Raw genomic sequence first — 57065 nt, forward strand, 5'->3', positions numbered from 1 at the left:
GCGCGCGAGGGCGCGATCGACGTGCTGATCAACAACGCCGGCGTCCACGGCCCGGCCGGCGACCCCACCGGCCTGACCGGCGCCGACGCCCTCGGCGTCTTCGACGTCAACCTCGCCGGCGTGGTCCGCACGACCAGCGCGTTCCTGCCGCTGCTGCGCCGGTCGGCGGACCCGGTGATCATCAACGTCAGCAGCGGGATGGGCTCCCTCGCGCTCACCCACGACCCGGCCCGCGCCGAGTCCCGCGTCGTCGCCCCGCTCTACACCGCCTCGAAGGCGGCGCTCACGATGCTGACCACGCAGTACGCGAAAGCGTTTCCCGGCATCCGCGTCAACGCCGCCGATCCCGGCTACACGGCGACCGACCTCAACGGCCACAGCGGCCCGCAGACCGTCACCGAGGGCACCGACGCCATCGTCGGCCTGGCCACCGAGGAGCCCGGCGCCGGCTCCGGGCGGTTCGTCGCCCGGAGCGGCGAGATCGCCTGGTCCTGAGCCGGTCCTACTCCGGTGCCGGCCCGGCGGGGCGCGACCCGGCCGGGGCCAGGGAGGTGTGCCGCAACAGGGTCAGCGCCTGCTTGGCGGCCAGGGTGAACAGCCCCATGGTGATGTCCGGCTGGCCGAACACGACCAGCAGGAGCGACGTTTCGACCGGGAAGACGCAGACGTAGCCGGAGCTGCCCTCGAACATCGCGGAGCGTGATTCGCCGATGCCGGCCTGGGCGGTGAACTGCGCGGCGAGCCCGATGGCCGCCGCCGACATGGCGGCCACGCTGTCGGGCTCGACGCTGTCGGTGTCGTCGGCGAGGACCAGGCCGTCGTGGGTGGCCATGAGCAGCCCGGCGACCTGGTCGACCTGGCCCCGGATCGTGCGCAGCACCTCGAGGGTGCGGCCCGAGTCGGGCGGCGGGCTCGTGACCGCCCGTTCCGGCGGGCTCGTGGTCGCGGTGGACGGTTTGCGGATCGGCAGCGGCGCTCTGAAGTGCTGGCTGTGGATGTCGGTACCGCTCATACGGACAGGCTGATCTCGATGCGCTTGAGGCTGTGCCGGGCGAGCGCGAGGTTCGCGCGTTCGCGGTCCAGCACGAGGTAGAGGAACAGCGTCGAGTTGCCGCGGGCCGACAGCGGCCGGATCACGTGGTACTGGCGGTGGAGCGTGATGAGGATGTCCTCGATGGCGTCGTCCAGCCCGAGGGAGGCCATCACGCGCAGCTTCGCCCGGACGACCTCGGTGTTGCCGGCCGCGGCGACGTCCAGGTCGAGCCAGTCACCACCGCCCGCCGAACCGAGCGACATCCCGCTCTCGTAGTCGACGAGTGTCGCGCCGACGGCGCCGGGAATGCTCATCGCTTCTTTCAACGCCAGGTCGATCGTCATGAAAAGGGGTTCTCCTGTCGGGCGATCACGTTCGAGTGCGGCAATCGACGTGCCCGGGCGCGAAGGCTCGCTTCGCGTAGTGGCAGTCCGTTGCGTAGGCAGGTGACGTTATGTGTCCGCGGCGGTGATGAGTACGCCCGTTCGGAGCAATCTGATTAATTCTTCCGGGAGTCAGGGCGGCGCGGCTTTGTGACTTGTTCGCCTGTCCGATGACCTGGTCCGGCATTCGTTTTCCGCGCGGAAGCGGAGTGCGGGCGAGGCTTATCGCGGCGATATGCATTCGGCAAATTGCAGATCGGCCGTTGTCACGCGCTGTCCGCGTGTGACGAGCGGGGAACGCTAGCCGGAGAACCGCTCCAGCTCCGCCGCCGGGAAGTAGTTCTGGGTGACCGCGCCGACACGCACCAGGTACTTGTCGCGCTTGCCGTCGAAGTGGACGACCGTGCCGACGTTCCCGGTCATCGTCCGGCCGGTGATCCGGACGGTCTCGCCCACCTCGAACTCATCCATGACGATCATGGTGCCACGCGGACCGGCCGCCCGGGATCGCTCGGTCCGGTGATGACCGGCGTCAGGGCAACCGGCTCCGCAGGGCGGAGATCCGGTCGACCGAGGCCGTGAAGTCCGCGCTCGGCAGGGTGCCGTTGCCCAGCGCGGCGGCCAGCGCGTCGGCGGCGCTGTCGCCCTGGGCGACGTCGCGGGCCGAGGCCAGGATCAGGTCCGTCCCCGCACCGGCCGCCAGCACCGCGCGGTTGCCGGTGGTCCCGTAGCCGTTCAGTGCCCCGGCTTCCAGCGCGTCGGTGATGGTGACGCCGGAGAAGCCGGTGCGCTGCCGCAGTTCCTGCCGGACGACGACCGGGGACAGCCCGGCCGGGCGCCCGGCGTCGAGTGCCGGGTAGACGGCCCAGGACAGCATCACGAGGTCGACCGCGGCCCGGATCGCCGTCGGGTAGGGCGCTTCGTCCTTCGCGCGCAGCTCGGGCAACGGCACGGTCAACGTCACCGGCGCCACGTCGGTGTTCGCGCTCGCCGGGGCCGAGCCCAGGCCGGGGAAGTGCTTGGCCGTCGCCGCGACGCCGGTGGCCTGCTGCGCGGTGACGGCCGCGGCACCGAGGCGCCCGGCGACCGCCGGGTCGTTGCTGTAGGAGCGGCCGTAGCGGTCGATGAAGTCGCCGGCCTGGCGGTAGACGTCGAGCACCGGCGCCAGGTTGACGTTCATCCCGGCCGCGGTCAGGGTGCGGCCCGCGCCGGTGCCGGCGGCGGTCGCGGCGGCCACCGGATCGGCCGCCTGCCCGACCTGCTTCTCCGACAGGGCGGGCTCGCCGGGCAGCCGGCGCACCTGGCCGCCCTCCTGGTCGGTCATCAGCAGCAGCGGCCGGGACACCGGGCTCTGCGCCGACGCGGCGCGCAGCTGCCGCACGACCCCGGCGATCTGCTGGCTGCTCTGGACGTTCTCGCCGAAGAAGATGACGCCGCCCGCTTCGCCGGCCCGGATGCGCTGCAGGAGCGCGTCCGGTGGCGTGAGGCCGGGGTAGGAGTAGATCACCCGCTGGCCGGCGAGCTGCCGGGGCGTCAGGCCGGTGGCCCCGGGAGCGGCGCCCATGGCGCCCGCCAGCGCCACCACGGCGACCAGGGCCGGCAAAGTCCTCCTGCGCGTCACACGGGTCATGGGTTCCGCTCCCTCCAGGTGACGTCCACGGTAACTCTTTCGAGTGGCTGACGGAAATTTTCTGACGGGCCGATTTGTGTTCTGCGGCCGTGGGCGTGTCCGGGGAATCGCCGAAAACGGACGAGCCGGGCCGGTGCCCGCAAGAGGGGCCCTCGATGGAGGGGAACAATGCGCGAGAAATTCTCGCCGGTCGCACTTCCGGTCCTGCTGACGGCCTTTCCCGGACCCGGTCCGGGAAAGGCCGTCAGCGCGTCGCAGATCCCGGTTGCGGTGAACGCCGGACTTCCGGTCGTGGAGCGGTTTGCCGGTGGCGTAAGCGGTATCTGCGGAGCGTCTTGTCCACCCTCACGACATCGGGTGGTGTCAGCCCGAGGTGCTCGCGGCCTGGCGGGCCCGGTAGGCGCGCATCTTGTGCCGGGCGCCGCAAACCGACGTCTCGCACCAGCGGCTGACCGCGTTGGGGGAGCGGTCGTAGAAGGCCCACAGGCAGTCCTCCGCGGCGCAGGTCTTCAGCCGGTGCAGGGAACCGTCCAAGCGGGTGGTCACCACGGTGGCGAGCACCCGGGTGATCGCCGTGTCCAGGGCGGTGGCGTCGTCGCCGACGAACTCCGCGCCGGGTGGGTCAACCCGCAGGAGGGGGCGGGTGCCGGTGCGGGCCAGTTCGCCGTTCAACGCGCTCACCGCGGCCGGTGCGCCTTCAGGGGCGCCCAGCAGCTGCCGCAGGGCCTCCCGGAGGCGGCGCACGCGGGTCAGGTCCGCTTCCGTCGGCCGGGTGGGGCACGGCAGGCCTTCGGAATCCGCCCACGTCACCAGGCCGGCCGGGGTGCTCAGGTCGTCCCGGTCCTCCAGCAGCTCACGGGTGTTGACCAGGCGCTGGACGACGCCGAGCGGAGGTGGTGCGGCGGGACGGGGAACCATGGCAAGCACGTTACCAGCATTTTCGCCGTGTGAGTTACAGGTGAGGGCAGAGATGTCTTGCAGAGCGGTACGGTCATCCGCTCGGGTTACCAACACTCGGCTTTGCTGGTAACGTCAACTCGTGACGAGTCCGAGGAGATGAGCTGTCGTGACCGAAACCACCACTGAACCCCGCTCCCCGGCCAGGGTCGTGCGCCCGGTGCTGCCGGTGGCCGCGGCCGATCTGGCGGACGGCATGGCGTTCGGCGCGCTCGCGGCCTCGGTCGGGATGGGCGTGCTGGCCCCGGTGGCCATGTCGCTGCTCGTGTTCTCCGGCAGCGCCCAGTACGGCGCCGTCGCCGTCATCGGCCAGCACGGCTCGGTCTGGGCCGTGGTCGGCGCGGCGGCCGCGCTCAACGCGCGTTACCTGTTGATGGGCACCACGATCGCCCCGGCGCTGACCGGGTCCGCGTGGTCGCGGGCCGGGACGGCGTTGCTGATCACCGACGGCTCCTGGGCCATCGCCCACCGCGGTGAGGGGCGCTACGACCTGCGCACGCTGCGGGTGGCCGGCTCGTTGTGCCTGTGCGGCTGGACCGCCGGGACCGCGCTGGGCGCCGTCCTCGGCGACGCCATCGGCGATCCGGGACGGCTGGGGCTGGACGCCGCGTACCCGGTGTTCTTCCTCGGCCTGCTGCGTTCGCACCTGAAGACCACGCGCGCGTGGGTCCTGGCCGTCCTCGGCGTCCTCGTCGCGGCCGCGCTGGTCTCCTGGGCCCCGCCGGGTATCCCGGTGCTGGTGGCCGGGGCGGCGGGTGCCGTGGCGGGGGCGGCTCTGGGGGTGCGGCGATGACGTACCAATGGGTGATCGTGCTGGCGCTCGGCGTCACCGCGCTCACGTTGCGGGTCGTGGTGCCGCTGGCCGCCGGCGGGCGGGAACTGCCCGCCTGGCTGCGCAACGCGCTGACCTGCGCGACTCCGGCTCTCATGGCCGGGCTGGTGGTCACCCTGCTGTGGCCGGCCTCGGGTGACGTGTCCTCGATGCGGACGCTCACCGCGCTGGCGGGCGTCGGCGTCGGAGTGGCCCTGCTGGCCGCCAAGCGGTCCATCCTGACCGCGATGATCGGTGCTGCCGTCGTGAGCGCTCTGCTGCGCCTGGTGCTCGGCTGATCCGTCGTCGCCGGGCGCGGGCGTGCGAACAATTCCTAAAAGTGCAAGATCGACCACCGGGCGTCCGTAAATCCGCTGGTCGGAAAGGGACTGCTCCGGCCGCCTGCGGTCGAATCGGGAACTGGAGCGACGTTGCTCTCTTGGGGTGAAGGACAATTTCTCAGCTGGCCACGTTGGGTGAGAACGAGCAGTTTTCCCTGCCGGATAGTGGCAGTTTGCCAGCCACTTACGTGTGGTATCCGAAGTGGGTCAACCAGCGGGTGAGCGTCGGCCAAGGCCGTTCCCCGCCGCCTGGCAAGGACTTTCGGCAAGGGCATGAACGAAATAATCGAATGGTCACCCGGAGCCGGAAAGGGCCGAAGGTGCCGATCGGGGGACGTTCGTCGTGAAGGGTTTCGTGCCGGCAGCGAGTAGGCGGCACCTAGGAGGTTTCGTGTTCGGGACCGAGTTCCACCACTGCGGGAGGGCGGCCACCACGGCCGGCCGGAGAGGCCGTCGGCATCTGACGGCGAGCACTTCTCACCAGAACCACGACGAGCGGGAAGAGGCCGTGCCGCGAAAATCCGCCTCGATCGACGAAGGGACCATCCGCCGCGGCGTGGGCATCGACCCCCGCGCCGCTCGCCAGGATCGGTGGTGACCTGTGGACACCGCGTCCCTCACCACTTTCCTCAACGTGGCCGAGCAGTCGAGCTTCACCAAGGCCGCCAGCGATCTGAGCCTGGCGCAGCCGACGGTCACCGCCCGGATCAAGAAGCTGGAGCGCGACCTCGCCTGCGATCTGTTCCACCGCACCGGCGCGCTCATCCGGCTCACCACCGCCGGCCAGCGGTTCCGGCGTTACGCCCACAAGATCGTGAAGCTGAGCCAGATGGCGGAGGAGACGGTGCTCGAGGGCGCCGCTTCCGGGGACGCGCTGAGTGTCGGCGCCGACAGCGGGCTCGCCTCCTACCGGCTGGTGCCGATCATCGAGTACCTGTACCGGCGGCACCCGGAGCTGGCGCTGGAGATCCGGCCGATGGAGGAGGACCCGTGGAGCCGGATCGGCGACTCCGACGTCGACTGCGCGTTCTTCATCGACGTCTGCAAGTCCTCGCCGAAGGCCGATTCGACCCTGCTGTGCCCGGAGCCGCTCGTGGTGGTCACCGGCCCGGACGGCCCGCTCGGCCGGGAGCCGGTGCCGACCTCGCGGCTGGCGAAGTACCCGCTGCTGTGCGCGCACCGGGACAGCGGCTACCAGCGCCTGTTCGAGCGGACGCTGAGCGGTGCCGCCGACAGCCGGATCCGGGCGCTGTCCTTCGGCTCGATCGACGCGGTGAAGCACGCGCTGACCGCGGGGCTGGGCATCGCGCTGCTGCCCCGGCTCAGCGTCGCCACCGAGCTGGCCGACGGCCGGCTGGTCGAGGTGCCGTGGACCGCGCCGTTCCAGGTCTTCACGCAGGTGGCCTGGCACCGCGAGATCCGCACCGACCCCCGGTTCTCGGTGCTGCTCGACGCGGCGGCCCGTGCGACCGCCGAGCAGGTCGCGGACGCGGGAACGCGTCCGGCCCACCGGTCCGCCCTCTGAGGGCGGACCGGCGAGCCGGTCCTTCTGTCTTCAGGCCCCGAACGGTTGGCGCTTTCGCAGCGCCCCGTCGGGGCCTTCGTCTCGCCACCCTGCGACTGGCGCGGGCCGGGGTCGTGAGTGATAAGTAGGGTTAGAACCCGCCTAACCACTCACGACAAGCCACGGCAGACCCGGGTACCGCACCTGCCGCCCAGGCGCCCGGGTGCGTTCCTTCCGCTCCTCCGCGACGGCGTGCTGACCGCCCCGCTCAACCGAAGTCCGTGAATGCCACATTGAGGGACACTAGGTCCCTCAATGTGGCATTCACGGCTTACGGCAAGGCTGGGTTGTAGAGCACGGCGGTTGGGGCCGGGGTGGGGTCGTGAGTGGTAAGTAGGGTTCTAACCCGACTAAACACTCACGATGAGCCGCGGCAGGGTCGGGAACCGGGGCAAGGGTTCGCCCGGCTCGGCGGGCCGCCCCCAGCGGGGCGGCCCGCCGAGCCGGGCGATGGCTCTTTCTTCAGGCTCCCAGCGGGTATTGCTCGCGGCCGTAGAGGACCGTCGGGGCTTCGTTCGTGTGCCGCAGCCAGACGACCTTGCCGACGACCACGGTGTGGTCCAGCAGCGCCGCGGTGTCACCCACCTCGCAGACCAGCGCCACCCCCGCCGCGGACAGCACGGGGATCCGGCGCTCGGGCTGCCACGGCACGCCGTCGAACCGCTCGGCCGGGCTGCCGGAGGCGAACTTGCGGGTCAGCGCCCGCTGTGACCAGGACAGCGTGTTGACGGCGAACGACCCCGTGTCGAGGATGGCCGCGAGGGTCCGGCTGTGGCTGCCCAGCGACACCAGGACGCTCGGGGTGTCGGCCGAGAGCGACATGACGGCGTTGGCCGTGCAGCCGACGGGGGAGTCCCCGGTGACGGTGGTGAGCACGGTGACCCCGGTCGGCAGCTTCGCGATCGCCTGGCGGAAACCCTCCGCGGGCACCAGGTCCGGCGCGGGCGGGCCCTGCGCCGACGGGCCGTGCGTCGCGGACTCCGGCGTCGGAATCCCCGGCGCCGAAACCTCGTGTGCCGAACCGTCCTGAGCCGAAACGCCAGGCGGCGCGGCCTCCTGGGCCGGCATGCCCGGTACCGGCCGGGTTTCGGTGGGCCGGCGGGTGGTGCGGAGCGGCGACTGGGTGACGTGTGCGGTGCGCATGGTCTTCCCTTCCCGGGGTGTGGTGGTCATCCGCGCTGCCCGATCGCTTCCTTGGTGAGGGCCGAGCGGTCGATCTTGCCGTTGACGTTGAGCGGCAGGGTGTCCAGCACGGTGAGCCGCCGGGGCACCATGTACCCGGGCAGCCGGCCGGCGACGGCGGTGAGCAGCCGGTCGGAGTCCAGGTCCGAGCCGGTGCACACCGCTTCGAGCTCCGTCGTGCCGCCGCTGCCGGGCAGGGCGAGCACGATCGCGTCGCGCACCGCCTCCTGGTCCCGCAGCACGGCCTCGATCTCGCCGAGCTCGACCCGGTAGCCCTGCACCTTCACCTGCTGGTCCGACCGTCCCAAGTGGACGAGAGCACCGTCCTGCCAGGACACCCGGTCGCCGGTGCGGTACCACGCGGTGTCGTCGAGCTCGTCGCCCGCGGCGTGCGGCCGCGCGGTCTCGTCGCCCGGGCCGAAGTGGTAGAAGCGGCCTTCGTTGGCGGCCGGGTCGAGGTAGCCGGGGAACCGCTGGGGCCCGCGCGCGCAGAGTTCCCCTTCCACCGCCGGGCGTCCCTGGTCGTCGAGCACGACGTGGCTGACGCTGGGGTAGAGGCGCCCGATCGGCACGGTCCCGTTGGCGGTCTCCGGCCAGTCCGCCGGATCGGCCGGCAGCCGGTACTCCGCGCAGCTGATGGTCAGCTCCGTGGGGCCGTAGAGGTTCTCCACGACGCCGTCGGGAGCGGCGCGCTGCCAGGCCGTGGCCTGGTGCGTGGTCAGCGGTTCCCCGCAGAACAGGCTCCAGCGCAACGTCGGCATGCTCCCGGGCCGCAGGCTGCGCAGCCGCTGGGCGTAGGACACCATCGAGGGCACCGAGAACCAGTGGGTGAGCCGCTTCTCCGCGACGAACCGCACGGGCGCCAGCAGGTCCTCGCGGCTGGGGACGACGAGCGTCGCGCCGCCGCCCCACGCCGTGAACATGTCGAACACCGACAGGTCGAAGGTCAGGTCGAAGGTCTGCGAGACGCGGCTGCCCGGCTCCATGCCGTAGCGCGGCACGACGTGCTCGAGGTAGGCGCCGACGTTGCGGTGCCGGATCGGGACGCCTTTCGGCCGCCCGGTCGAGCCCGAGGTGAACAGGATGTAGGCCAGGTCCCCGGTGGCGGACGCCGGCGGGGTGTGCGCGGCGCCGCCGGTGGGCTCGGCCATGGCCAGCTCCGGCACGCCGAGGTCGGCGGGGCCTTCGGTGAGGACCAGGTCGAGACCGGCGGCCTCGGCGATCATCCGGTTGCGCTGCGCGGGAAATGCGGGGTTGAGCGGCACGACGGTGCTGCCGAGCCGGTGCGCGGCGAGGTAGCCGGCGTAGGTGAGCACGCTGCGCTCGGCCAGCACGCCGATCCGGGCGGGCACCGACCCCAGCGCGGCGACGGCCTCGGCCGCGACGTGCCCGGCGAGCTCTTCCAGCTCGCTGTAGGTCAGGGTGCGCGCGCCGACTTCGAGCGCGGGCGCGTCGGCGTGCTTCCCGGCCGAGTTTTCGAACCAGTGGTAAAGGGTGTTCATCGTTCTCATGCCTCCGATGCCGGGCCGGCGGTCGTCTTCGTGTTGGTGCGCACCAGGTCGTCGAACGTCCGCTCCAGCAGACCGGCGCGGGGCCGGCCCCTGGCGGCCGACTCCGCGGCGAACCGGACGACCTTGGGCAGCTCGCCCCAGCTCATCGCGGCCGCGGCGGCGTCCTCCGCGCAGATCTCGCCGTTCGCGGCGAGCACTTCGAGCCGGTAGGTGTAGTGCCTGCTCGCCGCCCACAGGTCGTCGCCGTAGCGGGCGGCGGCGGTTTCGTCCTCGGTCAGTACCCCGCTGATGCGGCCGAGCACCTCGGGCAGGACGCAGGTCCAGCCGTCCGGTTCCGCCGCCGGGGCGGCGGGCGCCTCGCCGGCGGAGCGGGCCAGCCAGCGGAACCGGTCCGCGAGCACCGGCTCCACGGCGGCGCCCAGCGCGTGGCGGTCGCGGTTGTCGATCTCCGCCGGCCACGGGGCGTGCGGCGTCAGTGCGCGTTCCAGCGCGGCGTCGTCCAGCCAGCCGAGGAACGGTTCCTGGGCGCCGAGCGGGGTCAACGCGCAGAAGTGGTCACCCACCAGCCAGTGCCCGTCGCGCCGGCCGAGCAGCAGCAGCCAGTGCGGCGAGTGCGCGGTCTCGTGCGCGGGGGACCAGGGCAGGTGGAAGGTGTCGGCGACGGTCAGCACCCGCCCCGAGCGGGTGAGCTCCGCGTCGAGGTCGCCCGCGGCCAGCGCCCAGTCCGGGGCCCCGCGGTAACCGAGCGGATCGTGCGTGGCGCTGTCGTCGACGCGGGCGTGCTGGGAGAACACGAGGTCCCCGCTGCCGCCGTCGAGCCGGACCGCGAGCCGCACGGCGTGGGCCAGGCGGGTCTTCACGCCGGGGTCGTCGGCTTCGAGGTAGGCCACCAGGTTGGTGGTGTAGCAACTGAGTTCCGGCACTACGTCCGGGGCGTTGATGAGGTGCACGTCGACCTCCGTCGTCGTGGTCGGGTTCCGCACCGGATCACCAGTGCGGAGCGGTGTGGAAGGCGCAGCTGAGCGGCACCGGCGATCGGGTGCGCAGGCTCAGCCAGGCGAACCCGCCCCAGTGCCCGGACACCGCGCCGGGCGGGACGTCGATCGACCAGGGCCGTCCGGCCATGCCGGTGCCCGCGGCCTTGACGCACGCTTCCTGCACGGTCCACACCCAGGCGAACTCCCGGGCCCGCCACGCGCGGGGCAGGGCGGTGACCTTCGGTGCGTGCGAGCCGAGGCACCGGCGCACGGTCGAGTCGGTCAGCCGGTCCGGGGGCAGCTGGACGTCCACGCCCACGTCTCCGTGCGCGCACACCGCCGCCGCGATCCGGTCCCCGTCGTGGGAGATCGTGATGCCGGGCAACGCGAGGTCCGGCGCGCCACCGGCGTCCAGCCGGGGCTTGCCCGCCGGGTCGGCGCGCAGCGGCAGCGCGGCCAGGTCGGGCCGCACCCGCCGCAGCAGGCGCCGCAGCAGGTGCCGGCCGGCGAGGAACTCCGCGCGGCGCCAGCGCGGCCGGGTGCCGGCGTCGGCGAGGTCGCCCGCGTGGGCGAGCGCGTCGCCGAGGTCGGCGCGGGCGGCCGAGGCGACCCACACCCCGGGCGAGATCTCGGCGCCGTCGGCGGTGACGTCCAGGCCATCGCCGGCGTCGGCCCGCGTTCCGGCGGTCACGCGCGCAGCTCCTCGAGCAGGGTCCCGGCGCCGTCGGCGACCGCGCCGAGCATCAGCTCGGTCACCCCGCCGCCGATGCCGAACACCGCGGCCTCGGCCCGCACGAGCTGCAGGCCGTCGTCGGCGAACCCGTCGGCGCCGCGCCAGCGCGCGCAGCGCGAGAGCACCTCGTCGGGGGTGATCCCGATCGCGGCCTTCAGCATCGCCGCGCTCGTCGTGTCGTGGTCCTCCACGACCCGTTCGCCCAGGGCTTCGTACAGGGCGCGCAGTTCGCGCACCCGCACCAGGCAGCGCGCGAACTCCTGGCGGACCGAGTCGTGGTCCCACAGCGCGCGGCCGTCGATCTCCCGCTCGGTCAGCGCGGTCCGGGTGTCGGCCAGCACGCGGCTGGTGAGCGCGGTGGCCCACTGGGCGCCGGCGAGGCGCTCGGTGCCCATGTGCCGGGCGAACAGGGCCAGCCCGCGGCCGGTCCGGCCGAGCACGGCCGAGGCGGGCAGGCGGACCCCGGAGAACTCGACGTGCCCGGTGCCCGAGCCCGGGAGCAGGGACGTCGTCGCGGGCGTGACCCGCACCCCGGCCGTGTCGGCCGGGACCAGGACCCAGGTGAAGGACGTGAAGTGCCGGCCGGGCCGGTGCCGGGCCAGCACCAGGAAGTACGCGGCGCGCGTCGCCGTGGTCACCCACCGCTTCGCGCCCTCGAGCCGGACGGTGTCTCCGTCGACCTCGATCTCCGTGCCCAGCCCGGTGAGGTCGGACCCGGCCGCCGCGGCGTCCGTGGCGGCCAGCGCGACCTCGCAGCCGCCGTCGGCGACCCGGTCGAACGCGGCCTCGGCCGGCCCGGTCCCGGCGGCCAGGATCGGCAACGCGCTCGCCGACTGCACCAGCACGCTCAGTGTGATGCCGTTGTCCCCGCGGGCGTCGACCGCGCGCAGGGTGGCGCCGAGCCGGTCCGGGTCGGCGACCAGGCCGGTCGGGGTGCGCCGGCGGTACTGCGCCCGCAGCACGCCGGCGGACCCGAGCGCCCGCCACACCTCGGCGGCGGGGGCGTCGGATTCCACAGTGGACAGTGTTTCCGCCGCGTCCGGGGCGGGACCGGCGCGCACGCGCGAGTCCAGCAGCGCTGACTCAGGCAAAACGCACCTCCTGGTCGAGGAGGGTGAGCCGGCCGTCGGCGAGGTGCAGCCGGTCGTTGCTGTAGTTCAGCACCGCCGAGCGCAGGTCCCGCAGCGACTGCTCCAGCCGCGTCGGGGAGTCGCGCAGGTAACCGTGGCGCATCCCGACGGCGTCGACCAGCTCGTCGACGGCGCGGTAGCACTCCTCGGCGGCGGTGATCTTCACGGCGTTGATCAGCAGCTGCACCTTCGGCACGCTGAGGTCCGCGGTGGTCTCGACGACCTCGCGGGCGTGGTCGATCAGCGCGTGCACGGTGTCCAGCCGCTGGCGCGACCGCGACAGCCGCGTCATCAGCAGTTCCGAGCTCAGGTCGGTCTTCCCGCGGCTGCCGCGCAGCGAGCCGATCACCCGGGACAGCGCCCCGGCCGCCGTGCCCAGCCAGCACGACGCCCAGCCGAGGTGGGCCAGCGGCCCGAACACGGTGGTGACGATCGTGTGGAAGTCGCCGTGCCGGCCGACGACCTGGTGGGCGGGCAGCCGCCCGCGCAGCTTCAGGGCGCCGCTGTCGCTGGCCCGCATGCCCAGCGGGTTCCAGCCGCCCGCCGGCTCGATCTCCACCTGCGAGCGGGCGGCGTAGACCAGCGAAACCTGGTTGTCCGCCTCGGAGTCCGGCGACCGCATCGTGATCAGGAACCCGTCGGCGTGCCGGCCCCCGGTGACGATCGGGGCGAAGCGGTCGACGAGCAGCTCGCCGTCGCGCCAGGCCGCGGCGGACTCGGCGGTCAGCAGGTGCCCGCCCTTGCCCGCCTCGGTGGTGACCGAGGCGATGTAGAGCCGGCCCGCGGCGATCTCGGGCACCAGCTCCGCGCGCAGCTTGCCGTCGGCGTGTGCGAGCACGGCGGCGACCTGCTGGCAGTGCATGGCGAAGATCATCGCCAGGGACATGTCCACCCGGCCCAGCTCGACGCTGGTCTCGAGCATGTCGGCCAGCGATCCGCCGAGCCCGCCCTCCTCGGCGGGCACGAGCAGGCCCAGCAGGCCGGTGGCACGCAGCTCGTCGAGCGCCTGCACCGGGAACGCGGCGTCGTCGTCGGTCTCGCGGACGTGTTCGGCGGCGACCTTGGTCACGCGCCCCACGAGCTCGGCGAGGGGAGCGGTGGTCATGACGAGACCCCCTGGTGCTCCAGCTGAGCGCTGACCGCGGTCCACAGCGTGGCCGGGGTGGCGAAGGTGGCGTCGGTGATGTCCTCGTCCGGCAGCGAGATGCCGAACACGTCCTCGATCTCGAACAGCACGTTGATCGACTGCATCGAGTCCAGCCCGCACTCGCGCAGCGAGTCGTCCGGGCCGAGCTCGCGGCCGTTGAGGAACTTCAGGAACGGGGTCAGCAGTTCGGTCATGCGGGGGTCCATCGGTTCGCTCCTCATTTCGGGTCCGCCGTAGCGGGGTCGGTGACCGTGGTGGTCCTGACCAGTTCCACACGCGAGGTCCGCGCGGGGGTTCCGGGGCGGTCGCCGTCGACGACGACCTCCGCCGGCAGGGGGTGGCCCAGGAAGGCGATCAGGCTGGCGTACAGCCCGTAGGCGCCGACGTTCGGCACCGCCACCAGGTCGCCGGGGCTCAGTTCGGGCAGCTTCCCGTTGCGGGTCCAGGTGTCCAGCGGCGTGCACAGCGGGCCGGCGACGAGCGCGTCCAGTGCGGGCGGGCCGGCCGGGCCGAGCAGGTGGGGGTTGAGCGGCGGCAGCCGCCGCATCCCCGACATGCCGCCGAGGTGGTTGATGCCGGACTCCAGCACGACGATGTCCTTGCCCTGCGAGCGTTTGACGTCCAGCACGGCCGTGACGAGGGTGCCCGCGGTGCCGACCAGGTACCGGCCGGACTCGAACACGACCTCCGGGCCCTGCTCGCGCCAGCCCGGCACCTTCTCGCCGAGCAGCGCTTCGAGCCCTTCGCGCAGGCCGGGCAGCTCGCCCGCGGTGCCTTCCTTCGCGAACGGGGCACCGAAACCGCCGCCGAGGTCGAGGGTCCGGAAGCGGACCCCGTGTGATGCCAAGGCTTCCTGCAGCCGCGCGGCGGTGTCCAGCGCGCGGCCGAACTGCCCGAGCAGGTCGTCGACCTGGGTGAGGTTGGTGCCCATGTAGAGGTGCAGCCCGGACGCCTCGGCGTGCGCGCCCCCGGCGAAGCGGGCGGGCTCGGCGAGGATCCAGCCGGTGTCGGCGCCGAACTGCGACGGCACGCCGGTCATCGCCAGGCCCTGGCCCGGCACCGGCTGGTCGTCGTTGACGCGCAGCAGGTAGCGGGCGTGGACGCCGGCCTCGCCGGCGAGCCGGTCGAGCTGGGTGATGGCGTACGGCGAGTCCACGGAGAACTCCCGCACCCCGGCCCGCAGCGCGGCCGTGATCTCGGCGTCCCGCTTGGCCGGGCCGGTGTAGAGCACCTGCTCGCCCGCCCAGCCGGCCTCGAGCGCGGCCCGCAGCTCGCCGGAGGAGCAGACCTCCGGGCGGGCGCCGGCCTCGCGCAGCGTGGCCAGGACGTCCGGGTGCGGGTTGGCCTTCAGCGAGTACAGCAGCCCGGTGCCCGCGGGCAGGGCCTCGTCGAGGCGCCGGTGGTTGCGGCGGACCTCGGCCAGGTCGTAGACGTAGGCGGGGGTCGGCAGCGCGGCGAGCTCGCCGGGCAGGTCCGCGAGCGGGGAAGGGTGCTCAGCGAGCAGCTCCACTGGACACCTCCTCCGCGATCGAAGCCAGCGCCTTGCGGTCGACCTTTCCGTTGCCGGTCAGGGGAAGCGTGTCCACCAGGCGGCAGGTCGCCGGGATCTTGAACTCCTCGATCCGGGTGCGCATCGCGTCGAGCACGCCGTCGGCGGCCAGGTCGCCGGTGACGAACAGCCAGGCCGGGCGGGTGTCCTTCGGGACCAGCACCGCGGCTTCGCGGACGCCGGGCACGCGGCGGGCGGCGGCCTCGACCTCGGTCGCGCTGACGCGGAACCCGCGCTCCTTGTAGATGTCGTCGCGGCGGCCGTCGAAGTAGAGGTAACCCTCGTCGTCGAGCCGGCCGTAGTCGCCGGTGCGCAGTTCCGGGAACAGCCCGTCCACGCGCGGGAACTTCTGCTCGGTGAGCTCCGGACGGCGCCAGTACCCGGCCATCACGTTCGGGCCGCGCACCACGATCTCGCCGACCTCGCCGGCGGGCAGCCGCTCACCGGCGTCGTCGATGACGAAGACCTCCGTGCCGGGCAGGGCCCGGCCGCTGGAACCAGGCCGGTCCAGGTCGCCGTCCACCGGCATGATGGTGGCGCGCTTGCACTCGGTCAGCCCGAACATCAGCTGCACACGCAGGCCGGGAATGGCTGCACGCAGGCCTTCCAGCGTGCCGGTGGGCATCGCCGCACCGGTGTTGGTGAGCAGCCGCAGGGCGGGGGCGGGCGTCGGACGGCGCCGCAGCAGCGCGCTGAGCGCCTCGGCGACGGCCGGGACGGCGGGCAGCACGGTCGCGCCGGCGCGCACCAGGTTCCCGACCAGCGACGGCCCCACCTCGGTGGGTGCGCCCAGCGTCAGGTTCGAGCCCGCCGTGACGGACAGGAACACCTGGTACAGCCCGTAGTCGAAGGACAGCGGCAGCGGGCTGTAGACGACGTCGTCGCTGCGGTACTCCAGCACCGAGGTGATCGCCCCGACGGCGAAGAGCAGCTGCTGGTGGGTGCTGACCACGGCCTTGGGCAGCGAGGTCGTGCCCGAGGTGTAGATCAGGCACACGACGTCCACCGGCAGCGGGGGAGCGGGCAGCTCGACGTCGTGACCGGGGCCGGCGGCGAGGTCCGCCACCGAGACGGCGGGGACACCGGCCGCGTCGGCCGAGCGCCGCACCTCGTCGTCGCCGGTCACCATCAGCACCGGCTCGGAGTCCGCGAGCACGTGGTCGAGGCTGCTGCCGCGGACCTGTTCGTGCAACAGGGAAAACGCGACTCCGGCGCGGGCGGCGCCGAAGACCACGGCGGGCAGCAGGGTGCTCGCCGGGGCGTTGATCAGCAGCCGGTCGCCGCGGCGGGCGCCCCGGTCGGCCAGCGACGCGGCGACGCGCTGCGCGGCGGCGGCGAGCTCGGCGTAGGTCGTCGACTCGCCCCGGCAGGTCAGCGCGGTCCGGTTCGGCCACTGCCGGGCGGCGTGGTCGAGCAGTTCGTGGAGCACTCGCGGGGAGTAGGTCATCGTGTTCCTCCTGCGGCCAGGACGGCGCGGCAGAGGCCGTCGACGTGGGTGAGTTTCTCCGGGACCAGGTCCTCGGCGGCGAACTCGACGCCGAGGTCGCTTTCGATCCGCTCGACGATCTCCATCATCCGGAACGAGCTGAAGCCGGGGATCTCGCCGAGCGCGCCGGCGCCGGCGGGGGGTTCGGTGCCCAGCACGGTCCCGATCACCGAGGTGACGGACTCGCGGACCTGCACCGGGACCTCGGCGGTGTCCACTGTGGACGTCGCGGTGATCTCGACGATGCCGCCGAACGCGGTGTGGTCCGCGGCGAGGCACTCGGCGAGGCGCGGGAACAGCGCCCGCGGCTCCTCCCGGCCCGCGGACACCCGGCGGCTCGCCAGGTAGACCTGCTTGGCCAGCGCGTCCCACTCCGCCAGGTGCGCCCGCACCGCGTCGGTGTCCAGCTCCATGGCCGCGGCGTGCAGGCGGCGGCTGCGGGTGAGCAGCCAGGTCTGCAACGTCAGGCCCCGCAACGCCCGGACCCGGTCGGGGTGATCGGCGTAGGTCGCCACGAACGAACCGGCGTCGGCCAGTTCCACCAGCGGCGTGCGCTCGGTGGCGGAGCCGTCGGCGACGAGGTCGAAGGTCAGCGCGCCCTCGGGGAGCGCTTCGGCGAACTCCGCGTGGCCGAGCGTCCAGCGGCCCGGCCGGGCCGCGCCCCACTGGGTGTCGTTGTGGTAGCCGTCCACGACGGTGACGCCGTCGTCGGCCGGCTCGACCAGGAAGCTGTGCTCCAGGTGCTGCTCGTGGAAGTAGGGCACCCAGGGCAGGTGGTAGGCGTCGGCCACGACGTAACAGCCGGGGCCCGGCGCGAGGCCGTCCGCGCCGTCGACCCGCTCGCGCCGGGTGACGCGCATGCCCAGCAGGGTGGCGGATTCGGTCACGTGCGCGTCGACCCGCGGCTCGACGGTGGGCAGGCCGTCCGCGCCCGGCCGGGGCCAGAAGCGCAGGACCCGGCCCAGCGCGAGGTGCGTGCCGTCGCCGTGGAGGCGGTCGGCGAGCTCGGCCAGGTTCACCTGGACGCAGTCGAAGAGGCGGTGGTCCAGCGGCTCAGACGGCATGACCACTCCCGGCGATCGCGAGTCCCTGGACCGGCTGCAGCTGGTCCATCGCCGCCAGGAGCGACTGCTCCACGGGCGGCTCGTTGCTGAGCTCGCCGTCCATCAGCTGCTGGTAGGCGGACAGGTCGAGGTAGCCGTGCCCGCTCACGCAGGCGACCACGCCGCGGGTGGGCCGGTCCTCGTCGTCGCGGCCCGAGGCCAGGCGCGCGGCGACGGCCAGCGCGTGCCCGGACTCCGGTGCGGGCAGCACCATCTCCGTGCGGGTGAAGACCTGACCGGCCTCCAGCGCTTCGACCTGGCCGACGGCCCGGGCGGTGATCTGGTCCTGGTGCCGCATGGCGGACAGGACCTTCGCCGCGCCGTGGAAGCGCAGGCCGGCCGAGTGCGAGTCCGGGATCGGGTAGGAGCTGCCGATCGTGTACATCGCCTCCATCGGGCTGACCCCGGTGGCGTCGGTCTTGTCGTAGGCGTAGACGCCGCGGGTGAGCTTCGGGGTGGTGCTGGACTCCGCGGCGACCAGCCGCGGGCACTCCGCCCCGGTCGCGGCGGCCTCGGCGAAGAACGGCAGGGCGAGCCCGCCGAAGTTCGAGCCGGCGCCGACGCAGCCGACGACACTGTCCACTTCGGCCTCCAGCTCGGCGAGCTGCTCGATGGCCTCCAGCCCGATCACGGACTGGTGCAGGATGCTGTAGGTCTCGCCGCTGCCGATGCAGAACGCGGCCCCTTCGGTGCGCCCGGCGTATTCGACGGCTTCGCCGATGGCCAGCGCGAGGCTGTTGAACCCGCCGCCGGCGCGGGCGGCGACCTCGGTCAGGTCGCTCGGGCTGGCGTGCACGGTGGCGCCGAGGGTGCGCATCAGCGTGCCCCGGTAGGGCTTCTTCTGCAGGCTCGTGCCCACCATGAACACCCGGCAGCGCAGCCCGAAGATCGAGCAGGCGGCGGCGAGCGCGGTGCCCCACTGCCCGGCCCCGGTCCCGGTGACCAGTTCCTTCACGCCGGCCTTGGCGTAGTAGTAGGCCTGCGCGAGCGCGGTGTTCAGCTTGTGGCTGCCGGAGATGTTGCCGCCCTCGTACTTGACGTAGATCGGCACCCGCGCGCCGACGGCCTCCTCGAACCGGCGGGCCCGCCACAGCTGGGTGGGCCGGAAGGTGCGGTAGGCGTCGAGCACCTCGGCGGGGATGTCCCAGAACTCGCGGCCCGGTGCGGACTGGCGCACCAGCGCGAACGGCAGGTTCACCGAGACCCCGGCGTCCGAGCTGCCGGCGGTCGCCTCCGGGCTGCGGTCGGGCGGCAGCGGCTCGTCCAGGTGCGGCAGCACGCTGCGCCAGCTGGTCGGCATCGCGACGGTGCTCATCGCTGCACCTCCGTCTCGCGGGCGCCTTCGGCGACGACCTCGACGAGGTCGTTGACCGTCTTGAAGGTGCGGCCGACGAACAGGTCGTCGGGCAGTGTCACGTCGAGGGTGTCCTCCAGCTGCACCAGCATGCCGACGAAACCCATCGAGTTGATGCGCAGCAGGTCGCCGCTGAGCGGCTCGTTGTCCTGGATCTCCTCCGGCGCCAGTGAAAGCCGGGATTCGGCGATCACCACGCGCTTGACCGAGTCGGAGACCGTCGTGTGGTCTGGTCCGGTTGTCATCTTTGCCCTCCCAGGCATTCGGGGATCGGTTCGTCGTTCTTCTTGCGCGGGGAAGTTCAGGCCGTGCGGGCCAGGTCGGCGTCGTTCCGGGCGAGGAACTCGTCGAGGTGGCCCAGCACGGCGGGCAGGGCTTTCCGGCCGAACACGTCGAAGTGACCGCAGTGCAGTTCGCGCACGCGCAGCCGCCCGGACAGCCGGGTCCAGTTCTCGATCTGGGTGCGGCGGTTCGGCCCGTCGCACGCCATCAGCAGCGCGGGCCCGGGGTGGGCGCTGGTCACCCGGTGCCGGCCCGACGCGGTGACGTGGGCGTGGGCGGTGGTTTCGGCCGACGGCTGGTCGCGGGGTGCGACCTTGGCGTGGACCGAGCGCATGATCCGCTCGACGACGTCGTCGCGCTGGGTCGCGGTGCCGAACTCGTCCCGGCGGGTGAAGCTGTCGATCATCACCACGGCGGGGGCCGGGCCGGTCTCGGCGAGCCGTGCGCCCAGCTCCCAGGCGAGGACGCCGCCCATGGACCAGCCCACCAGCAGTTCCGGGCGCCGCGGCAGGGTGTCCAGCAGCCGCAGGTACCGCCGCGCCATCGCGTCGACGTCCTCATCGGGCTGCTCGCCTTCGAACAGGCCGCTGGCGCGGATCCCGCTCACCCCGCCGCGGCGGGCCAGCCGCACGGCCAGCGGGGTGTACGGGCTCAGGCCGCCACCGCCGGGGTGCACGAGCACCGCCTGCGAGGCCTGCGGCCGCCGGCTCAGCGGGAGCAGCAGGGGCGGCTTCGCGGGGGCGGTCATCAGTTCGCCTCGCGCAGCCGGCCGTTGGCCTCGACCACCCAGCTGTAGTTCACCAGCGCGGCCAAGGTGATCGGCCCGCGGGCGTGCAGCCTGCTGGTGCTGATCGCGATCTCCGAGCCCAGCTCCAGCGTGGGACCGTCGTTGAGCCGCAGGGACCCGTTGACGACGATGGTGGCCGCGTCCACCCGGTCGGTGAACTCGCCGGTGACCTCCGGGTCGGTGGCGGCGATCGCCTCGCTGTGCCCGGAGCCGTACCGCTGGATGAACTCGACGGCTTCGTCCGGGGAGTCCACCGCCACCACGCCGATCGTGCTGTCGAGGAACTCCCGGCCCAGGTCGTGCTCGCCGAGGGCTTCCGCCCGCCACGGCCCGGTCGTCTCCGGCTGCCGGATCCCTTCGCCGACCCGCAGGGTCAGCGGCCGGCCGTCGCGGCGGGCGCCGTCGAGCAGCGCCGCCACGAACTCGTCGGCCACCGGCCGGTCGACCAGCGCGATCTCCAGGGAGGTGCAGCCGGCCGGGGCGGGCAGCTTGCTGTCCAGCGCGATCGCGACCGCCTGGTCCAGCTCGGCGCTCGAGTGCACGTAGAGGTGGTTGACCCCGCCGCCGCTGGCCAGCACCGGGATGGTGCCCGCGTTGTGGCAGTAGTCGACGAGCGAGGGGCTGCCGCGGGGGATGAGCACGTCGATCTCGTCGGGCCGGCGCAGCAGTTCCTTCATCAGCGCGCGGCTGGGGTCGTCCAGCACGGTGACCAGGCCCGTGGGCAGCTCGGCGTCCTCCAAAGCGGCGGTGACGGCGGCGCCGAGCGCGGCGTTGGTCCGCGTGATCTCCTTGCCACCGCGCAGGATCACCGCGTTGCCGGCCGCGACGTTGAGCAGTGCGCCCTCGACGGTGACGGTCGGGCGGGCCTCGAAGATCATCAGCACCACGCCCAGCGGCCGCGGCACGCGGCGACGCGTGCCCCAGTCGCCGATCGGGGTGCCCGGCGGGCGGTGGGTCAGCTCGCGCATCTCGCCGGCGACCGTCGACGTCAGGGTGACCAGGTCCGCCAGGTGCTCCTCGGTCAGCCGGAGCCGGTCGACGAGCACGTCGGGTAGGCCCTGCTCTTGAGCCCGGCCGACGTCGGCGTCGTTCTCCGCGCGGATCCGCGGCCACGCCGAGGTGAGCCGGTGAGCCAGCCCGGTGCAGAAACGGTCGTACGCTTCGGTGCCCAGCGGCGGGGCCGCCACGGTCGCCGCACGTGCGGCGGTCACGATCTTGTCTACCATTGTTCTCCCGACCTCGAACCGGATTCCAGCCGCGGCGACTCCGCGACGATTCCGATGATTTCCCCCGGTAGATGACTCACGCTCCCACCGGGAAATGGTCGGGGCAAATGTGATCATGGCCCTGCTGATGGGCTCATCAATAGTTTCTATGACCCCATCAACCGCACCCTGTTCCGCGGTTCTAAACGTTGACTACGTGGAAATTTCCTTGGAGTGTCTTCAGGCATGGAACATCGACGACTGGGCCGCAGCGGCCTCTCACTGAGCAGGATCGCCTACGGCAATTGGATCACCCACGGATCGCAGGTGGCGGAAGAACAAGCGAAGAAATGCGTCGAAGCGGCGCTCGACGCCGGTATCACCACTTTCGACACCGCCGACATGTACGCGAACACCCGCGCCGAAGAGGTGCTGGGGCGCGCGCTGGCGGGCCGTCGCCGGGAAAGCCTGGAGATCTGCACCAAGGTGTACTGGCCGACCGGCCCCGGCGGCCCCAACGACCAGGGCCTGGGCCGCAAGCACATCATGGAGTCCGCGACCGGCTCCCTGCGCCGGCTCGGGACCGACTACCTCGACCTCTACCAGGCCCACCAGTTCGACCCCACGGTCGAACTGGAGGAGACGATGCTGGCCTTCGCCGACCTGGTGCGCCAGGGCAAGGTCCTCTACGTCGGGGTCTCGGAGTGGACCGCCGACCAGATCACCCGCGCCGCCGCGCTGGCCCGCGAGCTGCGGGTCCCGCTGATCGGCAGCCAGACGCAGTACTCGATGCTGTGGCGGGTCATCGAGGCCCAGGTCATCCCGGCCTGCGAGCGCGAAGGCATGGGCCAGCTCGTCTGGTCGCCGATGGCCCAGGGCGTGCTCACCGGCAAGTACCTGCCCGGTCAGCGTCCGCCCGAGGGCTCCCGCGCCACCGACGGCGAGGGCAGCGGCTACATGGTCCGCTGGCTGCAGGACGACGTGCTCCGCAAGGTGCAGGAACTGCGCCCGGTCGCCGAGGAGCTCGGCCTGACGATGGCCCAGCTCGCCCTCGCCTGGGTGCTGCAGAACCCCAACGTCACCTCCGCGATCACCGGTGCCTCGCGCCCCGAGCAGCTCACGGACAACCTCAAGGCCGTCGACGTCGTGCTCGAGGACGCCGTGATGGCCAAGATCGACGAGGTGCTCGACGGCGTCAGCCGCTTCGACCCGACGTTCATCGGCGTGCCGCTGACGGCCCTCGTCTGATCACGACTCCAGGGAGAAACGCGTGTCGGACACCGAATGGGCCTACGACGGAAAGCGCTATCGGTCGCACCGCTTCCCCGGTGAAGTCCGGGCGGAGCTGAAACCCCTCAACCGCAGCGACAACTGGCACGCCGGACTGGCGTGGCTGGAGGACGCCTGCTGGATCGCGGCGTGCGTGTGGCTGTGCGTCGCGGTGTCGTGGTGGTGCTACCCGCTGGCGGCGCTGGTCATCGGCGCCCGCCAGCGGGGGCTGTCCACGATCCTGCACGACTGCGCCCACGGCGTCGGCGCGGCCGACCACCGGGTGCGGATGCTGCTCGGCACCGTGCTCACCGCGTACCCGATCTTCCAGCAGCACTACGCCTACAAGGTTTCGCACGTGTTCACCCACCACCCGCGGCTGGGTGATCCGGACCAGGACCCGGATCTGCGGTTCTTCATCGAGCAGGGGGCCTACCGGGCCGCGTCGCCGCGGGCCTACGTCCGCCGGGTGGTGCTGATGCCGCTGTTCGGCACGCAGACCTGGGCCTACCTGCGGTACCTGGTGCGCAACCGGTACCGGGTGCTGCGGGCGGGCCGGGTCCAGGAATCCTCGCCGGTCCAGCCCCGCAAGCGGGCGCTCGACCGCGTCGGGTTCTGGGCGTTCTGGGCGGTCGTCGCCGGCGTCTGCTGGTCACAGGGCTGGACGATGGAGCTGCTGCTGTTCTGGTTCGTGCCCTACCTGACGAGCTTCCAGATCCTGGGCTGGTACATCGAGCTGTCCGAGCACACCCCGCTCGTCCGCGACTCCCGGGTCGACCTGCACATGACCCGCAACCGCAAGAGCCGCGGCTGGGAGAAGTTCCTCACCGGCATCCACAACGACAACTACCACCTGGAACACCACCTCGACCCGCGCACGCCGTTCTGGAACCTCGGCAAGGCGCGTCAGGTGCGGCTGGCCGATCCGGAGTACGCCGCCGTCGACGCCGTGCTCGGCGGTCTGTTCACCCGCGGGCCGCAGGGCCAGCCCAGCGCCGTCACCGCGATCGTCACGTCCATGTCCGAGCAGCCGAGGGAGCACGCCCATGCCGGTCGGTGACAGAGGCGCCAGCACGCCGAAGCAGTACCGGCGGCCCGAGTCCGCGGTGCTGCACGCCGGCGCCGAGCTGCGCACCGGCCCGACCGCGCCGGTGGTCACGCCCATCTTCCAGACCGCGGCCTACGAGCTGCCCGGCACCGGGGCCGCCGCGGGCATCTTCGACCTCAGCGAGGACGGCCACGCCTACACCCGCCTCAACAACCCGACGTGCGACGTCCTCGAGGCGCGGATCGCCGCGGTCGACGGCGCCCCGGCGGCGCTGGCCGTCTCCTCCGGCCAGGCCGCGACCACCGTCGCGCTGCTCAACCTGTGCCAGGCCGGCGACAACATCGTCAGCTCCGACGAGCTCTACGGCGGCACGTGGAACCTGCTGGCCAACACCTTCGCCCGGTTCGGCATCGAGACCCGGTTCGTCAGCCCGGAGGACCCGAAGAACTTCGCCGCCGCCACCGACGAACGCACCCGGTGCTACTTCGGCGAAACCCTGCCCAACCCCAAGCTGCGCATCTTCCCCATCGAGGACGTCGCCGGGCTCGCGGACCAGGCCGGGGTGCCGCTGGTGCTGGACAACACCCTGCTCCCGATGGTCTGCAACCCGCTGAAGTTCGGCGCGAACATCCTGGTGTACTCGGCGACGAAGTACATCGGCGGGCACGGCAGCGCCCTGGGCGGGCTCATCGTGGACGGCGGCACCTTCGACTGGACCCGCCACGCCGCGCGGCACCCGCTGCTCACCGAGCCCGACGCCGCCCACGGTGGCGAGGTGTGGACCGAAGCCGGTGCCGGGCTCGAAGGCGCGCTGGGCCGCAGCCCGTACCTGCTCAAGGCGCGGGAAACGCTGCTGCGCGACCTCGGGCCGTGCCTGAGCCCGTTCAACGCTTTCCTGCTCATCCAGGGCATCGAGACGCTGCCGCTGCGGATGCGGGCGCACGGGGACAACGCGGCCGCGGTGGCCCGGTTCCTCGCCGCGCACCCGGCGGTGGCCTCGGTCCGCCACCCGAGCCTGGCCGGCGGCGAGCAGGCGGACCTGCTCAAGCGGTACCTCGGCGGCAACGGCGGCCCGCTGGTGCAGTTCGAGCTCACCGGCGGGCAGGAGGCGGGCAGCCGGTTCATCGAGGCCCTCCGCCTCTTCGCACACGTGACCAACATCGGCGACGTCCGGTCCCTGGCTACGCACCCGGCGTCCACCACCCACGCCCAGCTGCCGGTGGCCGACCAGCTCGCGGCGGGCGTGACCCCGGGCTCGGTCCGGTTGTCCCTGGGCCTGGAGCACCCCGACGACCTGCTCGAAGACCTCGCCCAGGCGCTGGAGCAGGCCCGGTGAGCCGCCCGCTGATCGCGCTCGCCGCGTCGGCCGAACCGGTCGACGAGGTGTCGCACATCGCGGTGCGCGAGGTCTACGTCCGGGCCCTGGAACGGGTTTCCGGCTGCGCGGTGGCCGTCGTCGGCGGCCCCGCGCCGTACCTGGCGGAGCTGCTCGGCCGGTTCGACGGCGTCGTGTTCGGCGGCCACCAGACCGACGTCCAGCCCGCCCGCTACGGCGGCGCCCCCCGGCTCGCCCCGGCGGACCCGGCCCGCGACGAGCTCGCGTTGCGGGTGCTGCCCGCCGCGTTGCGGGCGCGGCTGCCGGTGCTGGGGGTCTGCCGCGGGCTGCAGGAGCTCAACGTCGCCTTGGGCGGCACCCTGCGCGACCTGCCCCACGACGGGCACCGCGAGGACCTCTCGCAGCCCCGGGACCGGCAGTACCTGCCCGCCCACGAGGTCCGCCTGCGCGAAGGCGGGGTGCTGCGGCGGCTGCTGGGCACCTCGGCCGTCTCGGTCAACTCGCTGCACCACCAGGCCATCGACCGGGTCGCCCCGGACCTGCGGGTGGAAGCGGTGTCGGCCGACGGCGTGATCGAGGCCGTCTCGGCCACGACGGGCTCGTTCTGCCTCGCCGTGCAGTGGCACCCGGAGTGGTACGCGGGCACGGACCCGGTCTCCGCCGCGCTCTTCCGCGAGTTCGGCGTCGCGGCCCGGCTCGCGGCCGACCGCCGATCGCACCTGGCCGCGGCCGGCTGAGCCGCTCAGCCCGGCTTTCCCTTGCCGCGCCCCATGTCCAGCAGCGGCATGAACAGCTGGGCCAGTGGCCCGATCGTGCAGGCGTACAGCACGGTCCCGATGCCCACGGTGGCGCCGAGGGCGAACCCGATCACCAGCACCGCGATCTCGATGCCCCAGCGCACCGCCCAGATCGGGTGCCCGCGCTGGGCGAGCCCGGTCATCAGGCCGTCGCGCGGCCCCGGGCCGGCCTGCGCGCCGATGTAGCAGCCGGTGGCGAAGCCGTTGAGCACGATGCCCGCGATCAGCACGACCCAGCGCAGCCACAGGTGGTCGAACGACGGCAGCAGCGCCAGGGTGACGTCCATCGAGGTGCCGACGAGCAGGACGTTGCACAGCGTGCCCAGCCCCGGTTTCTGCCGCAGTGGGATCCACAGCAGCAGCACGGCGGCGCCGATCAGGTTGGTCCAGACGCCGATGCTGAGCCCGACCGTGCGGGTCAGCCCCTGGGCGAGCGCGTCCCACGGCTCGACGCCGAGCCCGGCCGCCACGACCATCGCGTCGCTGATCCCGTAGAGCACCAGCCCGAAGAGCAGCTGGCTCCCGCGCCGCACGGGCCTGCCCGGCGGGATCAGCGGCGACTGCAGCAGATCGGCCGCCCGCACGCGTGATTTCGGCACCGTCCGGGCCACCCCTTCCCCGCAGAGTCGTCCCGAAGTCTACGGGCACCGGCGTCCCACCGCGCGGCTCAGCGCACCGGCGTCGCCCGGAAGGGCCGGAAGAACTCGCGCAGTTCCGCCGCGTACAGCTCGGGTTCCTCGAACGGCGCGAAGTGGCCACCGCGCGCGGGCTCGGTGACGCGTGTGACGTTCGCCGTGCGCTCGAGCCACGCCCGCGGCGGTGTCAGGAAATCCCCGGGGAACAAGGAAAAGCCGGACGGCACCTCGACGCGCCGGGCGAGCCGCTCGGGTGGGATCGCGGAGTTCGCGCGGTACATCCGCATCGACGAGCCGATCGTCGCGGTGAACCAGTAGAGCGTCACGTTGGTGAGGATCTCGTCCTTCGTGAAGCTACGTTCGACGTCGCCGCCGCAGTCGCTCCACGCCCGCATCTTCTCGACGATCCACGCGGCCAGCCCGACCGGCGAGTCGGTCAGCCCGAAGGCCGCGGTCTGCGGCTTCGTGCGGTGCATCGCCGCGAAGGCGCCCTCGGTCCCGCTCCAGGCCGGCCAGGCGGCCAGCCAGGTCCGTTCCGCCGGCGTGAGGTCCGCCGGGTCGCCGGTGAAGACCGGCAGGCCCGGGTCGGTCCGGTGGACCGCCACCACCCGCTCGGGGTGGTCGAGCGCGAGGAAGCGGCTCACCTGGCTGCCGACGTCGCCGCCCGCCGCGCCGAACCGCGCGTACCCGAGATCGCCCATCAGCTCGGCCCACAGCCCGGCGACGGCGACCGAGTCGAGGGGTGCGGCCGGCCGGTCCGAATAGCCGTAGCCCGGCATGTCCGGCACCACGACGTCGAACGCGTCGGCGGGGTCGGCGCCGTGCGCGCCGGGATCGGTCAGCAGCGGGACGACCTTCGAGTAGCGCCAGAACGAGTCCGGCCAGCCGTGGCTGAGGACCAGCGGAAACGCGGTCCCGGCCGCGGCTTTCGCGTGCACGTAGTGGATCCCGAGGCCGCCCACCGGCGCGTGGAAGCGGGGGAGCCTGCCGAGTGCGGCCTCCTGCGCCGGCCAGTCGAACTCGTCGGCCCAGTACGCGGCCAGCTCGCGGAGGTAGGCGACGTCGGTGCCGAGTGCCCACCCGGCGTCTTCGGGGGCGTCGGGCCAGCGGGTCGCCCGGATCCGCGCACGCAGGTCCTCGATGGCCGCCGGCGTCGTCCGGGGGGTGAATGGGTCGGCGGTCGCCGTGGAGGTCTTCTCGGTTGTCGACACCGGCAAAGGCTATAGCCGGTGTCGGTGACCGTCAACACCGGTATGGGGTTACAGTGGTGTCGTGAACATCGCGGTGGCGGATCTGACCCTGGTCGAGCAGTTCCTCAACACGCTCGACCAGCGGACCTTCCGCTGGCACGGCGAGAAGCGCGTTGCCGCCGACCGGCTGACCTCGGTCGAAGCGCTCTCCGAGTGGCTCGAGGAGCACGATCTGGTCGCCGAGGGGCAGCGGCTGCGCCCGGCCGACCTGGCCGCCGCCGTCGCCTTGCGGACCGCGCTGCGGGAAGCGCTCACCGACGGCGCCGCGCGGGCCCTCGCCGAATTTCCCCTGCGCCTGGCGCCGGACCCGGCCGGCGGGCTGCGCGTCACCGCCGACAGCGGCGTACCCGGCCTCGACCCCATCCTCGAGACGGTGGCGGTGAACGTGGCGAGCGGTGGCTGGCACCGCCTGAAGCTGTGCGCGGCGGAGGACTGCCGCTGGGCGTTCCACGACACCTCCCGCAACGGCGGCGGCCGCTGGTGCACGATGGAGGCGTGCGGCAACCGCACCAAGACCCGCGCCTACCGCCGCCGCACGAGCTGATCTCTTTCCGGTCGCCCACTGTCCTCAGTGGACTCCCGGCGACGGCGGGCCCGGTCAGCCGACGGCGTTGTCGGCGTAGTTCACCGTGATGTTCTTGAAACCCAGCGACTGCAGCAGGCCGACCAGCATCGTCCTGGTGTTCTTCTCCGCGTCGGCCACCAGCGGGCTCTTCTCGGCCGCGGCCTGGATCTGCTTCTGCGCGAGTTCGTACAGTGCCTGCTGCGAGTTCGGGTTGCCGCTGAGGAACTCGTTGATCCGGGTGAACAGGCCCTGCTGCTGCGCGTAGACGTGGGACTCGTGCACGTCCAGGGTCGCCGGCTCCAGCTGGGCGTGGCCCAGGGTGATCGTGGCGGACAGGCGGTCGTCGGAGACCTTGATCGCGTCGCCCTTCAGGTGCGAGAAGTCGACGAACGCGTTGTCCGTGCCGACGCCGATGAACAGCGTGTCGCTGCCCACGAGGAAACTCGGCAGCACCGAACCGGTCGTGATGTCGACGACCACCTGGAACGAGCCGCTGGCCGCCTCGTAGCGGGAGAGCTCGACGATCGACTGCAGCAGCACCGGACCCGAGTGCTCTTCGGTGTGTTCGGCGAACGGGTTCCGCAACTGGGGTAACAGGTGTACGGCCGATCCGACGAGCACCGCCGCGACGACGACCACTACGGCCACGGCCATGGCGATGAGCCGCTTGCCCCATTTACTCATACCGGCAGGAATACCCACGTCGCCGCCCGGTCAAGCGGCCGGCGGCGGTACGGTGTTGCCCGCTCGCGTGGCCGGCCCTCCGACGACGGGAAACATCGTGCGCAAGTCCCTGTGGCTGTGGATCCTGCTGATCTTCCTCGCCGTCCTGGTGCTGGGGATGATCTTCGGCGGCTACCGCATGGGCACCAAACTCGGCGAAGGCCCGCCGGGCGGCGATCAGCCGTCGACGTCCATCGCGTTCGGGTCCTTCGGCGGCTTGTAGGTCGCGTTGAAGTCCGCGATGTCCTTGTCCGTGATCGACTTGAGCTCCTTCGGGTCGAGGTCGCCGCGCTCCAGCGCGGCCCAGTCGTCGGCCGTCGGGTTCTTGTAGAAGCCGCCGTAGCCCGGCCATTCGCCGGTGCGGGCCGCGTCGCGGGCGCCGTGCATCTCGGCCGCGTCCCACTTGTCGATCGGCTTGGTCGTCACGTGGCCGGTGCCGTCCACCGTGTGGCCGCCCGCCGGGGTGGCCTGACCGGCCTGCGGGTTGTACCGCATGCCCTCGCCGCCGGAGTGCATGTCGTCGACCATCTTGTGGTACGAGTCGTCGGCGATGTCCATCCGCTTCTGCTCGGCGTCGTAGGAGGCCCGGTCCGGGTGGTTCGGGTCGGCCTTGACGTCGTCCCGGCGGTCCTGCTCGGCCTTCGCCTTGTCCGCCGTGTCCTTGTCGTAGAGCGGGTGGTCCTTGTTGTGGACGTGGTTGGGGTCGTCCCCGTGGTAGACCTGATCGGAGAAGCTGTGCGGCTTGTCGTAGCCCGCACCGATGGTCTGCGAGTTCTGGAAGCCTTGCTGGTGCCCGTAACCGAGCTGGTTGAGCTGCACCGCGCTGCTCGGGTCGTTGGCCTCGATGGCGTTGCGCTGCGCGTTGCGGTACGACCCGAGGCGGTCGTCGTAACCGAGCTTGTCGTCCTTAGTCGTGTTGGGCGAGTCCCGGACGTCGCCCTTGGTGAACCCGGACTCGTGGTTGCTGCCGCCCTTGCCCGTGCCCGGGTGGTACCGGTGGTTGGCGTAGTCCTCGTAGTACGCGTTGGCGTTGTTCTCCAGCGGCTTGCTGCTCTTGTCCGCCCGGGAGCCCTTCGCGGCGCCGTTGTCGGTCAGGATGTCGTAGCCGGCGGCGTGCTCGGACTGGTGCGTCTTGTCCCCGTCGATCTTGAAGTCGTGCTTCTCGTCGAGGCGCTTGCGCTCGGCGTTCCGGTCGCCGTAGGTGCCTTCCGGGTACTTGCGCTTGCTCGTCGACGGCCCGGAGTTCCCGCGGGCGTAGGGGTGCGCCTGGGCCTTGGCGGCCGCGGCCGCGCAGGGTGTGGTCCGCGTCGGGGCCAGGCCGAGCGGGTCGATCATCGCGGTCGGGTTGCCGACGTAGGCCAGGGAGTCCGGCGCCGGGGTCAGGCCCAGCGGGTCGTGGGAGAGGTACCGGCCGGTCTCCGGGTCGTAGTAGCGGTGCCGGTTGTAGTGCAGGCCGGTCTCGGGGTCGTGGTACTGGCCCGGGAAGCGCAACGGCGTCCCGGCGGTGCCACCGGCCGAGACGACCGGGCCCCACAGCGCGGTGTGCACGTGCCCGGCCAGCGCGCCGGTGTCGTCGACCAGCTCCGCGGGCGCTCCGACCAGGTCCGAGACGATCGCGTGGAACCGGTCGCCGCCGGCCGCGCCGAGGACGCGTTCGGTCTGGGTGAGCGGCAGCCGCGCGCCGGGCGCGTACTCCCACACCGTGGCGACCGGCGGCCGTCCCGGTCCACTGTGGACCTGTTCGGCGGGGAGCTGGCCGTCCCAGGCGAATTCGACCTGCTCGGCGACGCCGCCGGTGGCGTCGAGGCGCTGCTTGGCGACGCGCCGGCCGAGCGGGTCGTAGCGGTAGCGCCACCCGACACCCTCCGGCGTGCGGACGCCGAGCAGCCGGTTCTCCGCGCTCCACTCGTAGGTCCAGCGCTTCCCGCCGCGCTCGCGGGCGGTGACGCGCCCTTCGCCGTCGTGGGTGTAGCCGGTGGGGCCGGCGGTGGTGAGCAGGGTGCCGGTGTAGGCGCGCGGACCGGTGGCCTCCGGCGCGCCGGACCAGCCGGCTCCGGTGACGGCGCCGGTCACGTCGTAGTCGTAGTTCTCCTGCCAGCGCGGGCCACGCACCGCGCGGACCCGCCCGGCGGCGTCGACGTCGAGCGTGCGCGGCCCGGAGATCAGGTCGTCGACGCCGGTGAGGTAGCCGTCGATCAGGTAGCCGTACTCCCGCCGCTGCACGGTTTCCGCGCCGCGGAGCACCGTCTGCGCCGAGAGCTGCCCGGTGGGGGTCCAGTCCTGGCGCAGCTCCGCCACCGGCCCGGCGCCCTTGTGCAGCCGGCGCACCGTTTCGCGGCCCGCGGCGTCGTAGCCGAACCGCAGGGTGCGCCCGGCGGTGGCCAGCGCGGTCGGCCGGTCGGCGGCGTCGTAGCCGATCACCGACTCCGCGCCCGACGGCGTCCGGCGGCCCACGCGGCGGCCGAGCGGGTCGTAGCGGGAGTACACGACCCGGCCGTTGATCGACTCGGACAGCACGCGGCCGAGCGCGTCGTAGGTGAACCGGACCTCGCTGTGCGCGTTGGCCGCCGACAGCATCCGGTCGGCCGCGTCGTAGGTGAACACGGCGACCTCGTCGGCGCTGCTGCGCCGCACGACCCGGCCCACGCTGTCCCGTTCGAGGGTGATGACCTGCCCGGCGCCGTTGGTGCGGTGCACGAGCCGGCCCGCGGCGTCGTAGCCGTAGCGCAGGACGCGCCCGTTGTAGTCGGTCTCGCCGACCTTCCGGCCCGCGGCGTCGTACTCGTAGCGCCACACCAGGCCGCGTTCGTTGGTGACCGAGGTGAGCCGCAGTTCGGTGTCGTAGCCGTACTTCAGCGTGCCGCCGCCGGGGCTCCGCTCGCTGACCGGCACGTCGAACTGGGCGTACTCGATGCGGCTGACGCCGCCGCGCGCGTCCGTCCGCTCCTCGAAGCTGCCCCGCGCCGTCGAGGCGAACCGCTCGACCGCGCCGTCGGCGTCCCGCGCCTGCACGAGGTTGCCGGCGGCGTCGCTGACCAGGGTGGTGGTGTGGCCCAGCGGGTCGGTGGTGCTGGTGGTGTTGCCGAGCGCGTCGTAGCCGTAGCGCCACACGGCGCCGTCCGGCTCGGTGACGAGCACGGGGAGCCCGGCGGCGTTGGCCTGGATCCGGGTGACGCCGCCGAGGGCGTCGGTCGCGGAGTCCACGGTGCCGGTGAAGGGGTCGTAGGTGTAGGCGGTCGCGGCGCCGGTCGGGTCGACGGTGCGGGCGAGGCTGCCACGCGCGTCGTACTCGTAGCGCCACACGGCGCCGTCCGGTCCGGTCACCGCGGCGGGCCGGCGCCGTTCGTCGTAGCCGACGACCATGCGCCCGCCGTCGGGCCGCGTCACCGCGGTGAGGTTGCCGATCTCGTCGTAGTCCCAGCGCGTGACGTGGCCGAGCTCGTCGGTCTCGGCGACCACGCGCCCGAAGCGGTCCCGCTCGGCGCTGGTGGTGTGGCCCAGCGGGTCGATCTGCCCGATCACCCGCAGCCGCTCGTCGAGCCGGTAGCGGGTGACGGCGCCGAGCGAGTTCGTGACGGTCGTGACGCCGGGCTCGTAGGCCAGTTCGGTGTTCAGGTAGCCGCCGGTGCCCTGCGCGCGCACGCAGCGCCCCTGGGCGTCGTAGCCGTAGCGGTACCAGCGGCCGTTGACGTCGTCCCAGCGCACCAGCCGGCCGTCGGCGTCGTAGGTGAACTTCTGCGGGGTGCCGACCGCGTCGACGACCTCGACCAGCCGGCGCGCGGCGTCGTAGCCGTACTCCGCCAGCGGGATCGGCGAGCCCGCGGTGCGCAACGCCGTGACCAGGCCGTCGGCGCTGTCGATCTCGACGCGGTAGCCGCCGGAGTGCTCGATGGCCACCGGCACGCCGTCGCGGTAGCGCAGCACGATCCGGTTGCCCGCGCCGTCGACGACCGCGCGCAGCGGCAGGGTGGTGGCGCCGCGGCCGGCCGCGAAGTAGCGCATCCGGTCGGACTGCGGGTCGCCGACGATGAACCCGTGCCGGACCCGGCGCAGCGCCAGGTACGGGCCGCTCTCCGGGACGACGGCCTCGACCCCGCGCGGGACCGGGTAGCGCAGCAGCGTGCCGTCGGCCAGGGCGAGGTGCAGCCCGTCCGGCTCGACCTCGAGCCGTTCGTCCAGCGTCGAGGTCCAGGTGGGGCCGAACAGCCGGCCCGCGCGGTAGGTCGACAGGTGCGTGCGCGCGACCACGAGCGGCAGCGCGCCGGGCAGCGACACGTCCTCCTGCTCCAGCATCACCGCCCCGGTCGCGACGTCGATCGGGTCGCCGCAGTCCGTCTTGTCCTTGGTCGGCGTGGTGTGTTCGTCCGGCTTGGCGTTGTTGTCCTTGATCCGCGGCCCGTCGTCAGGCTTGCCCTTCGGCGTCGACGACGGCTTCGTGTCGCCACCGTCGGGGCCTTTCGACGCCGGGGGCGGCGTGGGGTCGGGGCTCTTGGGCGTGTCGTCCGGGCCCTTGGACGCGGGCGGCGGGTCGGTCTTGGCCGGCGGCGCGTCCGCACCCGACGAGTGCGTACCGTCGCCGTCACCCTTCGCACCGGACGGCGACGTGTTCCCATCACCCTTCGGCGCCGGCGGCGGATCCGTCTTCGCCGGCGGCGCATCCGGCCCGCCCTTGCCCTTCGGACCACCCAGATCCTTCGGGTTCCCCTTGATGTCGATCTTGTTCGGCGGCGGAGACGCCTTACCCGGCTTGATCTTCCGCAACGCCTTCGCCGCATCCGAGAACAGATCACCCGCCCGCTTCAGCAACGGAACCAGCGCCTTGAGCGCCGTGACGAGCCGCTTGACCAGGTCCGCGATCTTCGACGCCGTCTTCGCCACCGCGCCGATCACCTGCGGCACCACCCAGGTGAGCCCGATACCCAGGGTGAACACGACCTGCAACGCCCAGCTGATCAGATGCCCGATCAGCTCCGCGATGATGTCCCGCACCAACGCCCGCACCGCGGCGACGACCTCACCAGCGGTCTTCACACCACTGGAAGCGCCTTCACAACCCTTCTGCGCCGTGTTCAACAGCGTCACCGTGTCATCAGCGCGCTGCCGGTAGCTGTCCCCGGCGGGCCCGGTCCAGGACGCCGTGTCGGCCTTGACCATCCCGGTCAAGTCCTCACCGATACTGCCCAGCTCGGTCGCGATGTTCTTCCACGTCTCCGACTGCGCCGCGATCTCATCCGCGTTGCCGGTCAGACCGTTGAGCGCTTCCTTCAACGGCCCGACGTGCTCCATCAACCACCCGACACCCGCGGCGAGAACCGCCCCGAACGGGTCCATCGCCATCGACAGTGCATCGAGCGCGGTGCCGACGGCGCCCATCGCGACGGAGGCCCAGTCACCCGACTCGATCGCGGACTTCAGGTCGGCCGCCGACTCCAGCAGCGAGACGCCCGAATACGCCTTCGTCGAGTCCTTGGTCTCCGCGACCAGCGGATTGCTCACGTGCGACTTCCCCTCCACCGGCCGAGCTGCAACAAGTGAAGTTAACAAGAACCATCCGGGTGAACCACGTGAACCCCGGCTGAATGCCTCTTCGCCCCGTCGATCTTGCCCCGTTCCTCGTGCGGTCCACGAGGATTACGGGCCGATGTCCGAGGCGTAGGCGAAGAGGGTGACGCGGTCAGGAAGCTTCGTCTTCGTCATCAGGCTGGACACGTGCTTTTCCACCGTCTTCGGGGAGATCAGCAGCCGCCGGGCGATCTCGGTGTTGCCGAGCCGGTGCGCCAGGAGCCGGAACACGTCGTACTCGCGGACGGTGACGCCGGCGTCGAGCAGCTCACGGGGGAGCCGGTGCAGGCCGGGGCGTCGCTGGCGGACCGGCTCGCCCGCGCGGCGCAGCAGGACCCGGCACGCGCCGGCGACCGCCGGGACCGCGGCGTCGTGGAAGTACTCCTCCGCGGCGCGCAGCCACGGCACCGGGTCACCCCAGCCGTCGGCGAGGGCGGCCTCGGCCACGAGCCGGGCCCCGAGGTGGATCGCCATCCGGTACGGGCGGGCCGCGTCCCGGGCCTCCTTCGCCGCGGCTTCCGCACGGGCGCTGTCGCCGTGGCGGCCGTGCAGGACCGCCTCCGCCAGCGCGGTGAACTGCCGGTTCCAGCGCAACCGGCCCGCCGGGGTGGCGGCCGCGGCCGCCAGCTCGGCCGGGCCCAGGTCGCCGGCCAGGACGTCCAGCAGCGGCCCGAGCCCGTGCCGGCCGGACAAGGGCGCGCCACCGGCGAGCCCCAGGTCGCGCCGGGCGCGGTCGCGGTCCTCCTCGAGCAGGGCGCAGAACGCCTGGGCCAGCCCCAAGCCGGGGTCACCGTCGGCGGCGCGGATTCCGGCCAGCGCCTCGGTCATGCCCGCCCGGTCCGCCTGGTGGGCGGCGCAGACGGCGCGGGTGACGCGGGCGTGGCGGACTACGGCGTCGAGGTGGTGGCGCTCGGCGGCCGCCGCCAGCCGGGCCGGCTCGCCGGGCCGGTACTCGCCCCCGAGCACCTGGCCGTACCGGACGATCCGGGCGTCCGCCGCGTGGCTCACCGCCACCGCGCCACCGCGGTCCGCCTGGTCCCGGGCCAGCACCAGGCCGCCGACGTCCCCGTCCGCCTGCGCGAGGTGCTCGCCCAGCCGGAGCAGGACGTGCGTGCGCCACAGCGGCAGCCGGTGCGTGTCGGTCAGCAGCCGGGCCCGCTCGAGGTGGTCCCGGGCCGCGTCCGGGTCCCGCTCCCAGGCGAGGACGCCGAGCGCGAGCAGGGCCTGGCAGGCGACGACCGCGTCGTCGTGCCGTTCGGCCTGCGCCAAGGCGGCTGTCGCCAGCCGCCCGGCCTCGCCGGGGTCGGCTCCGCCCGGGGCATCCAGCAGCAGGAGCGCGTGGACGGCGTCGATCGCCGCGCCCTGCCGGTCCGGGCCGGCGGACCCGTGACACGCCCGGGCGGCGGCCACCTGGGCGAGCCCGGCGTCGTACCGGCCCGCCAGGCAGGCGGCCCAGGCCAGCCGCGCGTGCAGCGCGGCGGCGCGGTGGAACAGGCCGACCTCGTCGAGCCGGCCCGACAGCTCGAAGGCCCGCTCGACCTGCCCGGTCTCGCCGAGCACGTAGGCCAGCGATTCGAGGACACCACCACGCAGCGGGAGATCGGGGCTGTCGGTCAGCAGCGCGTCGGCGCGGCCGAACAGCCCGACCGCGGCCCCGGCCGCCCCGACGGCGAGCGCGCGCTGCCCGGCGTCCGCGAACAGCCGTCCCGCGACGGCCCGGTCACCCGCGAGCCGCCGCAGCTCCGCGACCCGGGCGCACCAGTCGCCGGGGAGCCCGGGGTGCAGCCGTTCGGCGGCGTCCGCGGCGAGGCGGGCGAGCTCGGCCCGCCGGGTGGGACCCAGCCGGGTGAGCACGGCTTCGACGGTGAGCGGGTGCCGGAAGGCGTACCAGCCGAGCGCCGCCGGGTCCGGCTCGACGAGCCGCGCGTCGATCACGGCGTCGAGGAAGCCGGCCACCGTCCGGTCGTCGGCCCCGGCGGCCCGCTGGACCACCGGCGCGGCGAACCGGGCGCCCATGACGGCCGCGGCGGCCAGCAGTTCGGCGCCGTCGGATCCCAGCTGGGTCATCCGGGCCTCGATGCTGGTGACCAGCGCGACGGGCACGGTCCCGGCCGGTTTGTCCGCGAGGTGCCAGCCGTCGGCCCGCTCGAGCAGCAGCCCGTCGTGGATCAGCTCGTGCAGGAGTTCTTCGACGAGGAACGGGATCCCGGTGCTGAGCTGCCACAGGTGCCCGGCCGTCGCGCCCGGCACCCGCTCGCGGTCCGTGCCGAGGCACGCCGCGATCACGCCGTGCACGTCGTCGCGGCCCAGCCGGTGCAGGGTCCGGACCGCGCAGACGCCGTGCCGGGCCGCCGAGCGGGCGATGTCGCGGGCGGTGGAGGTGTGGTCGCGGATCGTGCCGATCAGCAGCACCCGGGCCGATTCCAGGTTGTTGACCAGGTACTCCAGCACGAACAGGGTCTCCGCGTCGGTGTCGTGGAGGTCGTCGAGCACCAGCACGCAGCCGCCGGCCCGGCCCACCACCGCGAGCAGCCGCAGCACCGCCTCGGCGACGACCAGCAGCGGCGGCGCCGGGTCGTCGTCCGGGCCGGTGCGCCAGTCCGGGACGAGGACGCCGAGCGCCGGCAGGTACGGGCCGAGCTCGGCGACGTCGAGGGGTTCGGTGTCCCGGGTCAGCGAGAGCAGGGCCTCGGCCAGCGGGCGGAACGGCACCAGCGGGCCGATCGAGCTGCCCTGGCCGCGCAGCACCCGGGCGCCGCGCCCGGCCGCCCGGGCGGCCACCTCCCGCGCGAGCCGGGACTTGCCGATCCCGCTTTCCCCGACGAGGACGACGGCGCGGCCGTGCCCGGCCAGCGCGTCGTCGAAGGCCGTGGCGAGCTCCCGCAGCTCGCCGTCCCGGCCGATCAGGTCCGGCGACCGGATCAGCATGCCCGGTGGGTACCGGGTAACGGGACATGATCATCGGAATAATCGTATTCGCTCATCGAATTGTTCCCCCAGCTCTCCGGTCACTCCGGATAGGCACTTCTTGGATACACGACGGGCGTGATCACGCCAAGCGGGACCGAATACTGGAATAAGCGGGAGCGTTGCGCGGAGGTCTTCTGGTAACGGGGCGGGCGAGTCCCCCAGGTTTTCCCGGCCGGATCGCGGGACCCCGGAATCCGGGGCTCGCCCGATCGGAGGTTGACACGCGCCGGGCGCGTCCGCGTCCCGCTCCGGCGCCGTGAGCCACGCCGCACCGGTGGTCCGGGCCGGCGGCGCCGACGTGCCGGTCGGGCCGGATTCGCGCTGCTGACGGCGATTCCGCGGGACGGCGGGGGCACTCCGTGGGAAAGGTGGGGGAGCGGCCCCCATGGCGCCGCGCCGCCCGGCATGGGCAGACTGGCGATCGCCACGGCTGGGGTGCGGTGGACCGGGGCACTGGGGTGACACGGCGGGAATGCGACGCGGAGCGATCCGCGCCGCACATCGGCGCGAACTCGTATTCGGCAGGGTCGCCGGATTCGGCGCGCCTTTCGTCGTGCTCCCGGGCAATCATCTCGAACAGGACAACTCCTTGACGCGGCGACGCGGAAGTCGCGGACCGGCAGAATGCGGGGAAAACAAGTGCTTGCGAACGGAATCACCCGGGTCGGCGTGGTCGGCTCGGGCACGATGGGCGCGGGGATCGCCGAGCTCTGCGTGACGAAGGGCGTCGACGTCCGGCTGGCGGTGTCGCGGGAGTCGTCGCTGGTCTCGGCGCCACGGCGGATCGCGGCGTCGCTCGCCCGCCGCGTCGAGAAGGGGAAGCTGGCCCCGGCCGAGCGCGACGCCGCGCTGGCCCGCCTCTCGGTCGGCACGGACCTCGCCGACCTCGCCGACCGGCAGCTGGTGATCGAGGCGATCCCGGAGGACGAGCAGCTCAAGCTCGGCCTGTTCGCCACGCTCGACAAGGTCGCCGGCGACGACGCGGTGCTGGCCACGACGACGTCGGCGATCGCGATCACCCGGCTCGCCGCGGTGACCAGCCGCCCGGAGCGGGTGATCGGCCTGCACTTCTTCAACCCGGTCACGGCGCTGCGGCTCGTCGAGGTCGTCCCGGCGCTGCCGACGGCCGACGCGGTGACCGACCTGGTGACGGCCTTCGCCGAGGACACGCTGGACCGGCGGGCGGTCACCGTCGCCGACCGCAGCGGCTTTGTGGTCAACGCGCTGCTGATCCCGTACCTGCTCGCGGCGATCCGGATGGTCGAGGCCGGCTACTGCCCGGCCGAGCGGGTCGACCTCGCGATGGAACTGGGCTGCGCGCACCCGATGGGCCCGCTGCGGCTGGCCGACCTGATCGGCCTGGACGTCGTCGTCGCCATCGCGGCCGCGCTGCACGCGGAGTTCAAGGAGCCGCTGTACGCCACGCCGCCGTCGCTCGCGCGGCTGGTCGAAGCCGGGCACCTCGGCCGCAAGACCGGCCGCGGCTTCCACACCTACTGAAACCCCTGAGGAGAAACCGATGCACTCGTTCCTGAACATCAAGAAGTCGGCCCGGATCAGCGACGACTTCTGGGACGTCACCAACAAGGCCGGGCTGTTCGACGTCGTCGTGGCCGGGCTCGGCGACGGCCGCCACCGCGCGCTCGCCGACGGCCACGAGTTCGTGAACATGTCCTCCTACTCCTACCTCGGCCTCGACACGCACCCGAAGCTGGTGCGGGCCGCGGCCGACGCCGTGCTCGCCGAAGGCGCGCTGAACACCTCGACGTCCCGGATGCGCGTGCGCTTCGGGGCGCTCAGGGACGCCGAAGCGGCGCTCTCGGAGCTGTTCGACGTCGAGGCCGTCACGCTCAACTCGTGCGCCGCCGCCGCGTGGGCGGCCCTGCCGCTCGTCGCGTCCGGCATCTTCACCGAGGGCGAGCCGCCGCTGATGGTGTTCGACAAGAACGCGCACTTCTGCCTCAACGCCATGAAGCCGAGCGTCGCCGACGAAACCGAAGTCGCCGTGGTGCCGCACAACGACGTCGAAGCGCTGGAAGAACTGTGCAAGCAGCACAAGCGGGTCGCCTACGTCGCCGACGGCGTCTACAGCACCGGGGGCCAGGCGCCGGTGAAGGAACTGCTGCGCCTGCAGGAGAAGTACGGCCTGTTCCTGGTCTTCGACGAGGCCCACGGCATCTCCACGGTCGGCCACCGCGGCCGCGGCGTCGTGCTCGAAGAGCTCGGCCAGATCAACGACCGCACGATCATCATCACCTCGCTGAACAAGGGCTTCGGCGCGTCCGGCGGCGCGATCTTCCTCGGCCGCCGCGGGTCCCAGTGGCGGCTGGACACCGCGCAGCGCAACGGCGGCCCGCTGATGTGGTCGCAGCGGATCAACACCGCGGGCCTGGGCGGGCTGCTCGCGTCCGCGGAACTGCACCGCACCCCCGAGCTGACCGCGTTGCAGCAGCGGCTGCAGGACAACATCGCCCTGTTCGACCGCCTGGTGGAGACCGGCGAACGCGGCGACGGCCTGCCGATCCGGTTCGTCCGGGTGGGGTCGGAGGACGCGACCGTCCGGCTCGCGCAGGGCCTGTTCCGCAACGGCTTCTACGTCTCGCCGATCTTCTTCCCGATCATCGGCCGCGGCAAGGCGGGGCTGCGGATCATGCTGCGCGCCAGCATGACCACCGCGGAGATCGAGCGGTTCGCCGCGTTGCTGGGCACGTTGGGGGAGGCGTGACGGCCCTGCGTTCGCACGTCGACGTCGCCTCGGCCGGCTTCCGCCGCAACGCCGAGGACTTCGAGGTCAACCGCGCGGTGATCGCCCTGGCCAAGGCCGCGGCGCTCGCCGGCGGCAGCGAGAAGGCCCACCGCAAGCACGCCGGCCGCGGCAAACTGACCGCGCGGCAACGGATCTCGCGGCTGCTCGACCCCGGCACGCCGCTGCTGGAGGTCGGCCAGCTCGCCGCCCACGACGTCTACGACGAGCCGGTGCCCTCGGCCGCGCTCGTCACCGGGATCGGGGTCGTGGCCGGCCGGCCGTTCATGATCTTCGCCAACGACGCCACGGTGAAGGGCGGCACGTACTTCCCGCTCGGCGTCCGCAAGCACCTGCGCGGGCAGAAGATCGCCCGCGAGAACGGCCTCGGCTGCCTCTACCTGGTCGACTCCGGCGGGGTGTTCCTGCCGCTGCAGGAGGACCTCTTCCCCGACGAGGACCACCTCGGCCGGATCTTCCGCAACATCGCGGAGATGTCGGCCGCGGGGCTGCCCCAGCTGGCGGCCGTGATGGGGTCGTGCACCGCCGGCGGCGCGTACATCCCGGCGATGTGCGACGAGACGGTGATGGTCCGCGGCACCGGCACCGTGTTCCTCGGCGGCCCGCAGCTGGTGCGCGCGGCGACCGGGGAGGTCGTCGACGCCGAGACGCTCGGCGGGGCCGACCTGCACACCCGCGTCACCGGCGTGGCCGACCACCTCGCCGAGAACGACGACCACGCCCTCGCGATCCTGCGTGACCTCGCCGCGCGCAGCACCCGGCCGCGGCTGGCGGAACCACCTCAGGCGCCGCGGCCGCCGAAGTACGACCCCGCCGAGCTGCCGGGCGTCGTCAGCGCCGGGCTCAAGGAGCACATCCCGGCGCGCGAGATCCTGGCGCGGCTGCTCGACGACAGCGAGCTGACCGAGTACCGCGCCCGGTTCGGCCCGACGATCGTCTGCGGGACCGGGCACGTCGGCGGCTACCCGGTCGGGGTGCTGATCAACGACGGCGTCCTGTTCTCCGAGAGCGCGCAGAAGGCCGCGAACTTCATCGAGGTGTGCGCGCAGCGCGACATCCCGCTGCTGTTCCTGCACAACATCAACGGGTTCATGGTCGGCGCCGAGTACGAGGCCGGCGGGATCACCAAGCACGGCGCGAAGCTGGTCAACGCCGTCTCGTGCGCCAAGGTGCCGAAGTTCAGCCTGGTGATCGGCGGCAGTTACGGCGCCGGCAACTTCGCGATGTGCGGGCGGTCGATGGGCTCGCAGCTGATGGCGATGTGGCCGAGCGCGCGGTCCACGGTCGTCGGCGCGGAGCAGACGGCGAAGGTGATGACCCTCATCCGCGGCGACCAGCTCGCCAAGGAGGGCCGCGAGCTCACGCCCGAGGAGGAAGCGGCCATCCGCGAGCCGATCCTCGCCTCCTACGAGCGGCAGGCGCAGCCGTTGTACTACGCGGCCCGGCTGTGGGTCGACGCCGTCGTCGACCCGGTCGACACCCGGGACTGGCTGGCGCTGTGCCTGGCCATGGCCGCCGACGCGCCGAAGCGGGAGACCCGCTTCGGGGTCTTCAGGATGTGAGGGAAGATGCCGAAACGTGTGCTGATCGCCAACCGCGGCGAGATCGCCCGCCGGATCGCGCGCACCTGCCGCCGGCTCGGCGTCGACCACGTCGCCGTGCACTCCGACGCCGACGCGGGCGCCGCCCACCTCGACGGCGCCTTCGAGACCGTCCACATCGGACCGTCGGCGGCCCGGGAGAGCTACCTCGACATCGACGCGGTCGTCGGCGCGGCGCTGCGGACCGACTGCGACGCCGTCCACCCCGGTTACGGCTTCCTGTCGGAGAACCCGGAGTTCGCGGCGCGGGTGACCGAGGCCGGGCTGGTCTACATCGGACCGGACGCCGCCACGATCGCGGCGATGGGGGACAAGGCCCGGGCCCGGGAGCTGATGGCCGCCGCCGGCGTGCCGGTGCTGCCCGGTTCGGAGCACGCGACGGAGTCCGCGGCGCAGCTGCGCGCCGACGCCGCGCGGATCGGGTACCCGGTGATCCTCAAGCCCGTCGCCGGGGGCGGCGGCAAGGGCATGCGCGTGGTCCACGGCGAAGCCGAGCTGCCCGACGCGGTGGCCGAGGCCGTCCGCCTCGGCCGGGCCGGCTTCGGCGACGGCCGGCTGCTGGCCGAGCGGTACGTCGCCGCGCCCCGGCACATCGAGGTCCAGGTGTTCGGCGACCGGCACGGGAACGTGGTGCACCTGCTCGAACGCGAGTGCTCGCTGCAGCGCCGGCACCAGAAGATCGTCGAGGAGGCCCCGGCCCCGCACCTGCCGCCGGTCACCCGCAAGGCCCTGCTCGACGCGGCCGTGCGGGGCGCCACCGCGCTGGGTTACGTCGGCGCCGGCACGTTCGAGTTCATCCTCGACGGCGACGGCCGGTTCTTCTTCCTCGAGGTCAACACCCGGCTGCAGGTGGAGCACCCGGTCACCGAGGAGATCACCGGGCTCGACCTGGTCGAGTGGCAGCTGCGCGTCGCCGACGGCGAGCCCCTCCCGCTGCCGCAGCACCGGATCCGGGCCACCGGCCACGCGATCGAGTGCCGGGTGTACGCCGAGGACCCGGCCCACGGGTTCCGGCCCGCGCCCGGCCGCGCCGAGGTCGTCGAGTGGCCGCCCGAGGTCCGCGTCGAAGCCGCCTTCGACGGTCCCGGCGCGGTGCCGGGCTTCTACGACCCGATGGTCGCGAAGCTGGTGGCCGCCGGGCCGGACCGGGAAACGGCGCTCGCCCGCCTCCGCACCGCGATCGGGGAGACCACGCTCGTCGGGCTGACCACCAACCTCGGCTTCCTCGGCGAGCTGCTGGCCGAACCCCGGGTGCTCGACGGCCGCGTCGACACCCACCTGGTCGACGCCTTCACCGCCCGGTCCGCGCCGCCGGACCGGGCGGGGCGGGCCCTCGCCTGCGCGGCGGCCATGGCGGTGCCGGACCGGACCGCCGGGGCCTCGCCGTGGTCGGGCACCGTCGGGGCGTTCGACCGCGCCGCCCTCGACCCCGACGCGCCGCTCGGGCGGATCGGGCTCCGCCACGAGGGCCGGGACCACGAGGCCCGGCTGCTGTCGCGCGACCGCGCCGGGCTGCGCGTCGACACCGACGGCGGCCGCTTCACCGTGCTCGCGGAACCCGCGTCGGGCGGGCTGGTCCGCGGCACGGTCGGGACCACCCAGTGGACCGGGTTGGCCACCGCGGCCGGCTACGAGATCGTCATCGGCGGCCACCGCGTCGCGCTGGGCCGCCGGAGTTTCGACGAAGGCGGCGGTGACACCTCCGACGGCGCCGTGCGCACGCCGATGCCGGGGGTCGTCGTCGGGGTGGCCTGCGCACCCGGTGCCCGGGTCGAAGCGGGGGAGCTGCTGGTGGTCGTCGAGGCGATGAAGATGGAGAACCGCATCGTCGCGCCGTTCGCCGGGACGATCGAGCGGCTTTCCTGCGCGCAGAACGAAACCGTCACCGCCGACCAGGTCCTGGTCACGCTCACACCCGAAGGAGACACCCATGCCTGACGCACCGAACCTGCTGTTCGTCGGTGGCGCGCGCCCGCTGAGCTTCAGCCTCGACATGGCGACCGAGGCGCTCGCGCAGGCCGCCGCGCGCGGCCTGCGCGTGCACGTCACCAACACCGCCGAGATCCTCGCCGCCACCGCGCCGGTCGTCGCGGCGGCCACCGTACAGTCCACTGTGGACGTCCTGGCGCCCGGCGCCTCCGCCGCGTGGGCCGCGGCCCGGGTCGCGGCCGGCGAGCGGTTCGACGCCGTCTACGCGCTGCAGGAGCTGGCCCAGGTCGCCGTGGCCGAGACGGCCGAAGCCGTCGGCGCGCCCGGCAACCCGCCGGCCGCGGTGCACCGCGTCCGGACCAAGGACGCCTGCCGCGAGGCGCTCGCCGCGGCCGGGTTCCCCCAGCCGGTCGTCGGGCTCTGTACCGGCGAAGCCGAAGCGGCGGTGTTCCTGAAGGAGCACGACGGGCCGTGGATCGTGAAACCGCGCGACGCCATGGGCAGCGTGGGCGTCAGCCTGGTCACCGACGCCGCCGAGCTGCCCGCCGCGCTCGCCCTGCTGCCGGACGCGAAGCCGTTCCTCGTCGAGCAGTTCGTCGACGGGCCGGAGTTCAGCGTGGAAGGCGTCTTCCTCGGCGGGGTCCCGAAGATCCTCGCCGTCACCGCCAAGGAGAAGGTCCCGCCGCCGTTCTTCGTCGAGACCGGGCACGTGCTGCCGGCCCCGCTGCCCGACGCGCGGCGCCGCGAGATCGAAGCCACCGTGGCGGCCGCGCTCACCACGCTCGGCCTGCGGACCGGCGGTTTCCACGTCGAACTCTGGCTCACCCCCGCCGGCGTCGTGCTCGGCGAGGTGCACGGCCGCTTCGGCGGCGACTGGATCCACCGCATGCTCGCCCACGCCATCCCCGGCCTGGAGCTCTACGGGCTGGTCTTCGACGACATGCTCGGCCGGCCGGGCACCGGCGTCCCGCTGGCGCCGAGCCGCGGCGCGGCCGTCCGGTACTTCACGCCGCCGCCGGGACGCCTCGCCGCCGTCGAGGGCTGGGAGCAGGTGCGCACGCACCCCGCCGTGCTGCACGCCGAGCTGGGCGTCGGGCCCGGCGACGAGGTCAAGCCCCTGCAGCGCTCCGGCGACCGCGTCGGGTTCGTGGTCGTCGGCGCCGACACGCCGGAGGCGGCGAGCGCGCTGGCCGCGGACCTCACCGGTTCCGTGAAGTTCCTCTTCGAACCCGAGATCGAGCCCGAGATCGACCCCGAACCCGAGCCCGGCCGGCTGCCCGGTCTCTGGGCCCTGCGCTGACGACCGAAGGACGACATGACCAGCGACATCGGCATCATCGCCACCGGCTCCTACCTGCCCGACCGCGTCGTCACCAACGCCGAGATCGCCCCGGCGGCCGGCGTCGACGCCGCGTGGATCGAACGCAAGACCGGCATCCGCGAGCGCCGGCACGCCGCCCCCGGCCAGGCCACGTCGAACCTCGCGGCGATCGCGGCCGACCGGGCCCTGCTCGCGGCCGGGCTGAGCCCGGACGACGTCGACCACGTCGTCGTCGCCACCTCCACCCCGGACCACCCGCAGCCGGCGACGGCCAGCCTCGTCCAGCACCTGATCGGTGCCCGCTCGGCGAGCGCCGTCGACGTCAACGCCGTGTGCAGCGGGTTCGTCTACGCGCTGGCGATGGCCCGGGGGCTCGTGCGCGACGGCGGGCACGCGCTGGTGATCGGCGCCGACGTCTACTCCCGCATCCTGGACGTGCGTGACCGCAAGACCGCGATCCTGTTCGGTGACGGTGCGGGGGCGGTCGTGCTCGGAGCGGTATCGGCGGGAGGGGGCGTCATCGGCACGCGGCTGCGCGGACACGGTGCCGACCACCGGCTCATCGGCGTGCGCGCGGGTGGCAGCCGGGTGCCCGCGTCGGTCCGCTCGGTGCTGGACGGCGAGCACTACTTCCGGATGGACGGGCGTGGCGTGCGCGAGTTCGTCAGCGGGCACGTCCCGGCGGCCATCGCCGGGACCCTGCGGGAGAGCGGGCTGCCCGCCACCGCCGTCGACCACCTCGTGCCGCACCAGGCCAACGGGGTGCTGCTGCGCGAACTGGGGGAAGCGCTCGACCTGCCGAACGCGACCCTGCACCTGACCGTCGACCGGTTCGCCAACACCGGCGCGGCGTCGGTGCCCATCACCCTCGACGCCGCCCACCGCGCCGGCGCGCTCGACGTCGGCGATCTCGTGCTGCTGGCCGGGTTCGGCGGCGGCATGAACCTCGGCATCGGCCTCTGCCGCTGGACGGCTGCGCCGCCGCGGCGCGACACCGCCGTCCGGAACCACACCAGCGCCCTGTCCCACGGCTGAGAAAGGTCTGTCATGCCCGCGCTCCTTCCCCGCAGCGGACCGCCCCGGCTGCTCGCGGTGGCGACGCTGATCACGATGACCGGCTACGGCGTCTACCTGACCGCCGGTGTCCTCTACTTCACCCGGGCCGTCCACCTGCCCGCCGGTCAGGTCGGGGCCGGGCTGACGATCGCCGGCGCCGTGTCGCTCTCGGCCGGGATCCCGTTCGGGCACCTCGCCGACCGCCACGGCGCCCGCACGGTCTACGCGCTGACGCTGGTGCTCGGCGCGATCTCGATGGCGGGGTTGTGCTTCGCCGGCGGCTTCTGGTCGTTCGTCGTGTTCGCGAGCCTCGGCGCCGCGGCCCAGACGGCCGGCCCGGCCGCCCGCAGCCCGCTCGTCCAGGAGTACGGCGGCGAGCGGCCCGCCGAGTTCCGCGGTTACCTGCGGTCGGTGACCAACCTGGGCATCGCGTTCGGCGCGCTGCTGGCCGGCTGGGGCGTCGCCGCGGACACCCGCAACGCCTACCTGCTGCTCATCGCGGCCAGCGCGGTGTCCTACACCGCGAGCGTGGTCGTCGTGCTGTTCCTCCCGTCCGTGCCACCGAAACCGGCGGGCGCCGGCCCGCGCTGGGTGGCCCTGCGCGACCGGCCGTACCTCGTGCTCACGGTGCTGGACGGCGTGATGGCGATCCAGTACCGAGTGCTGACGGCGGCGGTCCCGCTCTGGCTGGTCAGCCGGACCACGGCGCCGAACTGGACGATCTCCGGCGTGATGATCGTGAACACCGCGATCGTCGTGTTCTTCCAGGTCCGCGCCAGCCGCCGGATCGACACGACCCACGCGGGCGCGGTGGCGTTCCGCCGCGCCGGCTTCGCGTTCTTCGCCGCCTGCGTCGCGATCGCCGCCATGGCGGGCGCGCCCACCTGGCTGGCCCTGGTGTTCCTGCTGGCGGCGGTGGTGGTGCACACGATCGGCGAGATCTGGCAGGCGGCGGGCGGGTTCGAGCTGTCGTTCACGCTGGCGCCACCCCACGCGGTCGGCCAGTACCAGGGCCTGTTCGGCATGGGCTTGGGCCTGGGCGTGACCCTCGGCCCGGCGGTGCTGATCGCACTGTGCATCACGTGGGGCACCCCGGGCTGGTGGGTGGTGGGCGGCATCTTCGTGGTGACAGGCCTCGCGGTCCCGCCGGTGGTCCGCTGGGCGGAGCGCGACCGAGCCCGCAAAGCGGTGGCCGAGCCACAGGCGGCTTGACGCGGTTTGGTGTGTCAGGAGCCGGTGGCGAGCTGCGAGAACAGCGCTGCTCGGCCGGACCCGGCCGCGATCCGGCACGCGGTGGTGGCCGGGCGCCAGCGGCTTGAAGATCAGGTGCGCGGCGAGCGCCGGAAGAGCGCTGCTCGCCGAGCGCCTGGTCGTCGGCCGCGACCGCTCCGGCATCGATGAGTCTTCGGCGCCCGAGCCTCTGGGCCGAGCGCGACCGGGCCGAGCGCGACAGCCCGCCGTGCCTAGGCAGCTTGGTACGTCAAGAACCGGTGGCGAGCCGGGGGAACAAGACCTCCGCGGCCGCGCGGTCGACGTCCGGGAAGTGCTCGGCACCCGGGCCCTCGTACGTGGTCAGGTTCCGGTCGAACCCTTCGCGCCATTCCTTGGGGGCGAACGGGAAGTCGCTGCCGTAGAGGACGTGGCCCGGCTCGGCGAAGGCGTACAGGGACGGCAACGCCGTCGGGGTGGCCGACAGCGCCGTGTCGAAGTAGAACTTCCGCAGCCCGGCCAGGATGCCGTCCGGGGTGGTGCCCGGGTTGAACATCGCCGCGCCGGTGAAGCGGTGTGCGGCGAACGGCAGGAAACCGCCCGCGTGCGAGAGGATGACGCGCAGGTCCGGGTGCCGGTCGAACACGCCGTGGGCCACCAGGTCGAGTGCGGCGCGCGTGGTGTCGAACGGGAAGTCCAGCAGCGGGCTCGGCAGGCCGTCGAGCCGCGCGATCGGCGGCTCGGCCGGGTGCACGAACACCACGGCGCGGCGCGCGGCCAGTTCTGTCCACAGTGGACCGTACGCCGGGTCGCCCAGGTAGCGGCCGCGGGCGTTGGACAGCAGGACGACGCCGTCGGCGTGCAGTTCGTCCAGCGCGCGCACGGCTTCGGCGACGGCGCCGTCGAAGTCCGGCAGCGGCAGCACGGCGAAGTGCCCGAAGCGGTCGGGGGCGTCCTTGACCAGCTCCGCCTGGAAGTCGTTGACCTCGCGGGCCAGGTCGCGGGCCGCGGCGTCGTCGCCGAAGTGGACGCCCGGTGCGCTGATCGACAGCAGTCCGGTGGCGATGCCCGCGCCGTCCATCATCGCGGTCGCGGCGCCGGGGCTCCACGAGGGCATCGGCCATCCGCCCGCGGTTTCGCCGTTGTCGTCAAGGGCCTTCAGGTAGCGGGGCGGGAGCAGGTGCTGGTGTACGTCGATCCGGCCGGTCATAATGTCTAGCCTCCTAATAGCTAGGTTGCTAACTATTGCTTTGCTAGGCTAGCTCGCATGACGACGACCGGCAACCACCCGCCCACCGCTGCGGAGGTCGACGAGCTCGTGCAAGCGGCCGACACGGTGTTCTTCGCGATGCGGAAGGCCCGGTCGGCGGGGGCGGACCGGGACGGCGGGCTGTCGCTGCCGCAGCTCACGATGCTCGAGCCGCTGGCCGCCGAGCCGGAACTGCCGGTCGGCCGGCTCGCGGCGGCCGCGGACGTCTCCATCCCGACGGCCACCCGGATGCTTCAGCAGCTCGAAGCCGCCGGGGTGGTGGTGCGCCGGCGCTCGGCCGCGGACGAGCGCAAGGTGCTGGTGGCGTTGACGGCGGAGGGCAGCGAACGGCTGACGCGGCTGGTCGCCCGCCGCCGGGAACGTCAGGCGGAGGCGTTCGCCGTCTTCACGCCCGCGGAGCGCGAACAGCTCGTCGCCCTGCTCCGGAAGCTCGCGCCGGTGATCGACGTCAACCTGGGTGGCCGGGACTGAGCAGGTAGGCCATCGCCATCTCGGCGAGCTCGTCCGCGTACCGGCGCTGGGCCGCCTCGTCGGTGAAACTGTCCGGCCGCACGGAGTTGTGGAAGCAGGCGCCGAGGATGGCGCGGGCGACGGTGTCCAGCGCCGTCCCCGGGTCGGCGCGCCGGATCTGCCCGGCGTGGGGGAGGGCCGCGTCGAGCAGGAGGCGGTGGATTTCGGTGATGGTGCGGGCGCCCAGCGCCAGCGCGTCGGTTTCCCGCGCGCGCAGCAGTTCGGGGAAGAGGTTGCTGCTGTCGGTGAACGACTGCAGCAACGCGTGCGCGTAGGCGGTCACGACGCCGGCCAGTGACGGCCCGGCCGCGCGCAGCCGCTCGGCCACGAACTCCTCGCGCTCGTCCAGCATCCGCTCCGTCAACGCGGTGATCAGCTGCTGCTTGCCTTCGAAGCGGCGGTAGATCGAGCCGACCGAGACGCCGGCGCGTTCGGCGACGCCGTTGATCGTCAGCTCCTCGAGGCCGAGCGAGGCCGCGAGCTCCCCGGCCGCCTGCAGGACCCGGGCCAGGGTCGCGGCACTGCGCGCCTGCCGGGGTTCCCGGTAGTGCGGTTCGCGGCTCGGCTGCTCGGTCACATCGGGCATGGTAGTGGCGGCTCCGGTAGTCGATCTTGACAAGCGGCGCGTGGCCGACGCTACAGTAGCGAATGCGAGTTCGCATTCTCATATCACTCCGGGTAAGGGAGCTGTCATGTCGACGCAGGGGGAGGCCCGCGCCCTGATCGCCGCGGTCCGGGACCGCCGTGGGGAACTGGCCGAGGGTGGTTTCGCCGCCGATCGCGACAACGCGGACCCCGCCGCGAACCTGGCCTTGCTGGCCGGGCTCGGGGTGGCCCGGCTGGCCGTGCCCGCCGCGTACGGCGGGCTGTGGGACGGCACGGAACGCGGCGGGTGGGGCGCGGTCATCCGGGCGGTGCGGGAGATCAGCGCGGGCGACGGCCCCACCGGGCAGAACTGGCTCACCACCGCGCTGGTGGCCCGCGAGCTGTTCGGCCCGGACAGCGGCCTGCCGGAACCGACCCGCGCCGAGCTGGCGCGCCGCCTGCTCGACGACGGCCTGCGGCTCGTCTCCTCCGCCGCCGAAACGGGCGTCTCGGGCAGGACGACCGCGCGGCCGGTGGCCGGCGGGGTGGTGCTGAACGGCACGAAGTCCTTCAACACCAACAGCGGCGGCCTCGGCGTGGCCGCCGTCCGCTGCCTGCTGGCGGGCGAACCGCCCACGCCGCACCAGGTCCTGGTGGACCTGACCCACCCGCAGGTGCGGCTGCACGACGACTGGGACACCATGGGCCAGCGCGGCACCCGCAGCCAGACGGTCACCTACCAGGACGTCTTCGTCCCCGACGGCCGGCACCAGCCCCTCGCCGGGCCGTTCTCCCCGGTCTTCCTGGGCGCGGCGATGCTGCTGCACGCCGGCCTGCTGCAGGGCATCGGCGAAGGCGCCCTGGACGCCCTCGTCCAGCACACGCGCACCATGAAACGCGGCTCGCTGCCCCAGTTCGCCACCCCGGCCGAGGACCCGCTGATCCTGCGCCGTCTCGGCGCCCTCTCCAGCAGGCTCGCCGCGTCCCGCGCCCTGCTCCACACCGCGGCCGACCAGCTGGAAACCGGCCGGGACGGCGAAGACGACGGCACCGTCGACTGCTTCCGGGCCAAGGTCGCCGCCGTCGACGCGGCCCTCGAAGCCGCCGCCGGGATCCACGAGATCACCGGCGCGCGCAGCACGTCCAACGCCTTCCGGTACGACCGCTACTGGCGCAACGCCCGCACCTTCGCCTCGCACGACCCCACGGACGCGAAGAACGTCTACATCGGCGGTTACGAGCTCAGCGGGCACCTCCCCGCGTTGTCGAGCATCATCCGCCTGTGACGGTGACCGCGGTCGCACGGGGCGGGTGTCGAGAACGTCGTGCCGGCTCCGTCCCCGGGGCAAGAGCGGCCACGAGGGCCGCGCGACACGGGAGGACAGCATGACGATCCACCGGATGGACCACGTCGGCGTCGTGGTCGGGGACCTCGCGGCCGCCATCGCGTTCTTCGTCGAACTGGGCCTGGAGCTGGAGGGCGAGGCGTCCGTCGAGGGCGACTGGGCGGACCGGCTCATCGGGCTCGACGGTGTCCGCACGGACATCGCCGTCGTGCGGACGCCGGACGGCCACGGCCGGGTCGAGTTGTCGACTTTCCGCTCGCCGGTGACCACGGCCACCGCGCCGCGGCCGTCGGTGGACGTCCCGGGCATCCCGCGGCTCACGTTCGTCGTGGACGCCGTCGACGACGTCGTCGACCGCCTGCGCGGCCACGGCGCCGAGCTGATCGGCGAAGTGGTGCGGTACGAGGACTACTGCCGGTACTGCTACGTTCGCGGGCCCGAGGGCATCATCATCGGGCTGGTCGAAGAACTCGCCTGAAGTAGACCCCCTGACCGGAAAGGACGTTTGCCATGGCCGTCGCCGCTGATCTCGACCGCGCCACCGACTCGGCGTGGGACTGGGTCGCCGAGCAGACCCGGGCGTACCTCGCCTCGGACGGAGCGGAGGGGCACGAGTCGGACGGCGTGTTCACGCTCCTGCTCGCCACGACCGGCCGCCGGACGGGCGAGGCCCGCCGCACGTGCCTGATCTACGGAACCGCGGGGGACGACTTCGTCGTCGTCGCCTCGAAGGGCGGCGCCGACGAGGATCCGGCGTGGTTGAAGAACCTCCAGGCGAACCCGAGCGTCGGCGTCCAGGTCGGCCCCCGCCGGTTCACCGCCCACGCCCGCGTCGCGACGCCGTCCGAGCGCGAGTCCCTCTGGCCGCTGATGACGCGCATCTTCCCGCTGTACGACGAGTACGCGCAGAAGACCGAGCGCGTGATCCCGATCGTGCTGCTCACCCCGGTCGCCGGGTAACGCACCGGGAATCGCCTCGAAGGGTTCAGTCGCGACTGCAAACGCACATTCGGCATCCGTCGTCGGCGGAGCCACTGCGCCGGCGACCACCGCGGAAGTGATCTGCGGGCCGGGCGAGCGCGGTAACGTAGCGCACGCAGCGAGGGACGGTTCCGCCGGCTGGATCTTGAGGGGGCGATGATGGCCTGCTGCCACTGGGAATTCGAATGCGAGGCCGGTACACGGTTCGAGATCGAACTTCGCAGCGGGCCGATGAACGTGCTGCTCATGGACGGCCCCAACTCACCGCCTACTGCGACGGCCTCGAGTACTACGCGTTCGGCCGCTACTACGACGTGACCCCTGTAGTCCTCCAAGCGCCGCACGAGGGCTATTGGTACGTCGTCGTCGTCGACAACGGCAACGAAGAGGAACTCGGCGACATCGATGCGTACGTGCAGGCGCTCTAGCCACGCTTCGGTGCGGGAGAGGGCACTTGATGCAGGCGGACCGGGAGGTGGGTGAGGCCCCGGATCAGGAGGCTCGGCTGCCAGCCGACCTCGGCGGGGTCCGTCGCCAGCTCCAGGTCCGGCAGGCGGTCCAGCAGGACGCGGAACGCGATTTCGCCCTCCAGCCGGGCCAGTGCCGCGCCGAGGCAGTAGTGGATGCCGTGGCCGAAGGCCAGGCTGCCGCCCCGGGGGCGGTGCAGGTCCAGGTCGTCCGGGTGGTCGAACGCCGCCGGGTCGCGGTTGGCGGAACCGATTGCCAGCAGCACCGTCTGGCCGGTGGGGATCGTCGTCCCGCCCAGGGTCACCGGCTCGGCGGCGAAGCGGACAGTCGCCGTGTTGACCGGGCTGTCCAGCCTCAGGAACTCCTCCACCGCGCCGGGCAGTGACGCCGGGTCGGCGCGCAGCCGCGCCCACTGGCCCGGGCCGCGCAGCGACGCGAGGGCGCCGTTGCCGATCAGGTTCACCGTCGTTTCGTGGCCGGCCACGAGCAGCAGTGAGGCCATCCCGGTGGCTTCCGCGTCGGACAGCTCGTCGCCGTGGTCGTCCGGGGCGATGATCGCCGACAGCATGGCGTCGTCGGGGTGGGCGCGCTTGTCCGCCACGAGCCGGACGAGGTACTCGCGCATCTCGGCCGACGCCGTCACGAACTGCTGGGGCGTGGCGGGCGACAGGATCGCGTGCGACCAGGTCCGGAAGTCGCCGCGCCGGTCGTCCGGCACCCCCAGGATCTCGCAGATCACGGTCATCGGCAGCGGAAAGGCCAGCGCGTCGATCAGGTCGACGGACGGCTCGCCGTCGGCCAGCCGGGCCGCGACGGCGTCGACCAGCTCGACGGCCAGCGCCTCGATCCGCGGGCGCAGTCTCGCGATGGCCTTGGCGGTGAACGCCTTGGTGACCAGCTTCCGCAGCCTCGTGTGCTTGGGCGGGTCGGAGTTGAGCATGTGGTCGTGGACGTCGAGGCCGCCGAGACCGGCCGCGGCGGCCGGCCCGAACAGCGTGGCGGCGTCCTTGACCAGCCGCGGGTCCGCGAGCGCGGCGCGCACGTCCTCGTACCGGGTGACCAGCCAGAACGGCGGCGCCCCCGGCGCCTGGGCCCGGGTCACCGGGCGCTGCTCGCGCAGGAGCGCGTAGACGGCGTGCGGATCGGCGGCGAACCGCTCGTCGAGCAGGACGACGTCGTCCGCGGTGCCGGGCACCGTGCGGAGCGGCGGTGAAGGTGTCGGCATGCGAAAAGCTCTCCTTCGGACGATGTCGAAACCGCGTTTCCCCGGAAATCGCGCGCACCGAGTCCTGCTGGATACCTTCCTTCCTATCGTGCGCGCGCGTGAAGTCAAATACGAGGTGGGGACACTAATGAATCCCTTAGTCTCGTCCCGGTGACCGGAGACGATCTTGAAAACGCTTGCCCGGCGTGGTTAGGGTGAAATTCACCCGGCGATCGACGAGCACTGGACAGGTGGTTCCATGCAGTTCGGCGACAGCGCTGCTCCGTCCTCGATCGCCGTGATCGGCATTTCGCGCGGTAGTCTGCCGGCACCGCCGGTGGACGACGCCCGGCGCGCGCTGGCGAACGCCGCGATCGTGCCCGGAGCCTGGGAAGGCTTGTCTGCCGGGGTTTTCGCGACGGCGCAGGCGGATTCGGTCGCGGCCGGACTGGGCGTCACGGGTCCCGTCGTGACGGCGGACGTCCCCTTCGCCGCGGTGGTCCACTTGGCCGCGCAGAGCATTCATTCGGGTGAATCCGCATTGGCGATCGCCGGTTCCATTTCTTCGGCGGGCAGTGCGTATATCGTCCTGAAATCGACGGCGCGGGCCGTCGTGGATAGTGATCCGATCCATTGTGTTCTCGCCGGAAGTGCGCTAGGCCGGGTGGCGGTCGTGCAGCGCGCGTGCGAACGCGCCGGCGTGGACGTCGATGACATCCGGTTCGCGTGGCACGGTGAATTCCGCTCCGGCGAGACGTCGCTGGCCGATCTCGAGGAGCCGGTCGACGCCGACGACGCGGTGACGGCCCTGCTGGAACTGACGGGCCGGTTCGGCGGGGGAGAGGCCACCGCGGTACTGAGTTCCCTCGACCACGCCGGGAACCACGCCGTCCTGGTGCTGGCCGAACCGCCGGTGCGTCCCGTGCCGGTGCGCGACCCGTTCCCCGTCGTGCCGCTGCTGCTGTCGGCCGAGAGCCCGGAAAGCCTGCGCGGCCAAGCCGAAACCCTGCGCGCCCACCTCGACCGCCCGCAGGCGCCGGACCCGCTCGACGTCGCTCACACGCTGGCCCTCGCGCGGCCGCACCTGACGCACCGCGCGGTCGTGCTCGGCGCCGACCGGGCGGAGCTGACCACCGGACTGGCGGACCTGGCCGCCGGCCGGAGCGCGGTGACGCGGGCCGGGACCGGGCGCAAGGTGGCGTTGCTGTTCCCCGGCGAAGGCGGGCAGCGCCCGGGCATGGGCCGCGACCTCTACCCGCGGCTCCCGGTGTTCGCCGCGGCCCTCGACGAGGTGTGCGAGCACCTGGACGCCGTGTCGGCCTGGTCGGTGCGCGACCTGCTGCTGGGCGACGCCGGCACCGCGGTCGCGCCCGAAGACGAGGCTCTGTACAGCCAGGACGCCCTGTTCGCGCTGCAGGTGGCGTTGTTCCGGCAGTTCGAGCACTGGGGCGTGCGCCCCGACTTCGTGGCCGGCCACTCGGTGGGGGAGCTGGCCGCGGCGACGGCCGCCGGGGTGTTCACGCTGCCGGACGTCTGCGCGGTGCTCGCCGAGCGGATCCGGCTCTTCCGGGCGAAGACCACGGTCGGCGGCGCGATGGTCGCGCTGCGCGTCACCGAGGACGAGGCCCGCGCATCCCTGGCCGGGCTGGCGGACAAGGCCGCGATTTCGGCGGTCAACGCGCCGCGGTCGGTGGTCATCTCCGGCGACCGGGCCGTCGTGTTGCGGATCGCCGGCGACTGGGAACGCCGCGGCCGCAAGGTCAAGCAGCTGGCCGTCGACCGGGCCTTCCACTCCCCGCACATGGCGCCGATGGCCGGCGACTTCGAGCGGTTCCTCCGCGGCCTGCCCACCCGGCCGCCGCGCATCCCGATCGTCCCGGTGCACCCCGGGCTCGGCACCGATCCCGACGTCGTGTGCCGCCCCGAATACTGGGGCGCCCAGGTGTGCGGCACCGGGCACTTCCTCGGCTGCGTGCGGACGCTGGCCGCGGCGGGCGTGGACACCTACCTGGACATGAGCGCCAACGGCGTGCTCGCCGCGCTGGTCGAGGAGACGCTGCCCGCGGCCGCGAGCGGCGACGTGCTCGTGACGTCGGCCCTGCGCGACGGGCGGTCCGAGCTGCACGCGGTGCTGGGCACCGCGGCGGAGCTGCACGGCCACGGCGTGCCGATCGCGTGGGGCGAGGTGCTCGGCGGGCGGCGCGTGCACCTGCCCACCGACGTCGCCGAACCCGCGGCGACCCGGATCGCGGACCTGCCCCGGCTGATCCGGGCCGAGGCGGAGTCGCTGATCGGCGCGGACTTCCGGGCGGACCGGACCTTTCTGGAGCTGGGCATGGACTCCGTCGCGGCCGTGGAGCTGGTCCGCAGGCTGCGCCGGCGGACCGGGCTGCCGATCGCCACGACCGCGCTGTTCGACCACCCGACCCCGGAGCGGCTGGCCGCGCACCTGGACGGCAGCACGCCCCGGCAAGCGGTCGTCGTGCCCCGGCGCACCGCCTCCGACGAGCCGATCGCCATCGTCGGGATGAGCTGCCGGTTCCCCGGCGGAATCCAGAATCCGGACGACCTGTGGCAGGTGGTCGCCGACGGCCGGACGGTCCTCGGGCCGATGCCGGAGGACCGCGGGTGGGACGTCGCCGCGCTGTACGACCCGCAGCGGCGGCGGCCGGGCACCAGCTACGTGCGCGAAGGCGGCTTCCTGCACGAAGCCGCCGGGTTCGACAACGCGTTCTTCGGCATCGGCGGCCACGAGGCCCTCGAAATGGACCCGCAGCAACGGCTGCTGCTCGAGCTGGCCTGGGAGGCGTTCGAGCGGGCGGGCATCGACCCGGCGACGCTGCGCGGCAGCGACACCGGTGTCTACGCGGGCGTGGCCCACGACGACTACGGCACCGGCCCCGGGCACGGCGGCATCGGCACCCGGGAGAACCTGGCGATCGGGACCGTGTGCAGTGTGGCCTCTGGCCGGATCTCGTTCACCTTCGGCTTGCAGGGCCCCAACCTCTCCGTCGACACGGCGTGCTCGTCCTCGCTCGTCGGCGTGCACCTGGCCGCCACCGCGCTGCGCCGCGGCGAGTGTTCGCTCGCGCTGGCCGGCGGTGTGGCCGTGCTGTCCTCGCCCACCGTCTTCGTCGAGTTCAGCCGGCAGGGCGGGCTGGCGCCGGACGCGCGGGTGAAGCCGTTCGCCGACGGCGCCGACGGCACCGCGTGGGCCGAAGGCGGCGGCTTGTTCGTGCTGGAGCGGTATTCCGACGCCCGCCGCCACGGTCATCCGGTCCTCGCGCTGATCGCCGGCTCCGCCGTCAACTCCGACGGCGCGAGCAACGGCCTCACCGCGCCGAGCGGCACCGCCCAGGAGCGGCTGCTGGCCACCGCGCTCGCCGACGCCGGGCTGCGACCGTCCGATGTGGACGTCGTCGAGGCGCACGGCACGGGCACGAAGCTCGGCGATCCGATCGAGGCCGGGGCGCTGCTGGCGGCCTACGGCGCGCACCGCGC

Annotated in this window: 49 protein-coding genes (2 of these 49 running past the window's edge); 22 read left to right on the forward strand and 27 right to left on the reverse strand. The window is 73.0% G+C overall.

Translation table 11 applies throughout. The annotated features are described in order from the left end of the window. On the forward strand, positions 1-495 hold the 3' portion of the coding sequence (locus OG570_RS29960; RefSeq protein WP_326952475.1) for an SDR family NAD(P)-dependent oxidoreductase. Its footprint begins 204 nt before the window's first position; the window shows 495 of its 699 coding nt (coding positions 205-699); its start codon lies beyond the left edge, outside the window; it ends in the stop codon at positions 493-495. 7 nt (positions 496-502) lie between these two features. Here the strand turns inward: OG570_RS29960 and OG570_RS29965 are convergent, their stop codons facing one another. The 5 genes from OG570_RS29965 to OG570_RS29985 all read right to left on the reverse strand — a co-directional run bounded on the left by OG570_RS29965 (position 503) and on the right by OG570_RS29985 (position 3964). Further along, the gene (locus OG570_RS29965; RefSeq protein WP_326950649.1) at positions 503-1012 is read right to left on the reverse strand and encodes a roadblock/LC7 domain-containing protein; all 510 of its coding nucleotides are present in this window, start codon (positions 1010-1012) and stop codon (positions 503-505) included. Next, positions 1009-1377 carry a hypothetical protein gene (locus tag OG570_RS29970; RefSeq protein ID WP_247052939.1) on the reverse strand — a complete coding sequence of 123 codons (369 nt, stop codon included), beginning with the start codon at positions 1375-1377 and terminating at the stop codon, positions 1009-1011. Before OG570_RS29970 ends, OG570_RS29965 begins: the two co-directional genes overlap by 4 nt. A 339-nt stretch (positions 1378-1716) precedes the next feature. Beyond that, positions 1717-1887, reverse strand: coding sequence for a hypothetical protein (locus OG570_RS29975; RefSeq protein ID WP_247052937.1), 171 nt, complete (start codon positions 1885-1887; stop codon positions 1717-1719). Between the two features lie 61 nt (positions 1888-1948). Next, on the reverse strand, positions 1949-3046 hold the full coding sequence (locus OG570_RS29980; protein WP_326952476.1) for a glycoside hydrolase family 3 N-terminal domain-containing protein: 1098 nt from the start codon (positions 3044-3046) through the stop codon (positions 1949-1951). 363 nt (positions 3047-3409) lie between these two features. Then, the gene (locus tag OG570_RS29985; protein WP_326952477.1) at positions 3410-3964 is read right to left on the reverse strand and encodes a CGNR zinc finger domain-containing protein; all 555 of its coding nucleotides are present in this window, start codon (positions 3962-3964) and stop codon (positions 3410-3412) included. Positions 3965-4112: 148 nt separating this feature from the next. Here OG570_RS29985 and OG570_RS29990 point away from each other — a divergent pair, with 148 nt between their 5' ends. The 3 genes from OG570_RS29990 (at position 4113) to OG570_RS30000 (ending at position 6680) form a co-directional block, all read left to right on the forward strand. Continuing rightward, positions 4113-4796: an AzlC family ABC transporter permease gene (locus tag OG570_RS29990; protein ID WP_326952478.1), complete on the forward strand. Its 684-nt coding sequence runs from the start codon at positions 4113-4115 to the stop codon at positions 4794-4796. Further along, the gene (locus OG570_RS29995; protein ID WP_326950645.1) at positions 4793-5113 is read left to right on the forward strand and encodes an AzlD domain-containing protein; all 321 of its coding nucleotides are present in this window, start codon (positions 4793-4795) and stop codon (positions 5111-5113) included. Before OG570_RS29990 ends, OG570_RS29995 begins: the two co-directional genes overlap by 4 nt. A 643-nt stretch (positions 5114-5756) precedes the next feature. Beyond that, positions 5757-6680, forward strand: a complete 924-nt coding sequence (locus tag OG570_RS30000; protein ID WP_326950644.1) for a LysR family transcriptional regulator — start codon at positions 5757-5759, stop codon at positions 6678-6680. A gap of 501 nt (positions 6681-7181) precedes the next feature. On the opposite strand, the gene OG570_RS30005 is transcribed toward OG570_RS30000, so the two are convergent. The 14 genes from OG570_RS30005 to OG570_RS30070 are packed head-to-tail and all read right to left on the reverse strand — an operon-like array spanning position 7182 to position 21186. Continuing rightward, positions 7182-7892, reverse strand: coding sequence for a flavin reductase family protein (locus OG570_RS30005; RefSeq protein WP_326952479.1), 711 nt, complete (start codon positions 7890-7892; stop codon positions 7182-7184). Then, a complete protein-coding gene (locus tag OG570_RS30010; protein ID WP_326952480.1) occupies positions 7889-9403 on the reverse strand; it encodes an amino acid adenylation domain-containing protein in 1515 nt (504 codons plus the stop codon). Before OG570_RS30010 ends, OG570_RS30005 begins: the two co-directional genes overlap by 4 nt. A 5-nt stretch (positions 9404-9408) precedes the next feature. Next, positions 9409-10395, reverse strand: a complete 987-nt coding sequence (locus tag OG570_RS30015; RefSeq protein ID WP_326950641.1) for a hypothetical protein — start codon at positions 10393-10395, stop codon at positions 9409-9411. A 4-nt stretch (positions 10396-10399) separates the two neighbouring features. Then, a complete protein-coding gene (locus tag OG570_RS30020) occupies positions 10400-11080 on the reverse strand; it encodes a 4'-phosphopantetheinyl transferase family protein (RefSeq protein WP_326952481.1) in 681 nt (226 codons plus the stop codon). Beyond that, complete coding sequence (locus OG570_RS30025) at positions 11077-12213, reverse strand: acyl-CoA dehydrogenase family protein (protein ID WP_326952482.1); 1137 nt, start codon at positions 12211-12213, stop codon at positions 11077-11079. Before OG570_RS30025 ends, OG570_RS30020 begins: the two co-directional genes overlap by 4 nt. Beyond that, entirely contained in the window at positions 12206-13357 is a 1152-nt protein-coding gene (locus tag OG570_RS30030; RefSeq protein ID WP_326950638.1) for an acyl-CoA dehydrogenase family protein, read from the reverse strand. The genes OG570_RS30025 and OG570_RS30030 overlap by 8 nt, the downstream gene beginning before the upstream one ends. Next, complete coding sequence (locus OG570_RS30035; protein WP_326952483.1) at positions 13354-13593, reverse strand: acyl carrier protein; 240 nt, start codon at positions 13591-13593, stop codon at positions 13354-13356. Before OG570_RS30035 ends, OG570_RS30030 begins: the two co-directional genes overlap by 4 nt. 23 nt (positions 13594-13616) lie before the next feature. Beyond that, on the reverse strand, positions 13617-14909 hold the full coding sequence (locus OG570_RS30040) for a type III PLP-dependent enzyme (protein WP_326952484.1): 1293 nt from the start codon (positions 14907-14909) through the stop codon (positions 13617-13619). Then, positions 14893-16395, reverse strand: a complete 1503-nt coding sequence (locus OG570_RS30045; protein WP_326952485.1) for a class I adenylate-forming enzyme family protein — start codon at positions 16393-16395, stop codon at positions 14893-14895. The genes OG570_RS30040 and OG570_RS30045 overlap by 17 nt, the downstream gene beginning before the upstream one ends. Continuing rightward, complete coding sequence (locus tag OG570_RS30050) at positions 16392-17498, reverse strand: acyl carrier protein (RefSeq protein WP_326950635.1); 1107 nt, start codon at positions 17496-17498, stop codon at positions 16392-16394. The genes OG570_RS30045 and OG570_RS30050 overlap by 4 nt, the downstream gene beginning before the upstream one ends. Further along, on the reverse strand, positions 17488-18852 hold the full coding sequence (locus OG570_RS30055; protein ID WP_326950634.1) for a TrpB-like pyridoxal phosphate-dependent enzyme: 1365 nt from the start codon (positions 18850-18852) through the stop codon (positions 17488-17490). The genes OG570_RS30050 and OG570_RS30055 overlap by 11 nt, the downstream gene beginning before the upstream one ends. Next, a complete protein-coding gene (locus OG570_RS30060) occupies positions 18849-19136 on the reverse strand; it encodes an acyl carrier protein (protein WP_247052908.1) in 288 nt (95 codons plus the stop codon). The genes OG570_RS30055 and OG570_RS30060 overlap by 4 nt, the downstream gene beginning before the upstream one ends. Before the next feature lie 56 nt (positions 19137-19192). Further along, positions 19193-19921 carry an alpha/beta fold hydrolase gene (locus OG570_RS30065; protein ID WP_326952486.1) on the reverse strand — a complete coding sequence of 243 codons (729 nt, stop codon included), beginning with the start codon at positions 19919-19921 and terminating at the stop codon, positions 19193-19195. Next, positions 19921-21186: a glutamate-5-semialdehyde dehydrogenase gene (locus tag OG570_RS30070; RefSeq protein WP_326952487.1), complete on the reverse strand. Its 1266-nt coding sequence runs from the start codon at positions 21184-21186 to the stop codon at positions 19921-19923. Before OG570_RS30070 ends, OG570_RS30065 begins: the two co-directional genes overlap by 1 nt. Before the next feature lie 225 nt (positions 21187-21411). Here OG570_RS30070 and OG570_RS30075 point away from each other — a divergent pair, with 225 nt between their 5' ends. The 4 genes from OG570_RS30075 to OG570_RS30090 are packed head-to-tail and all read left to right on the forward strand — an operon-like array spanning position 21412 to position 25555. Further along, complete coding sequence (locus tag OG570_RS30075) at positions 21412-22413, forward strand: aldo/keto reductase family protein (RefSeq protein WP_326950631.1); 1002 nt, start codon at positions 21412-21414, stop codon at positions 22411-22413. A gap of 22 nt (positions 22414-22435) precedes the next feature. Continuing rightward, the gene (locus tag OG570_RS30080; RefSeq protein ID WP_326952488.1) at positions 22436-23494 is read left to right on the forward strand and encodes a fatty acid desaturase family protein; all 1059 of its coding nucleotides are present in this window, start codon (positions 22436-22438) and stop codon (positions 23492-23494) included. After that, positions 23481-24818, forward strand: coding sequence for an O-acetylhomoserine aminocarboxypropyltransferase/cysteine synthase family protein (locus OG570_RS30085; protein WP_326952489.1), 1338 nt, complete (start codon positions 23481-23483; stop codon positions 24816-24818). The genes OG570_RS30080 and OG570_RS30085 overlap by 14 nt, the downstream gene beginning before the upstream one ends. Continuing rightward, a complete protein-coding gene (locus tag OG570_RS30090; RefSeq protein ID WP_326952490.1) occupies positions 24815-25555 on the forward strand; it encodes a gamma-glutamyl-gamma-aminobutyrate hydrolase family protein in 741 nt (246 codons plus the stop codon). Before OG570_RS30085 ends, OG570_RS30090 begins: the two co-directional genes overlap by 4 nt. A 5-nt stretch (positions 25556-25560) precedes the next feature. Here OG570_RS30090 and yczE read toward each other — a convergent pair whose 3' ends face one another. Both yczE and OG570_RS30100 read right to left on the reverse strand, forming a co-directional pair. After that, complete coding sequence (gene yczE, locus OG570_RS30095) at positions 25561-26181, reverse strand: membrane protein YczE (RefSeq protein WP_326951568.1); 621 nt, start codon at positions 26179-26181, stop codon at positions 25561-25563. Between the two features lie 101 nt (positions 26182-26282). Next, positions 26283-27461, reverse strand: coding sequence for an epoxide hydrolase family protein (locus OG570_RS30100; RefSeq protein ID WP_326952491.1), 1179 nt, complete (start codon positions 27459-27461; stop codon positions 26283-26285). A 61-nt stretch (positions 27462-27522) separates the two neighbouring features. On the opposite strand from OG570_RS30100, the gene OG570_RS30105 reads away from it, so the two are divergent. Continuing rightward, complete coding sequence (locus tag OG570_RS30105; protein ID WP_326952492.1) at positions 27523-28044, forward strand: CGNR zinc finger domain-containing protein; 522 nt, start codon at positions 27523-27525, stop codon at positions 28042-28044. Positions 28045-28098: 54 nt separating this feature from the next. Here the strand turns inward: OG570_RS30105 and OG570_RS30110 are convergent, their stop codons facing one another. Further along, positions 28099-28749, reverse strand: a complete 651-nt coding sequence (locus tag OG570_RS30110; protein ID WP_326952493.1) for a DUF4230 domain-containing protein — start codon at positions 28747-28749, stop codon at positions 28099-28101. Between the two features lie 97 nt (positions 28750-28846). Here OG570_RS30110 and OG570_RS30115 point away from each other — a divergent pair, with 97 nt between their 5' ends. Then, complete coding sequence (locus tag OG570_RS30115; RefSeq protein WP_326952494.1) at positions 28847-29011, forward strand: hypothetical protein; 165 nt, start codon at positions 28847-28849, stop codon at positions 29009-29011. Here the strand turns inward: OG570_RS30115 and OG570_RS30120 are convergent. Together OG570_RS30120 and OG570_RS30125 are read right to left on the reverse strand one after the other, a co-directional pair. Beyond that, positions 28966-34284, reverse strand: coding sequence for an RHS repeat-associated core domain-containing protein (locus tag OG570_RS30120; RefSeq protein ID WP_326952495.1), 5319 nt, complete (start codon positions 34282-34284; stop codon positions 28966-28968). The two genes, OG570_RS30115 and OG570_RS30120, sit on opposite strands and share 46 nt — an antisense overlap. 135 nt (positions 34285-34419) lie before the next feature. Then, complete coding sequence (locus OG570_RS30125; RefSeq protein ID WP_326952496.1) at positions 34420-37278, reverse strand: helix-turn-helix transcriptional regulator; 2859 nt, start codon at positions 37276-37278, stop codon at positions 34420-34422. Between the two features lie 681 nt (positions 37279-37959). Between OG570_RS30125 and OG570_RS30130 the strand changes: the two genes are divergently transcribed. The 7 genes from OG570_RS30130 to OG570_RS30160 are packed head-to-tail and all read left to right on the forward strand — an operon-like array spanning position 37960 to position 47203. Then, entirely contained in the window at positions 37960-38820 is an 861-nt protein-coding gene (locus tag OG570_RS30130; RefSeq protein ID WP_326952497.1) for a 3-hydroxybutyryl-CoA dehydrogenase, read from the forward strand. 19 nt (positions 38821-38839) lie between these two features. Next, entirely contained in the window at positions 38840-40045 is a 1206-nt protein-coding gene (locus OG570_RS30135) for an 8-amino-7-oxononanoate synthase family protein (RefSeq protein ID WP_326952498.1), read from the forward strand. Then, positions 40042-41646, forward strand: coding sequence for a carboxyl transferase domain-containing protein (locus OG570_RS30140; protein ID WP_326952499.1), 1605 nt, complete (start codon positions 40042-40044; stop codon positions 41644-41646). The genes OG570_RS30135 and OG570_RS30140 overlap by 4 nt, the downstream gene beginning before the upstream one ends. A 6-nt stretch (positions 41647-41652) precedes the next feature. Then, entirely contained in the window at positions 41653-43623 is a 1971-nt protein-coding gene (locus OG570_RS30145) for an acetyl/propionyl/methylcrotonyl-CoA carboxylase subunit alpha (RefSeq protein WP_326952500.1), read from the forward strand. After that, positions 43616-44914 carry an ATP-grasp domain-containing protein gene (locus tag OG570_RS30150; protein WP_326952501.1) on the forward strand — a complete coding sequence of 433 codons (1299 nt, stop codon included), beginning with the start codon at positions 43616-43618 and terminating at the stop codon, positions 44912-44914. The genes OG570_RS30145 and OG570_RS30150 overlap by 8 nt, the downstream gene beginning before the upstream one ends. A gap of 15 nt (positions 44915-44929) precedes the next feature. Next, complete coding sequence (locus OG570_RS30155) at positions 44930-45970, forward strand: 3-oxoacyl-ACP synthase III family protein (protein WP_326952502.1); 1041 nt, start codon at positions 44930-44932, stop codon at positions 45968-45970. A 12-nt stretch (positions 45971-45982) separates the two neighbouring features. Then, positions 45983-47203, forward strand: a complete 1221-nt coding sequence (locus tag OG570_RS30160; RefSeq protein WP_326952503.1) for an MFS transporter — start codon at positions 45983-45985, stop codon at positions 47201-47203. A gap of 268 nt (positions 47204-47471) precedes the next feature. On the opposite strand, the gene OG570_RS30165 is transcribed toward OG570_RS30160, so the two are convergent. Beyond that, the gene (locus tag OG570_RS30165) at positions 47472-48410 is read right to left on the reverse strand and encodes an amidohydrolase family protein (RefSeq protein WP_326950613.1); all 939 of its coding nucleotides are present in this window, start codon (positions 48408-48410) and stop codon (positions 47472-47474) included. Between the two features lie 57 nt (positions 48411-48467). On the opposite strand from OG570_RS30165, the gene OG570_RS30170 reads away from it, so the two are divergent. Further along, positions 48468-48941 carry a MarR family winged helix-turn-helix transcriptional regulator gene (locus OG570_RS30170; RefSeq protein ID WP_326952504.1) on the forward strand — a complete coding sequence of 158 codons (474 nt, stop codon included), beginning with the start codon at positions 48468-48470 and terminating at the stop codon, positions 48939-48941. Here OG570_RS30170 and OG570_RS30175 read toward each other — a convergent pair. Then, positions 48919-49557, reverse strand: coding sequence for a TetR/AcrR family transcriptional regulator (locus OG570_RS30175; protein WP_326952505.1), 639 nt, complete (start codon positions 49555-49557; stop codon positions 48919-48921). The two genes, OG570_RS30170 and OG570_RS30175, sit on opposite strands and share 23 nt — an antisense overlap. Before the next feature lie 115 nt (positions 49558-49672). Between OG570_RS30175 and OG570_RS30180 the strand changes: the two genes are divergently transcribed. From OG570_RS30180 to OG570_RS30190, 3 genes are all read left to right on the forward strand, one after another. Then, the gene (locus OG570_RS30180) at positions 49673-50851 is read left to right on the forward strand and encodes an acyl-CoA dehydrogenase family protein (protein ID WP_326952506.1); all 1179 of its coding nucleotides are present in this window, start codon (positions 49673-49675) and stop codon (positions 50849-50851) included. 100 nt (positions 50852-50951) lie between these two features. Continuing rightward, positions 50952-51389: a VOC family protein gene (locus OG570_RS30185; protein WP_247052875.1), complete on the forward strand. Its 438-nt coding sequence runs from the start codon at positions 50952-50954 to the stop codon at positions 51387-51389. Positions 51390-51421: 32 nt separating this feature from the next. Then, positions 51422-51871, forward strand: a complete 450-nt coding sequence (locus OG570_RS30190; RefSeq protein WP_326952508.1) for a nitroreductase family deazaflavin-dependent oxidoreductase — start codon at positions 51422-51424, stop codon at positions 51869-51871. A 445-nt stretch (positions 51872-52316) separates the two neighbouring features. On the opposite strand, the gene OG570_RS30195 is transcribed toward OG570_RS30190, so the two are convergent. After that, a complete protein-coding gene (locus OG570_RS30195; RefSeq protein ID WP_326952509.1) occupies positions 52317-53585 on the reverse strand; it encodes a cytochrome P450 family protein in 1269 nt (422 codons plus the stop codon). 238 nt (positions 53586-53823) lie between these two features. On the opposite strand from OG570_RS30195, the gene OG570_RS30200 reads away from it, so the two are divergent. Continuing rightward, a protein-coding gene (locus OG570_RS30200; RefSeq protein WP_326952510.1) for a type I polyketide synthase crosses the window boundary here: on the forward strand, positions 53824-57065 show its beginning. 3493 nt of this gene lie beyond the right edge of the window; 3242 of the gene's 6735 nt are visible here — the first part of the coding sequence; it begins with the start codon at positions 53824-53826; its stop codon lies beyond the right edge, outside the window.

Source organism: Amycolatopsis sp. NBC_01286 (assembly GCF_035982555.1).
In the GTDB taxonomy this organism is placed as follows: Bacteria; Actinomycetota; Actinomycetes; order Mycobacteriales; family Pseudonocardiaceae; genus Amycolatopsis.

What these genes read in the sequence shown, in the direction of transcription:
- OG570_RS29965 (WP_326950649.1), bottom strand. Translation starts at nt 1,012, where the DNA reads ATGAGCGGTACCGACATCCACAGCCAGCACTTCAGAGCGCCGCTGCCG.
- OG570_RS29970 (WP_247052939.1), bottom strand. Translation starts at nt 1,377, where the DNA reads ATGACGATCGACCTGGCGTTGAAAGAAGCGATGAGCATTCCCGGCGCC.
- OG570_RS29975 (WP_247052937.1), bottom strand. Translation starts at nt 1,887, where the DNA reads ATGGATGAGTTCGAGGTGGGCGAGACCGTCCGGATCACCGGCCGGACG.
- OG570_RS29980 (WP_326952476.1), bottom strand. Translation starts at nt 3,046, where the DNA reads ATGACCCGTGTGACGCGCAGGAGGACTTTGCCGGCCCTGGTCGCCGTG.
- OG570_RS29985 (WP_326952477.1), bottom strand. Translation starts at nt 3,964, where the DNA reads ATGGTTCCCCGTCCCGCCGCACCACCTCCGCTCGGCGTCGTCCAGCGC.
- OG570_RS29995 (WP_326950645.1), top strand. Translation starts at nt 4,793, where the DNA reads ATGACGTACCAATGGGTGATCGTGCTGGCGCTCGGCGTCACCGCGCTC.
- OG570_RS30005 (WP_326952479.1), bottom strand. Translation starts at nt 7,892, where the DNA reads ATGACCACCACACCCCGGGAAGGGAAGACCATGCGCACCGCACACGTC.
- OG570_RS30010 (WP_326952480.1), bottom strand. Translation starts at nt 9,403, where the DNA reads ATGAACACCCTTTACCACTGGTTCGAAAACTCGGCCGGGAAGCACGCC.
- OG570_RS30030 (WP_326950638.1), bottom strand. Translation starts at nt 13,357, where the DNA reads ATGACCACCGCTCCCCTCGCCGAGCTCGTGGGGCGCGTGACCAAGGTC.
- OG570_RS30035 (WP_326952483.1), bottom strand. Translation starts at nt 13,593, where the DNA reads ATGACCGAACTGCTGACCCCGTTCCTGAAGTTCCTCAACGGCCGCGAG.
- OG570_RS30045 (WP_326952485.1), bottom strand. Translation starts at nt 16,395, where the DNA reads ATGACCTACTCCCCGCGAGTGCTCCACGAACTGCTCGACCACGCCGCC.
- OG570_RS30050 (WP_326950635.1), bottom strand. Translation starts at nt 17,498, where the DNA reads ATGCCGTCTGAGCCGCTGGACCACCGCCTCTTCGACTGCGTCCAGGTG.
- OG570_RS30055 (WP_326950634.1), bottom strand. Translation starts at nt 18,852, where the DNA reads ATGAGCACCGTCGCGATGCCGACCAGCTGGCGCAGCGTGCTGCCGCAC.
- OG570_RS30060 (WP_247052908.1), bottom strand. Translation starts at nt 19,136, where the DNA reads ATGACAACCGGACCAGACCACACGACGGTCTCCGACTCGGTCAAGCGC.
- OG570_RS30065 (WP_326952486.1), bottom strand. Translation starts at nt 19,921, where the DNA reads ATGACCGCCCCCGCGAAGCCGCCCCTGCTGCTCCCGCTGAGCCGGCGG.
- OG570_RS30070 (WP_326952487.1), bottom strand. Translation starts at nt 21,186, where the DNA reads ATGGTAGACAAGATCGTGACCGCCGCACGTGCGGCGACCGTGGCGGCC.
- OG570_RS30075 (WP_326950631.1), top strand. Translation starts at nt 21,412, where the DNA reads ATGGAACATCGACGACTGGGCCGCAGCGGCCTCTCACTGAGCAGGATC.
- OG570_RS30085 (WP_326952489.1), top strand. Translation starts at nt 23,481, where the DNA reads ATGCCGGTCGGTGACAGAGGCGCCAGCACGCCGAAGCAGTACCGGCGG.
- OG570_RS30110 (WP_326952493.1), bottom strand. Translation starts at nt 28,749, where the DNA reads ATGAGTAAATGGGGCAAGCGGCTCATCGCCATGGCCGTGGCCGTAGTG.
- OG570_RS30125 (WP_326952496.1), bottom strand. Translation starts at nt 37,278, where the DNA reads ATGCTGATCCGGTCGCCGGACCTGATCGGCCGGGACGGCGAGCTGCGG.
- OG570_RS30135 (WP_326952498.1), top strand. Translation starts at nt 38,840, where the DNA reads ATGCACTCGTTCCTGAACATCAAGAAGTCGGCCCGGATCAGCGACGAC.
- OG570_RS30145 (WP_326952500.1), top strand. Translation starts at nt 41,653, where the DNA reads ATGCCGAAACGTGTGCTGATCGCCAACCGCGGCGAGATCGCCCGCCGG.
- OG570_RS30150 (WP_326952501.1), top strand. Translation starts at nt 43,616, where the DNA reads ATGCCTGACGCACCGAACCTGCTGTTCGTCGGTGGCGCGCGCCCGCTG.
- OG570_RS30155 (WP_326952502.1), top strand. Translation starts at nt 44,930, where the DNA reads ATGACCAGCGACATCGGCATCATCGCCACCGGCTCCTACCTGCCCGAC.
- OG570_RS30160 (WP_326952503.1), top strand. Translation starts at nt 45,983, where the DNA reads ATGCCCGCGCTCCTTCCCCGCAGCGGACCGCCCCGGCTGCTCGCGGTG.
- OG570_RS30165 (WP_326950613.1), bottom strand. Translation starts at nt 48,410, where the DNA reads ATGACCGGCCGGATCGACGTACACCAGCACCTGCTCCCGCCCCGCTAC.
- OG570_RS30170 (WP_326952504.1), top strand. Translation starts at nt 48,468, where the DNA reads ATGACGACGACCGGCAACCACCCGCCCACCGCTGCGGAGGTCGACGAG.
- OG570_RS30180 (WP_326952506.1), top strand. Translation starts at nt 49,673, where the DNA reads ATGTCGACGCAGGGGGAGGCCCGCGCCCTGATCGCCGCGGTCCGGGAC.
- OG570_RS30185 (WP_247052875.1), top strand. Translation starts at nt 50,952, where the DNA reads ATGACGATCCACCGGATGGACCACGTCGGCGTCGTGGTCGGGGACCTC.
- OG570_RS30190 (WP_326952508.1), top strand. Translation starts at nt 51,422, where the DNA reads ATGGCCGTCGCCGCTGATCTCGACCGCGCCACCGACTCGGCGTGGGAC.
- OG570_RS30195 (WP_326952509.1), bottom strand. Translation starts at nt 53,585, where the DNA reads ATGCCGACACCTTCACCGCCGCTCCGCACGGTGCCCGGCACCGCGGAC.